This window comes from Aeromonas sp. DNP9 (genome assembly GCF_001728955.1).
Classification (GTDB): domain Bacteria; phylum Pseudomonadota; class Gammaproteobacteria; order Enterobacterales; family Aeromonadaceae; genus Aeromonas; species Aeromonas veronii.
This window is the reverse complement of record NZ_LYSQ01000018.1, coordinates 1-54,913: the sequence shown is the minus strand read 5'-3', so window position 1 is coordinate 54,913 and position 54,913 is coordinate 1. Positions and strand designations below refer to the sequence as shown.

Genomic DNA, 54,913 nt, shown 5'->3' with positions numbered 1-54,913 from the left:
CGTCTGCATTCCCTTTGACATCATTGGAGGTTTTTCGGGCACAAAAAAAAGCCCCTGAAACAGGGGCTTTTTTTAAAAATAACTGGGGATCGTTGGGGTGGGAACCGGAAACAACGGGGCCGCTCTGGTGCGCACCACCCGTCTGCAAGGCTGTTTTCTGAATCAAAAACTGCATCGTTTCGTCCCGACCTTTTTCAAAACCGGACAGATTATAGGGCCGCTTTTTTAATTGTCAAAATTTTATTTCCGATGCCAATTTCAGCATGAAAAACGTTTAAGTGGCGGAAACATGACGACAAATCCACACTCTATGCGTCTCTTGCAGCGATTCCCCATCGCGGGCCATGGCGCGCAAATAACCGAGTCTGTGGTGCCCTTCCAGCAGGCAGTAGGGGCGGGGCAGGGGATGGCCGTTCGGGTAGCTTGCTCCCTCCTCCGGCGCCAGTACGATGACAGGTTCCGGCCAGGTGCCTTCGTTCAGCATCTTCTCGCCGAGCCAGGAGCGGCGGACATAGCGGTTGCTGCGCAGCATCTCGCCCCAGCGCTCGATCACCTCCATATGGCGGGAGTCCACCTGATCCACCAGTTGCGCGGTGGGCCAGCTTTCACAGGTGAACTGATGGCTGGCGAGATCGATAAAGCTCCAGTTGGACTCAAAACCGCGCCAATGGCGGTAAATCCACTGGGAAAGCACATTTTCAGGAATAAAGGGCACCAGTGGCGCGACCCGTTCAAGATAGGCTGGCAGGGACTCTGTTTTGCGTTCATCCCTGAAATTGAGGGGCGCCAGTTGTTGGAGCAGTCGGTAATTGAGCATAAGTGGCCTCCCGGTACCTGATTTCACCCTACCCCCATTTATGTCCCATTCCTACCCCGGCAGGGCTGCAAATACAGCAAGTTATCCCGCTTTGCTGCACAAACAACCGCGACTTGTTCGGGATTTGTGCAATCGCATCGAAAGCGTAAAAAAAGCCTTTACCTTTGATCTCCACTTTGTATACTACGCCTCGTTTGTTGCAGGGGCGTAGTTCCAATTGGTAGAACAGCGGTCTCCAAAACCGATGGTTGCGGGTTCGAGTCCTGCCGCCCCTGCCATTTAATTCAAGAAAAGCCAGCTCATTGAGCTGGCTTTTCGCTTTCTGGCGTTTGCCACTCTCCCCGTTAGCTCTCTTTCTTGCCGTTTGCCTCTGCCACATCTGTCAATTGAGGCCTCTCTACCCCTGTGCTACACCTTGCTTCTTGTCAGATGGTGCCCTGTTGCCCGGCGTCTGTACTGCATCCGGTTGGCCTGAGGCGCTTCAATCCAAGGAGATAGATCGATGAACAAAGCGGTGGAGACTCGTCACAATCACACCCACGCTGGCGGCTGGGTACCCCGGGATCAGGTGCATGTGGAGCGCTGGGTGCAGCGGTTGCGGCAGGCGGTTACCCGTCAGCCCCGCCCGCTGGTGGCACCGATCGCCGAGCTGAAGGCGCTGGTCGAGCAGGAGCCGGCGCTGCATCTGCAGGCGCAGGCGATGTTTGACGAGGCGTGGCAGCACAAGCACAGAACCCCGCTCGGTCAGGTCGAGGTGCGCAGCTTCGAAGAGTTTCTGCTGCTGCTCAACGGCATCATGACCACGGCGCCAGAAGCCTATCAGGATGTGCAGAGCCACGAGCCGGCGGGGCTCATCGGCTTCCCCATCAATGCCCTGCTCAACTGGCCCATAGCGACGGTTGCCGGTTACGGCTTCTTTGCCAACGAGCTGGTGAACCAGCAGCTGCGCAAGATCCTCGGCTACTGGGCCAATTTCCTGCAAAGTCCGGCCTCCCGCTATGTGCTGACCGAGTCGGTCAGTCCGCTCGATCGCCAGACCCTGATCGTCCCCTGGCTGGGTGACGTGGCGAAACGGGAGATGGTCAAGGTGGCGCAGGGGGCGCTCGGTGCCGGAGACAACCCCACACCGGACAGCTTCGAGGGGATCTTCCACTCCACCCCGGGGGCCGAATATGAAGGGTTTGCCAGCTGGGACGACTTCTTCACCCGCCGCTTTCGCCCCGGCGTGCGGCCGGTAGCTGCCCCCGACGATGACAACGTGATCGCCAACGCCTGCGAATCGGCCCCGCTGCAGGTGGCCAAAAGAGTGCGCCGGCAGGACTCCTTCTGGCTCAAGGGGCAGCCCTACTCGCTGGACAACCTGCTCGACTTCGACCCGCGCGCCGCCCAGTTCGAGGGGGGCACCATCTATCAGGCCTTCCTCAGCGCTCTCAGCTATCACCGCTGGCACAGCCCAGTGAGCGGTACGGTGCGCTCGGTCAAGGTGGTCAACGGCAGCTACTACCTGGCCAACCGTCATCAGGGTTTTGGCAACCTCGATGGCGCCGACCCGAGCGCCCCCAACCAGTCGCAACCCTTCCTCACTGCGGTGGCGACCCGCGCCCTGATCTTTATCGAGGCGGACAACCCCAAAATCGGTCTGATGTGCGTGGTGCCGGTCGGGATGGCCGAAGTGTCGAGCTGCGAGGTGACGGTGCAGCCGGGGCAGCGGATCGAGAAGGGTGAGCAGCTGGGGATGTTCCACTTCGGTGGCTCCACCCACTGCCTGCTGTTCCGTCCCGGGGTTGAGCTGGAGTTCGATTTCTATGGCCAGCAGCCGGGGCTGGAGGCGACCAACCTCAGGATCAATACGGCGCTGGCGCGGGTTAAATAACCCTGCCGCCGGACAGTAAAAGGCCGCCCTTGAGGCGGCCTTGTTGTTTGTGCATCAGCTGGCGCCGACCTGCGTCTTGAGGGTTTTCACCAACCGCTGGTGGCGGGCGGGGAGCGGCCACTCGGCGCGGTAGATCAGCCAGAGGGTGTCGATCACTTCAATGCTGCTCTGGATCACCCGGATCTTCTCCTGCTGGGCAAAGGCGGTGACGGCGAAGCGGGGCAGTACGGTAAAGCCAAGGCCACGGGCGACCGGCTCCAGGATCAGGCCGATCTGGTTGGTAAAGCCGCGCAGGGGGATCTCGTCAACGCGCTGGCCGGGGTAGCGTCGTCCCAACAGGCGTTGTGCCATGCTGCGGCCATCCGGGTGGTCGATAAAGCCGAGCTGACAGAGGTGCTGCCAGCTCGGCTCCTTGCCGTCGTTGGGTACCACCAGACAGAGGGGTTCGCGGGCGAAGGGCTCGGCGGCGATGCTGGGGTGCTCCGGCGGTTGATCCACCAGTCCCAGATCGCTGCGCCCTGCCAGTATCGCCTGCACTATGTCGGGGGTGGGGGCAAAGCGGTGCTGGATGGTGAGTCCGGGGTGCTCCTGTTGCTGGTCGAGCAGCAGGGGATAGAGCAGCAGACCAATGCTGCCCGGGGTGGTGAGGGTGATGGCGCCGCGGTGAGGGTCATCGTCAGAGAGGCGTGCCCGCAACTGCTCGGCTGCCTGCGCCTGCTGGCGGGCGAAGTCGAGCACCACCAGCCCGCGCGGAGTGAGCTCCAGCTGACGAGGCTTGCGCAGCAGCAGGGGGCCAAATTCGGCCTCGAGGCGCGAGATATGCTGACTGACGGCGGCCTGGGTGAGATCCAGCCGCTCGGCGGCACGGGTAAAACTGCCGGTTTCATGCACCACCACCAGGGTGTGGAGCCAGAGCGGATTAACCATAAATTTAATTTATGCCTTCCATTAGTTTGACCTTATTTTTCATTATGTCGCCCCTTCCTATCATGTCACCTGTTTCCCACACACAATTTCAAGGTGACGTATGACCTATCCACGCAACTTCTCCCACATCGGCATCACGGTGACTGACCTCGACAAAGCGGTCGAGTTCTATACCAAGGTGATGGGCTGGTATCTCATCATGCCGGCGACCACCATCAGCGAGGATGACTCTGCCATCGGCGTGATGTGTAACGACGTGTTTGGCCCGGGTTGGGGCTCCTTCCGCATCGCCCACCTCTCCACCGGCGACAAGATCGGCATCGAGCTGTTCGAGTTCCCCAACAGCGAGCGCCGTGAGAACAACTTCGAATTCTGGAAGACCGGGGTGTTCCACTTCAGCGTGCAGGATCCGGATGTCGAGGGGCTGGCGGCGCGCATCGTCGCGGCGGGCGGCAAGCAGCGGATGCCGGTGCGCGAGTACTACCCGGGCGAGAAGCCCTACCGCATGGTTTACATGGAAGATCCCTTCGGCAATATCGTCGAGATCTACAGCCACAGCTATGAGCTGACCTACTCCGCCGGTGCATATCAGGGGTAAGTGACAGGCCGCCTTCGGGCGGCCTGTCACTTTGTTGTTACAAGAGTCAGTAGCATGGAATAGCGATCTAGTTCACACGAATAGCGCGTTCTGTTGTTGATAGATGGGAAAATATACAGATTCACTAAAGTCTGTTCATATTGCGGCCGATAGCCTTTGATACATCAGGGTTTTCCCTGCCTGACACAACAACAAGGATTCGTCGTCATGACCCTCTCTCTGCGCGGCAAGCTGCTGGCCACCAGTCTTGGCGTAGTGCTGCTGATGGCATCACTGCTCGGCATCGTTGCCTTTCACACCCTAAAATCCCGCACCGTGAGCGCCATCCAGAGCGAGGCGGTCAACTATGGCCACGCCTACTCGGTCGCCATCGGCGAATGGATGACGGATCGCAAGAACACTGTCCATGCGCTGGTCAACCTGATCAGCGATAACCCCCAAGCCGAGCTGGTGCCGCACCTGAAGCAGGCCTACACCTCGGGCGGCTTCGGCCTCACCTATTTTGGCTCCGCGCAGGGGGTGATGACCCGGCAGGATCCCTCCCTCAATACCGGCAACTATGACCCGCGCGAGCGCCCCTGGTATCAGGATGCGGTGAAGGCGGGGCAGCTGATCGTCACCGCCCCCTATGTCAGCGTCACCATGCAGAAGCTGGTGGTCACCCTCTCCGAGCCGGTACGCCATCAGGGCGAGCTGGTCGGTGCCGTAGGGGCCAACCTGGCGCTCGACAAGCTGATCGACGAAGTACTGGCGATGAAGGTGCAGGGTGAAGGCTATGCCATGCTGCTCGATAGCAGTGGCCTCATCGTCGGCCATCCGCAGAAGGATTTGGCGCTCAAACCCATCGCCGAGCTGGCGCCGGGACTCTCTGCCGCCACCTTCCAGCAGTGGGGCCGCGAAAACAGCGAGCTGCACGCCGCCACCCTCGACGGGCGGGATGTGCTGCTGGCAGTACAACCGGTACCGGGCACCGACTGGCTGCTGGCCATGGTGATGTATCGCGATGTGCTGGAGGCGCCGCTCAGCAGCCTGCTGTGGGAGCTGGTGGGGCTGACCTTGGTGCTGATGCTGGTGTTCAGTGCCCTGCTCACCGCCACCTTCAAATACCTGTTCGCCGATCTCGGTCGGGTCGCGCACGCCCTGCACGACATTGCCCACGGCGAGGGGGATCTCACCGTTCACATCAACACCCATAGCAAGGATGAGGTGGGTCAGCTGGCCCAAAACTTCAACCAGTTCGTGGCGCGGCTGCATGGTATCGTCAGCCGGTTGCGGGATGTGACCGTCGAGCTGGCGGCCCAGTCCCGTGCCCAGGCGGCCGGGGCGCAGGCTCGCAGTCAGCGGGTGCGCCAGCAGCAGGACGAGATCGTGATGGTGGCGACCGCGGTGACCGAGATGGCTTCCGCCACTCAGGAGATCGCCGGTAACGCCGAGTTTGCCGCCACCACCGCCACCGATGCGGTTGCACTGGCAGTCGCCGGTCAATCCCAGGTTGGCCAGAGTCAGCGCAGCATTACCGGTCTGGCGGACGAAGTGGCCGATGCCAGCCAGATCATCAATGAGCTCGACAGCCATGCCCAGAAGATCAGCGGCATTCTGGCGACCATCAGCGGCATCGCCGAGCAGACCAACCTGCTAGCGCTCAACGCGGCCATCGAGGCGGCGCGGGCTGGTGAGCAGGGACGCGGCTTCGCGGTAGTCGCGGACGAGGTGCGGGTGCTGTCACGCCGCACCCACGACTCCACCGACGAAATCCAGCAGATGATCGAGACCCTGCAGCAGACTACCCGTCGCGCCGTGGGTGGCATGGAGACCAGCCGTCAGCTGGCGGGTACCAGCGTCGAGGATGCGGAAGCGGCCAACCAGAGCCTTGCCCGGATCAACGAGGCGATCGGCTCTATCAGCGACATGGCGACCCAGATCGCCGCCGCGGCCGAGGAGCAGACTTCGGTGACCGGCGAGATCAGCCGCAATACCGAAAATATCCGCCACGTCTCGCAAGAGCTGGCCGAGCAGGCGGGCAACGAGGCGGCGCAGGCGGCCGAACTCAAGTCGCTGACCGAGCGGCTGGAGCAGGAGATCGGCCGCTTCCGGCTTTAACATCCCGCCACGCCAGCAACAGAAAGGGCAGCCCGCGGGCTGCCCTTTGCTATTTTACGACTGGCTTAAGGGGTCTGTTTGACCCAAATCAGCTGGTCGGTGGAAAAGCCCAGCGACTTCGCTTTGGCGACCAGCGCATCCACCTTCGCCTTGGGCGGGTTGGGTGAGCGGGAGAGGATCCAGAGGTAGTCGTGGTTGTAGCTGGTCACCAGCGAGAGCTGGTAATCGGGGTCGAGGTCGATGACGTTGTAGCCGCCGTAGAAGGGGCCGAAGAAGCTCACCTTGAGCCGTGCCTCGTCCGGGCTGCCGACGAAGTAGGCCTTGCCCTCGGCTTCGCGCCAGCTGCCATCGCTCTGCTTGCCGCGGTTGAGCACCTTGACGCCGCCATCGTCCCGCAGGCTGTAGGTGGCGCTCACCTGCTCTAGCCCCCGCTCGAAGCTGTGGTCGAGGCGGGCGATTTCGTACCAGGTACCGAGATAACGATCGAGCTGGAAGCCGGTAACGGGGCGGATGCCATCGGCAATCCCGGTACAGGCTGTCAGCAGCAAAGCGGTGAACAGGCAAAGCAGTGAACGCATAAGTAATCCTTCTCTTGTTATCCCTCGATGATGCGCAGCTGGCCATCCCGGAAGCGGGAGGCCTGATCCGTCGGCGTGCTGCCGAAGAAGCGCTTGTACTCCCGACTGAACTGGGAGTTGCTCTCGTAACCGACTCTGGCCGCCGCGGTGCCCGCCTTGATGCCGTCGTGCAGCATCATCATTCGCGCCTTGTGCAGGCGAAACGACTTGATGTACTGCAGCGGCGAGGTGGCAGTGACCGCCTTGAAGTGGTGGTGAAAGGCGGAGACGCTCATGTTCACCTCCCGCGCCAGCTCCTCCATGGTGAGGTTGTCGGCATAACGGGACTCTATCATACGCAGCACCCGGGCGATCTGGCCCACATGGTTGTGGCGATTGGCGAGCGCTTGCAGCGCCGGGCCGCCCCCCTCGGTGAGGGCGTGGAACAGCATCTCCCGCACCGTCTGCGGCCCCAGCACCCTGGCGTGCAGCGGGTTGTCCATCAGCTCGATCAGTCGCTCGGCGGCGCAAAACATGGTTTCCGACAGGGGGACCGAGTGGACGCCGCTCTTTTGCGGCGCGGGGGCGGGCAGGGCATCGCCCAGCTCCAGCAGCAGCTCTTGCAGGGTGACCAGATCGATCTCGATGGTAAAACCGATAAGCGGCTGCTCAGGGGAGGCGAAGCACTCGCACTCGCAGGGGAGCGGCAGGGTCATCAGCAGATAGTGGTTGGGGTCGTAGCGAAACACCTGATCCGCCAGATAACCCACCTTGTGTCCCTGCAGGATAACGATCATCCGCGGTTGGTAGAGCACCGGGGTGCGGCCATGATGCTCGGTGGTATAGATGAGGTTGACCTGTTTCACCGGTGATGGGGTGATGCCGGGGGCGGTGACGTGGCGGGTCAATCTGGCGGCGAGGTCGCTGTAACGGTTTTGCATGGGCACTCTTTGATTCGACAGTTCCGGTTTTCGCTGCTTTGTAGAAATAGGCAAGAATCAAGCAGGATGTTGTCTTGATGGTAGGGTGGTTCTGGAGAAAAATGCAATCACGATTTCGCGGCCTGGCCGCCCTGACTATCAGAAGAAGGCAATGTCGATGAACAACTTTACTCTCCATACCCCGACCAAGATCCTGTTCGGCCAAGGGCAGATCGCCCAGCTGCGCGAGCAGCTTCCGAGCGATGCCCGCGTCTTGATCACCTACGGTGGCGGCAGCGTGGTACGCAGCGGCCTGCTGGAACAGATCCGCAACGAGCTGGCTGGCATGACCCTGTTTGAATTTGGCGGCATCGAGCCGAACCCGGCCTACGAGACCCTGATGGGCGCCGTGGAGCTGGCCCGTGCCGAGCGGGTCGATTTCCTGCTCGCCGTTGGCGGCGGCTCGGTGCTCGATGGCACCAAGTTTATCGCTGCTGCCGCGCACTACGATCTGGCCAAGGATCCCTGGCACATTCTCGAGACCGTCGGCAGCGAAGTGCGTTCCGCCATCCCGCTCGGTTCCGTGCTGACCCTGCCGGCGACCGGTTCCGAAATGAACATGGGCGCCGTCATCACCCGTCGCAGCAGTGGCGACAAGGTGCACTTCTTCTCGCCGTTCGTGATGCCGCGCTTCGCCGTGCTGGATCCTGTGCTGACCTACACCCTGCCCGAGCGTCAGGTGGCGAACGGGGTGGTGGATGCTTTCGTCCACATCGTGGAGCAGTACCTCACCTATCCGGTCAATGCCAAGGTGCAGGATCGCTTCGCCGAAGGTTTGCTGCTGACCTTGATCGAAGAGGGCCCCAAGGCTCTGGCCGAGCCGCACAACTACGAGGTGCGCGCCAACATCATGTGGAGCGCCACCATGGCGTTGAACGGCCTGATTGGTGCCGGTGTACCACAGGACTGGGCCACCCACATGCTGGGTCACGAGCTGACTGCCCTGCACGGCCTCGACCACGCCCAGACTCTGGCGGTGGTGCTGCCCGCCCTGCTGCAGGCCAAGCGCAAACAGAAGCATGCCAAGCTGCTGCAATACGCAGAGCGGGTGTGGGGTCTGAGCAGCGGCAGCGAAGCGGAGCGCATCGACGATGCCATCGCCGCTACCCGCGACTTCTTCGAGCGGATGGGGGTCAAGACCCGACTGCGCGACTGCGGTCTGAAAGATCTGGGTATCGACACCCTGATTGGCAAGCTGGGGGAGCACGGTATGACTGCCATCGGCGAGCACGGCGACATCGATCTGGTGCAGAGCCAGCATATTTATGAAGCGGCCTGGTAAGGGCCGTCAATCGGTGCCAAACGGGCGAAACGATTGAATTGCCGGGGCCCTCTCCCGCCTTCTGGTGGCTGAGCGGCCCCGCTTTTGTTGGGAAAATGTTACTTTTCGGCGTTTTGCTGCGAGAAGTGAGACGAAAGCGGATTTCGTAAGAACAAAAAACGCTAAGATAGAGGGCCGGTAAAACATTTTTTTTGACTGGTTGGATCACTTTTTTCAGCCGTTTTTACTGGTATAAGTCTCTAATTTGGTTTGTTTTTTTTAATCGTAGCCAGGGATGGGCTGAATTCTGTACGAGTGCCGTCGGGACTGCGGTTGTAATAAAACTCCAAAATTTGATACTAATCACCTTCGCGCCTGAAAAGCGGGGGCCTGACCATGACAGGAGGTTGAGGTAAAGCCTACTGATTTTCATAACAAAGAGCCCTGGACCTGCACTTTGGTCATGTTTTGTTTCGTCAGAAGTGAGACACTGGGCAGCGATTGTTTATTAACCATCAGGGAATAGTCATGCAGATTGGAATACCGAGAGAGAGTCTCGCCGGTGAGACCCGGGTCGCAGCGACCCCGGCTACCGTCGAGCAGCTGAAAAAGCTCGGCTTCGAGGTCGCCATCGAGACCGGCGCAGGCCTGTCGGCCAGCTTCGATGATGCCGCCTTCGAGGCTGCCGGTGCCAGCGTGGTGCCGAATGTCTGGCAAGCCGACCTTATCTTCAAGGTCAATGCGCCGACCGATGCCGAGATCGCACAAATTAAAGATGGCGCCACTCTGGTGAGCTTCATTTGGCCTGCCCAGAACCCTGAGCTGGTCAAGAAGCTGTCCGAGCGCAACATCAATGTGATGGCGATGGATATGGTGCCGCGGATCTCCCGTGCCCAGTCCCTCGATGCCCTCTCCTCCATGGCCAACATCGGTGGCTATCGCGCCGTGGTTGAAGCTGCGCACCAGTTCGGTCGCTTCTTCACCGGTCAAATCACCGCAGCCGGTAAAGTGCCGCCTGCCAAGGTACTGGTGATCGGTGCCGGTGTAGCCGGTCTGGCCGCCATCGGTACGGCCGGTTCCCTCGGCGCCATCGTGCGTGCATTCGACACCCGTCTGGAAGTGGCCGAGCAGATCGAATCCATGGGTGGGGAATTCCTCAAGCTGGACTTCGGTGGCGAAGACGGTGCATCCAGCGATGGTTACGCCAAAGTCATGTCCGATGAGTTCATCAAGGCCGAGATGGAGCTGTTCGCCCAGCAGGCCAAAGAGGTGGATATCATCATCACCACCGCCCTGATCCCGGGCAAGCCGGCTCCCAAGCTGATCACCAAAGAGATGGTCGACAGCATGAAGCCGGGCTCCGTCATCGTGGACATGGCCGCTCAGGCTGGCGGCAACTGTGAAGACACAGTGCCGGGTGAGCTGCATGTCACCGACAACGGCGTCAAGGTGATTGGTTACACCGATCTGCCGGGTCGTCTGCCTGCCCAATCCTCTCAGCTCTACGGTACCAACCTGGTCAACCTGATGAAGCTGATGTGCAAGGAGAAGGACGGCAACGTCGCTATCGACTTCGAAGACGTGGTTCAGCGCAACATGACGGTGATCCAGGCCGGTGAAGTGACCTTCCCGCCGCCCGCCATCTCCGTCTCAGCTGCCCCGCAGAAACCGGCCGCCGCCAAACCGGCCGCCAAGAAGGAAGAGGCCAAGCCCTCCAACAAGAAGTTCGTGTTCGGTGCCCTCGGCATCGCCGCCTTCGGCTGGATCGCCTCCGTTGCCCCGGCAGCCTTCCTCTCCCACTTCACCGTATTCATCCTGGCCTGTGTGGTCGGTTACTACGTGGTGTGGAACGTCTCTCACGCCCTGCACACGCCGCTGATGTCGGTCACCAATGCCATCTCCGGCATTATCGTGGTCGGTGCCCTGCTGCAGATCGGGCAAGGGTCGACCCTGGTCACCGCGCTGGCGTTCATCGCCGTGCTGATTGCCAGTATCAACATCTTCGGCGGCTTCACCGTCACTCAGCGCATGCTGAAGATGTTCCGTAAGGATTAAGGGGGTTTAACGTGTCTCAAGGACTGGTAACAGCATCCTATATCGTTGCCGCCGTGCTCTTCATCCTCAGTCTCGCGGGACTGTCGAAGCAAGAGACGGCCAAACATGGCAACCTGTTCGGTATCGCGGGTATGGCTATCGCCCTGCTCGCCACCGTATTCAACCCGGAGACCAGTGGTGTTCACTGGATCATCCTGGCCATGGTGATCGGCGGTGCCATCGGCGTGCGTCTGGCACTCAAGGTCGAGATGACCGAGATGCCCGAGCTGGTGGCCGTGCTGCACAGCTTCGTGGGTATGGCAGCGGTGCTGGTGGGCTTCAACAGCTTCATCGATCTGCACCCCTCTGCCCCTGCTGAGGTGGTTGTCTCCGTCGGTTCCAACCTGGATGCCACCCTGGCAGCCGCCCGTGCGGCGTTCGAGCAGGCCAACAGCGTTGCCCAGGTCGAGCACCTGACCGGCGCCATGCTGAACATCCACCTGGTCGAGATCTTCCTGGGCGTCTTCATTGGTGCCGTAACCTTTACCGGTTCCGTGGTTGCCTTCGGCAAACTGCGCGGTCTCATCTCCTCCAAGCCGCTGATGCTGCCGCACCGCCACAAGCTGAACCTGCTGGCCGTGGTCGCCTCGCTGGCGCTGATGGTCTACTTCGTCAACGCGGGCGGCTCTACCTTCGCCCTGCTGGTGATGACCCTGATCGCCTTCGCCTTCGGCTGGCATCTGGTTGCCTCCATCGGTGGCGCCGACATGCCGGTGGTAGTTTCCATGCTGAACTCCTACTCCGGTTGGGCGGCGGCAGCGGCGGGCTTCATGCTCTCCAACGACCTGCTGATCGTCACCGGTGCTCTGGTGGGCTCCTCCGGTGCGATCCTCTCTTACATCATGTGCAAGGCGATGAACCGCTCCTTCATCTCCGTGATCGCCGGTGGCTTCGGCTCCGACGGCGTAGCCTCCACGGCTGAGCAGGAGATGGGCGAATACCGCGAAACCAGCGCCGAGGAAGTGGCTGACCTGCTGAAGAACTCCAGCTCCGTCATCATCACCCCGGGCTACGGCATGGCGGTGGCGCAGGCCCAGTATCCGGTGGCTGAAATCACCCAGAAGCTGCGTGATCGCGGCGTCAAGGTGCGCTTCGGTATCCACCCGGTTGCCGGTCGTCTGCCTGGCCACATGAACGTGCTGCTGGCGGAAGCGAAAGTACCGTATGACATCGTGCTGGAAATGGACGAGATCAACGACGACTTCGCCGATACCGACACCGTGCTGGTGATCGGTGCCAACGACACCGTCAACCCGGCCGCGATGGAAGATCCGGGCAGCCCGATCGCCGGTATGCCGGTGCTGGAAGTGTGGAAAGCGCAGAACGTCATCGGCTTCAAGCGCTCCATGAACACTGGCTACGCCGGTGTCCAGAACCCGCTGTTCTTCAAGGAAAATACCCAGATGCTGTTTGGCGATGCCAAGGCCAGCGTCGAGGCAATCCTGAAAGCACTGTAAGTGCCATTCAGAGAGTGGATCTCAAGGAGGCTTCGGCCTCCTTTTTTATTGTTCATCCCTTGTATATCCTCAATCCATACGGACCATGAGGGATCTCCATGATGTGGTGTCAGGGTTGGCGAAGGATCGGGTTGTACGGCTGGCTGCTGGCCTCCCTGTTTGGTGCTGGTTCGGCCGTGGCGACGAACGAGCCGCCGACTCTGACGCTGCTGACCGAGCTGTGGCCCCCTTATGTGATGCGTGGTGACAATGGCGAGCTGGCCGGCGCCGATCTCGATCTGGCCTGTACCGTGTTGCGCCAGATGGGTTATCGCACTGAAATCAGGGTGCTGCCCTGGAAGCGGGTTCTGCAGCAGGCCCGTCTCAGGCAGGGGGATGCGGTGCTTGATGTCTTCTTTGAACCTTCCCGCCAGCACTGGCTCCACTACCCCGAAGAGCCGCTCTCTTACAGCGGCGAAGTGCTCTTCTATCCGACGGCTCGTCCGGTAGATTTCAGGCAGCTCTCCGACCTCAAGGGTCTGCGGATAGGTATTCAGGAAGATTATGCCTACAGCCCCGATTTTCTGACCGATCCCGGCGTTATCCGGATGCCGATGACGGGGGAGGGGAATGCCATCAAACAACTGCATCTGATGATGGCCGGTCGGTTGGATGGGGTGGTGCTCAACGAGCGGGTCGGTCGCTACTTGCTGCATACCCAGGGGTTGCAGGAGCAGGTGAACCACGGCTCGCGCCTGCTGACCGACGACAACCGCAACTTCCTCGCGTTTACCCACAAGCCCGGCCACGACCAGTTGGCTATCCGCTTCTCCTCTGCCCTCAAGGCGTTCAAACAGACCCCCGCCTACAAGCAGCTGCTGGCTCGCTATCACCTCTGAGTTGCCGCCCGGCTGTGCGCCGCTTCACAATTTGTCGCACTTTGTTAAAAGGTGGGCATAATGGCGAGCAAAAAGGGGATGCCGCTCAACATTAGTTGATCTTGTTGATAGTAGAATCAACTGCGGTTTACTCAAAGTTACTCATATATGTCCACAGCAGCCACCACTGACCAGATCAATTCGTTAACGGATGAAGAACGTCATCTGATCGCCAGTTTCGAGCCCGCGGTCGAGGCGCTGGCCGCGCTGTTTGGCGCAGGGTGCGAGGTGGTGCTGCATGCGTTCGATACGCTGGATGCATCGGTTATCAAGATTGCCAACGGCCATGTCACCGGTCGTCGGGAGGGGGCGCCGGTCACCGACTTTGCCCTCAACCGCTTGCAGGGGGAGGCGGGCAGCCAGTGGAGCAGCTACTTCAGCCGTACCCGCGACGGGACGCTGCTGAAGTCCTCCTCCATCACTATCAGCAACCGGCAGGGCAAGCCCATCGGCATGCTCTGCGTGAACTTCAGTCTGGATACCTCCCTTGGCAGCCTGCTCGATACTTTTGCGCTGCCCGCGGCACCGGCGCCGCTCAACAACGAGACCTTTGCCAGCTCGGTGGACGATCTGGTGACTCAGGTGATTGAGAAGGTGGATCGGGACGATTCGCTCTCCTGCACGGTGCGCAACAAGGAGATAGTGACCCGGCTCTTCGACATGGGGATCTTCGAGATCAAGGAGGCGGCCCAGCTGGTTGCCCGGATGCTCGGCATCTCCCGTCATACTGTTTATCTGCATATCCGTAATCACAAAGCGGATCTGAACAAGCAATAACTGCCTGCGGGCACCCTGAACATGAGAAACACTGCGATGAAAGCACAATGGACCGACTTTATTACCCTGCTCAAGCGTGAAGTGGTGCCGGCCCTGGGCTGTACCGAGCCGATGTCGGTGGCGCTGGCGGCGGCCAACTGCCGCAAGCTGCTGGGGGAGACCCCGACCCGCATCAGCGTCTGGGTCAGTGGCAATCTGTTCAAGAACGGCATGGGGGTCGGAGTGCCGGGCACTGGCATGATCGGTCTGCCGGTGGCCGCTGCGGTCGGCATCACCGGTGGCAATCCCGATGCCGGGCTGGAGGTGCTCAAGACCCTCACACCAGAACAGGTGGACGCGGCCAAGGCGCTGCTGCCGGTGATCAAGGTGGATGTGAAGGATGTGCCGGACGTGCTCTACGCCGAGGTGCTGGCCGAAGTGGAGGGCCATAGTGCCCGGGTGGTGATCTGCACCGACCACACCCGCATCATCCTGATGGAGAAGGATGGCGAGGTGTTGATGGAGCAGGCCAGTGCCCCCGGCGTGCAGATCCAGCCAGCCAAATCCGCCAAACCGACCATGACCCTGCGGGAGATCGTCGATTTTGCATTGGAAGTGCCGCTGGCGGAGATCGACTTTATCCGCGAGGCCGCCACCATGAATCAGGCGCTGGCGGACGAAGGGTTGCAGGGTTACGGCCTGAAGATCGGCAAGATCCTCACCGAGCAGGTGGAGCGCAAGCTGCTCTCCGATGACCTGATGACGCTGGCGATGCGACTCTCCTCAGCCGCCTCCGATGCACGGATGGATGGCGCCATGCTGCCCGCCATGTCCAACTCCGGTTCTGGCAATCAGGGCATTGCCGCCACCATGCCGGTGGTCGCGGCCGCCCGCTTCCTCAAGGCGAGCGACGAGCAGCTGACCCGGGCGCTGGTGATGAGCCATCTGGTGGCCATCTACATCAAGACTTATCAGAACAAGCTGTCGGCCCTCTGCGCCGCCAGTACCGCCGCCATGGGGGCCGGTGCCGCCATCACCTGGCTGCTGGGCGGCCAGTATCAGCAGATCAGCCACTGCATCAACAACATGATTGGCGATGTCTCCGGCATCATCTGCGACGGCGCGGGCAGCGCCTGCTCCATGAAGGTCTCCACTTCCACCTCGGCGGCGGTTAAGTCTTCGCTGATGGCCATCAACAACCTGCATGTCCCCCAGAGCGAGGGGATCGTCTCCGACGATGTGGATCAGACCATCGCCAATCTGGGCCGCCTCTCCAAAGAAGGGATGCTGGATACCGACATCGAAATCATCAACATCATGCGAGCGAAACAGCAGAAGCAGTGAATCGGTGACAAGGGGGCGATAGACCCCCTTGTTCTTGTCACGACGGCGCAGACCGTCTGACACGGTTGCCAGGGCAAGCATGGCGCTTGCTCTTGTTTCTCGGGCGCAAGCCCGCTTTTTGGGGAGTCATACCATGACATTTAGCGTTATCGGCAATCTGGCCATCGCCGCCATCTTGCTGTTCTTTCTCTACCGGTTACAGGAAAAACATGTGAGCTTCACCCGCCGGGTATTTTCCGGTCTGGGGCTCGGTATTCTGTTCGGCGCCGCGTTGCAACTGCTTTACGGTGCAGGTTCGCCCGTCATTGTTCAGACCATTGACTATCTGGATATCGTGGGTAGCGGCTATGTGAAGCTGCTGCAGATGATCATCATCCCGCTGATCATGGTCTCCATCATCAGCGCTATCTTGAAGCTCAATGGTGGCACTGCGCTGGGCAAGATCAGCGCCATGACCATAGGCGTGCTGATCTTCACCACCGCCATCGCCGCCGGGGCGGGCATCCTGATGTCCAACCTGTTTGGCCTGACCGCTGAAGGGCTCACCTCCGGTGCCGCCGAAAGCGCCCGGGGCGCCGCGCTGCAGACCACCCTCGGCAGCGTCGAGAGCATGTCGTTTGCCAAGATGATTCTGGAGTTCATTCCCGCCAACCCCTTCCTAGACATGACTGGCGCGCGCAAGACCTCCACCATCGCCGTGGTGATCTTCTCCATCTTCATCGGCCTCTCTGCCACCGGCATTGCCCGCAAGAAGCCGGAGATCTTCGCCAGCTTCAGCCACTTCGTGGCTGTGGCTCATGCCATCGTGATGCGAATGGTGACTCTGGTGCTGCGCCTGACCCCGTTCGGCGTACTGGCGCTGATGACCAAGGTGGTCTCCGGTTCCAACTATGCTGACATCCTCAACCTGCTCAGCTTTGTGATGGCCTCCTACGGTGCCATCGCCATCATGTTTGTCGTGCACCTGCTGCTGGTGAGCATGGTCGGCATCAACCCGCTGCGCTTCCTCAAGAAGATCACGCCGGTGCTGGCCTTTGCCTTCACCTCGCGCACCAGTGCGGGCTCCATCCCGATGAACGTGCAGACCCAGACCAAGTCGCTGGGTATTCCTGAAGGGATCGCCAATTTCGCCGCCTCCTTCGGTTCCACCATCGGCCAGAACGGCTGCGCCGGTATCTATCCGGCCATGCTGGCCGTGATGATTGCCCCGACCGTCGGGGTCAACCCGATGGATCCCGGCTTCATCATGACCCTGATCGCCATCATTACCGTCAGCTCCTTCGGGGTGGCCGGCATTGGCGGCGGCGCCACCTTTGCCGCGCTGATCGTGCTCTCCGCGCTGGACTTCCCGGTGGCGCTGGCCGGTCTGCTCATCTCCATCGAGCCGCTGATCGACATGGGCCGTACCGCGCTCAACGTTTCCGGCTCCATCACCGCAGGGACTGTCACCAGCCGCCTGATGGGCGAGACCGACATGCATGTGTTCAACAGCGATCACGAAGTGAGTCTGGACGGCGAAGAGTCCACCGTCTGATTTGCTGTCGGTTGATCTGCCCGTGGAAAGGGGCGACTCTTTCCCGTCATAGACCGCAGGGAGGGCATGCCCTCCCTGCGCCATTGAGAGGAAAAACAATGAGAATTCTGATCATCGGTGGCGAAGCCGCCGGTATGAGTGCGGCCGCCAAGGCACGCCGACTGGCCAAAGATGCCGACATCGTGGTGTATGAGGCATCCGAGGTGATCTCTTTCGGTGCCTGCGGCCTGCCTTACTTCGTCGGTGACGAGTTTCAGGAGCCCGGTTACATGGCCGAGTTCACCCCCGAGCAGTTCGCTGCCAAGGGGATCGAGGTCAAGATTGGCCATCGGGTGCTGAGCGTCGATGCGGCTGCCCAGACTCTGGTGGTGGAGCACAACGGCGACACCTTCACCGATCGCTACGATCGGCTGATGATCGCCACCGGCGCCCGCGAAGTGATGCCCCCCATCCCCGGTTTGCAGCAGCAAGGGGTATTCGGCCTGCGTCGGATGGCCGATGGGCTGGCGCTGAAGGCGGCGGTGCAAGACAAGAACAATCGCCGCGCCGTGGTGATCGGCTCCGGCTTTATCGGGCTGGAGGTGGTCGAGGCGCTGGTGCATCAGGGTAAAGAGGTGTGTCTTATTGAGCTGGCGGATCGGGTCATCCCCGATGCATTTGATGGCGAGATTACCCAGCACATCGAAACCGAACTGCGCGAGCAGGGGGTCTCTATCCATCTGGGTGAGCGAGTTGAAGCATTGCTGGGGGATGGCCGGGTGACCGGTGTGCGAACCAGCCAGGGCGAGTACGAGGCCGATATCGTGGTGGTCTGCACCGGGGTCAAGCCCAACACCGAGTTTCTGGCCGATACCGGCATCGAGCGGCTCGGCAACGGCGCCATCAAGGTGGACCGTCAGGGACGCAGCTCGCTGGCCAACGTCTGGTCGGCCGGTGACTGTGCCAGCGTCTGGCACAGCGTGAAGCAGCAGCAGGTCTATGTGCCGCTCGCCACCATCGCCAACAAGTTGGGCCGTATGGTGGGTGAGAACCTGGCCGGGGCCGAGCAGGAGTTCCCTGGCACCCTCGGTTCTGCTGCGCTCAAGGTACTGGGGTTGGAAGCGGGCCGTACCGGTCTCTCCGAGCAGGAAGCCAAGGCGATGGGCATCGACTATCGCACCGTGGTGATCAAGGACAAGTGCCACACCAACTACTGCCCGGGCCAGTCCGACATTCACGTCAAGCTGGTCTATGAGACGGGCAGCAAGCGGCTGCTGGGTGGCCAGATCCTCGGTCGCAAGGGGGCGGTACACCGCATCGACGCGCTGGCGGTGGCCATCACCATGGGAGTGACCACCGAGCAGCTCGGCATGCTGGACTTTGCCTACGCGCCGCCCTTCTCCCGCACCTGGGATGCCCTGAACGTGGCGGGTAATGTCGCGAAGTAAGAGCTGCGATGACGGCGCTGTCACGCTGATCCTGCTCTGCAGAGCAATCTGCGGGTAACAGCTGAGGGTAAATTGCAGCGATAAAAAAACCGATGCCAAGGCATCGGTTTTTTGTTACCGGTTGATCCGTATCACTCAACCACGGCCGAGGCGGTTCTCCGGGTAGTTCTTGGCCAGCACTTCGCGGGCATGCTTGGCCAGTTGCGGCATCTTCAGGGCGTCGTAAGACTCGACCATGATCTCCAGCGCTTTCTCGGTTTCGGCTGTGTCGGGGTAGGTTTCGACAATCAGCTTGGCCCGGTTGGCGGCTGCGACCAGAGCATCACGCTTCACGTAATACTCGGCCACGCTCAGGTCATATCGGGCCAGTCGATTCTTCAGGCCAATCATGCGGGCGCGGGCATCGGCGGCATAGACGCTGTTGGGGTAGTTCTGCAACAGGGTCTTGAAATCCTGGAATGCCTGACGGGCATAAGCCGGGTCTTTGTCGTCCCGATCGATACCGAACAGGCTCTGGAAGAAATTGTAATCCGCCGCCATGTTGGTCAGGCCGCGCATATAGAAGACGTAATCGATGTTTTTATGCGCCGGATTGAGGCGGATAAAACGGTCGATATTGGCGATCGCCTGAGCGGTATCATCCTGCTTGTAGTAGGCATAGATGAGGTCAAGCTGCACCTGATTGGAGTAGGCGCCGAACGGGTAGCGAGAGTCCAAAGCCTCCAGCAATTCAGTGGCTTGCACGTAATTGCCAACGTCCAGTTTGAGGCGTGCTTTCTGGTACAGGGTCTCCGGCGGTTCGTCGGGTACCTTGGGTTTGGTGCTGGAACAGCCTGTGATCAAGGTAGCGACCAAGGCGAGCGACATCAGCAGGTGAGACTTCTTTCCCATCAACAACATCCGGTCCATTTCCACGAAATTGGCAAAGTATCCGTTATGCTTGGCTAAAAGAAAAGCTAGAATACCCGGATTATTTCGAATTGATACCCCCCGCTCAAGAGACCATACATGAGCCAGCATATTGAACTGACAGGCGAATTCCAGGATCACCAATTCGGGCAGCGACTCGACCAGGCCCTGGCCGAATTGTTTCCAGACTACTCCCGCACCCGCATCAAGGAGTGGATTTTACAGGACAGAGTGACCCTGGACGGTCAGGTTGCCAACACCCCGCGCGAGAAGATTCTGGCCGGGCAGCAGGTGCATGTGAATGTCGAGCTGGAAGATGATACTCGCTGGGATGCCCAGGATATCGAGCTCAACATAGTTTACGAAGATGAACACATTCTGGTGATCGACAAACCGGCCGGACTGGTGGTTCACCCGGGCGCAGGTACGCCGGATGGCACCATCCTCAACGCCCTGCTGCACCGCTACCCCGGCATTGCCGAGGTACCCCGCGCCGGTATCGTGCACCGTCTGGATAAAGACACCACAGGTTTGATGGTGGTTGCCAAAACTGTACCCGCCCAGACCCATCTGGTGGAAGCGTTGCAGGCGCGCCAGATCACCCGTGAGTACGAAGCGATCGCCATCGGTCACATGACCGCAGGTGGCACCGTCGATGCGCCCATCGGCCGTCACCCGACCCAGCGTACCCATATGGCCGTGGTGCCCAATGGTCGTCCTTCCGTGACCCACTACCGGGTTCACGAGAAGTTCCGTGGCCACACCCGTCTGCGTCTGCGTCTGGAGACCGGCCGTACCCACCAGATCCGTGTCCACATGGCGCACATCAAACACCCGCTGGTGGGCGATCCCGCTTACGGTGGCCGTCTGCGCCCGCTGCGCAACGCGACCCCCGAGCTGACCCAGGCACTGCGCAACTTCAACCGTCAGGCGCTGCATGCCACCATGCTGCAACTGGCTCACCCCATCACGGGGGAAGTGATGCAGTGGCACTCAGCTACACCGCAAGACATGGTGGAGCTGATGGAAGTGCTGCGCGCGGATACTCTCGCCAATCCGGATGATTTAGTCTGGAACTGATGCGATAGGGCCTGCTGCGTCGGTTTCTGGCGTCATCCGGCCCGAACAGATGCCAAACGGGGTTCCCTTGCAGGAGCCCCGTTTTTATATCGGTGAATTGAAGGAGTCACAGATGAAATGGATCGAACCCGACTGGCCAGCCCCGGCGTGTGTCAGGGCGTTGTCGACCACCCGGGATGGCGGCGTCAGTGAAGGGGTCTTTACCGGTCTCAATCTGGGCGCCCATGTGGGTGACGAACCGGCGCGAGTCGAGGCTAATCGTGTTCGCTTGCAGCAGGCAGCCGCCATCCCGGGGCCCCTTAACTGGCTCAATCAGGTGCACGGCACCGTGGTTCATCCGGTCAGCAGCCATTATCAGCCTGCACCGGATGCCGATGCCGCCTGCGCCCATGAGGCGGAGCTGGCCTGCATCGTGATGACCGCCGACTGTCTGCCGGTGTTGTTCTGCGATCGGGCAGGTACCGTAGTGGCTGCCGCTCACGCGGGCTGGCGTGGCCTGAAAGAGGGCGTATTGGAGGCAAGCATCGCCGCCATGGGCTGCGAGCCGGGCGAGATCCTGGCCTGGCTTGGCCCGGCCATCGGCCCCACTGCATTTGAAGTGGGTGGCGAGGTGCGCGAGGCCTTTATGGCTGAGCAGGCTGAAGCGGTCGCGGCTTTCGTGCCTTCCGCCAACGACGGCAAATGGTTGGCGGATATCTACCAGCTGGCCCGGCTGCGCCTCGCCCGCGCTGGCGTTACCGCCGTCTATGGTGGCGAATACTGCACCTTCAGCGACAGCGAGCAGTTCTACTCTTATCGTCGCGACGGCCAGACCGGTCGCATGGCCTCCCTCATCTGGTTGGCCCGCTAAGCAATCACCCGCCAAGTAATAGCCCGTCTCTCTCAAGAGCAGATCCGTATGAGAGAGGCGGGGATCCTGCCTCCTCCCCGCTTTGCAGAAAAAATAACCAGTCCATGCCCTTGAAATAGCCCGTACGGGCCTCATCTTTCATCTCAGAAAGTTATGTTGTTTGCCGCGCAAGCGGCGTCTGCCTGTTTGAAGGGGGAGTGCAATGCGCCTCGATCGCCTTACCAGCAAATTCCAGATTGCTATTTCCGATGCCCAGTCTCTTGCGCTGGGTCGTGACCACCAATTCATCGAACCCGTTCACCTGATGACCGCGTTGGTCAATCAGGATGGCGGCTCTATCCGTCCGCTGTTGACCCTGACCGGGCTGGATATCAATTCTCTGCGCTCGCGCCTCGGTGAGGAGCTGGATCGCCTGCCGCGCGTCAGCGGCGTAGAAGGGGACGTGCAGCTCTCCAACGGCCTCGGCCGCCTGCTCAACGTCTGCGACAAATTGGCCCAGCAGCGCAAGGATCAGTTCATCTCCTCCGAGCTGTTCGTGCTGGCTGCCCTCGACGAGAAGGGGACGCTGGGCGAGCTGCTGCGCGCCCAGGGGCTGACCAAGGAAAAACTCGAAGCGGCCATCGACAAGGTGCGTGGCGGCAAGAAGGTGGAAGATGCCAACGCCGAGGAGAACCGTCAGGCGCTGGAGAAGTACACCATCGATCTGACTGAGCGGGCCGAAATCGGCAAACTCGACCCGGTGATCGGCCGTGATGACGAGATCCGCCGTACCATTCAGGTGCTGCAACGCCGCACCAAGAACAACCCCGTGCTGATCGGTGCCCCCGGTGTCGGTAAAACCGCCATCGTCGAGGGGTTGGCTCAGCGCATCATCAACGGCGAAGTGCCGGAAGGGCTCAAGAACAAGCGGGTGCTGTCGCTGGACATGGGGGCGCTGGTGGCCGGTGCCAAGTATCGCGGTGAGTTTGAAGAGCGGCTCAAGGCCGTACTGACCGATCTCGCCAAGGAGGAGGGCAATGTCATCCTCTTTATCGACGAGTTGCACACCATGGTCGGCGCCGGCAAGGGCGAAGGGGCCATGGACGCGGGCAACATGCTGAAACCTGCGCTGGCCCGTGGCGACCTGCACTGCGTCGGTGCCACCACCCTGGATGAGTACCGTCAGTACATCGAGAAAGATGCCGCGCTGGAGCGCCGTTTCCAGAAGGTGCTGGTGGAAGAGCCGAGCGTGGAGGACACTATCGCCATTCTGCGCGGCCTGAAAGAGCGTTACGAGCTGCACCACCATGTGCAGATCACCGATCCTGCCATCGTGGCGGCGGCCCAGCTGTCGCACCGCTACATTGCGGATCGCCAGCTGCCGGACAAGGCTATCGACCTTATCGATGAGGCGGCAGCCAGCATCCGGTTGCAGATCGACTCCAAGCCCGAGGCGCTCGATCGCCTCGAGCGGCGCATCATCCAGCTCAAGCTGGAGCAGCAGGCGCTGATGAAGGAGGACGACGACGCCAGCCGCAAGCGTCTGGAGCTGATCAATCAGGAGATTGGCGAGAAGGATCGGGAATACAACGAGCTGGACGAGGTGTGGAAGGCCGAGAAGGCCGCCCTTGCCGGCACCCAGCATATCAAGGCGGTCCTCGAGCAGGCACGTCAGGATCTCGATGTGGCGCGCCGGGCAGGCGACCTGGGCCGGATGTCCGAGCTGCAGTACGGCCGCATTCCGGAGCTGGAGAAACAGCTGGATCTCGCCACTCAAGCCGAGATGCAGGAGACCAGTCTGCTGCGCAACCGGGTCACCGACGTGGAGATTGCAGACGTCTTGGCGCGCTGGACCGGTATTCCGGTCGCCCGCATGCTGGAAGGAGAGCGCGACAAGCTGTTGCGGATGGAAGATCAGTTGCACAGCCGGGTGATTGGTCAGGAAGAGGCGGTTGATGCCGTCTCCAACGCCATTCGTCGCTCCCGTGCCGGTCTCTCCGATCCGAATCGCCCCATCGGCTCCTTCCTGTTCCTGGGGCCCACCGGGGTGGGCAAGACCGAGTTGTGCAAGGCGCTGGCGGAGTTCCTGTTCGATACCCAGGATGCCATGGTGCGGATCGATATGTCCGAGTTCATGGAGAAACACAGCGTGGCCCGTCTGGTGGGGGCGCCTCCCGGATACGTGGGTTATGAAGAGGGTGGTTATCTGACCGAGGCGGTGCGCCGTCGTCCCTACTCGGTGATCCTGCTGGACGAGGTGGAGAAGGCACATCCGGATGTGTTCAACATCCTGTTGCAGGTGCTGGATGATGGCCGCCTGACCGATGGTCAGGGTCGCACCGTCGATTTCCGCAACTCGGTGGTGATCATGACCTCCAACCTCGGGTCGGATCTGATTCAGGAGCACCACTCCGAGAAGGATTACGACGAGATGAAGGCCATGCTGATGGATGTGCTGACCCGCAGTTTCCGGCCGGAATTTATCAACCGGATCGACGAGACCGTGGTGTTCCATCCGCTTGGCGAGGAGCACATCAAGTCCATCGCCCGCATCCAGCTCAAGAGCCTGATGGGCCGTCTCGAGGCTCAGGGCTACGAGGTGGAGGTGAGCGAAGCGCTGCTCGAGAAGCTGGTGCATGCCGGGTTCGACCCCGTCTACGGGGCGCGGCCTCTCAAACGGGCGATCCAGCAGAAGGTGGAGAACCCGCTGGCGCAGGCCCTGCTCTCCGGCCGCATCGTGCCGGGCAAAAAACTGGTGCTGGGGGCCGACAGCAACGGCCTCACCATGACCCAGTAACCGATCTCGTGTCGATGTTTGCAACGCCAGCCCTCGGGCTGGCGTTGTCATATCTGGTGGCGGGGATTCGGGCGCAAAAAAAACGGCAATCCGAAGATTGCCGAGAGGAATGTAGTGACGCGACCTGACGTGGGTTGAGCGGGTCGCAGGGGCAAGCCCCCGATTTCGAAACAAAGCCGCTAACGGCCTTGCGTCTTACAGCCTGCCGGGGATGCGCTCGCTCAACCCCGACGGCCACCTGCCTGTTGCCATGCCGGCTGAGATGGCGCCGGCATGGCCTTCATTCGTTACAGCATGCCTTGCACGGCAGCTTTCATCTCGGCTGGCCAGACGCCGACCTGCACCTGACCGATATGCTCTTTTTGCAGCAGCAGCATGGCCAGACGGGATTGGCCGATGCCACCGCCGATGGTCTGCGGCATCCGTGCGGCCAGCAGATCCTGATGCCAGTCGTACTGCAGGCGATCCTCGTCGCCTGTGATAGCCAGCTGACGGCGCAGCGCCTCGGCATCGACCCGGATCCCCATGGAGGAGATCTCGAAGCTGTCTTGCAGTACCGGGTTCCACACCAGAATGTCACCGTTCAGACCGGCCAGACCCAGCTCGCTGTGGCTGCTCCAGTCGTCATAGTCCGGGGCGCGCACATCGTGGCGTTCGCCGTGGGAGAGGGCACCGCCGATGCCAATCAGGAACACGGCCCCCAGCTCTTTGGCGATGGCACGCTCGCGCCCCTTGGCATCGAGATCCGGGTAACGGGCCAGCAGCTCTTCGCTGTGCAGGAACTGGATCTCGGCTGGCAGGAAGGGGGTCAGCTCATGTTCGGCGCAGACTGCGCGCTCGGTGGCCTTGATGGCGGCCCAGATGCCGCGCACGGTTTCCTGCAGATAGGCCAGATCGCGGCGCTCGCTCGGCATCACCTTCTCCCAGTCCCATTGATCCACGTAGACCGAGTGGATAGGGGTGAGCTTGTCTTCATCCGGACGCAGCGCTTTCATGTGGGTGTAGATCCCTTCACCCGGGCCGAACCCGAAGCGACCGAGAGTCTGGCGCTTCCACTTGGCCAGTGAATGGACCACTTCGTAGCTGTGCTCCGGCAGGGTTTTCACCTTGACCTGCACTGCATTCTCGTGGCCAGAGAGGTTGTCCTGAGTGCCATCACCGACCCGGCTCAGAATGGGGGCTTGCACCTCCATCAGACCCAGTTGCTGGGCGAGTTGGCGGGAGAACATCTCTTTGACGAAGCTGATCTGCTGTTGGCTGCGAATGTAGTGCTGTTTCATGCTGAATTCCTGTTTCAAACCCCGTTGGATGTGGTGATTCTTCAACGGAATGCCAACTAAATTCAATATTCGATAATAGAAATAGGCTTTGTGTATTTTTTTCTTCAAAATAAGCCGTTGTTTAATGAGGTATCGTCAACGGGAGTGCAAAAAAATGCCGGAAAATTACCGGATCGATAATCTCGATCAGGCCATCCTCACCGCTCTGATGGAAAATGCGCGGATCCCTTACGCCGAACTTGCGAAACAACTGGCGGTCAGCCCGGGCACCATCCATGTGCGGGTGGAGAAGATGAAACAGGCGGGGATCATCGAGGGGACACGGGTGCAGGTTAACCCCAAGAAGCTGGGTTACGACGTCTGCTGCTTTATCGGGATCAATCTGAAGAGTGCCAAGGATTACCCCTCGGCACTGGCCAAGCTGCAGGCGCTGGACGAGGTGGTGGAGGCCTACTACACCACCGGCCACTACAGCATCTTCATGAAGGTGATGACCCGCTCCATCGACGAGCTGCAGATAGTGCTGATCAACAAGATCCAGACTATCGACGAGATTCAGTCCACTGAAACCCTGATCTCGCTGCAGAATCCGATTCTGCGGGACGTGAAGCCCTGACCGGCTGATCAGGGTTCGATATAGGGGATGGCGTACTTGTCGTAGAGGGCCTTGAGGCTGCCGTTTCGCTTCATGCGCAGCAGTTCGGCATCGTAGGCCGCCATCAGGGCGGGGGTCTGTGCATCCGCTCGTGCGCGGGCCCAGGTGTTGAAGTAGGGGCTGCTCTTGAGCGGTTTGGGCAGGTAATCGACCTTGCCCGTCAGCCCCTCCTCCTTGATTTGGGTGAAGGCGGTGACCAGCGGCATGGGCACGGTATCGATCCGTCCGGCCAGCAGTTTACGCAGTTGCAGCTGGTTCATGGTGATCTTCTGAAACTGATAGGCCGGGTCGGTCATGGCCGCTGCCAGTTCAGGGGTGTAGGAGAAATCCTTGGTCACGCCGATGCGCCAGGGTTTGAGATCGGCCAGCGTTTCGTAGCGGATCTTCATCAGGTCCGCCTTGCGCACGAAGAAGTGCCAGCTGTGGCGAAGATGGGCCTGTTGGGGATAGATGAGATAACTCTCCCGCTCCGCCTTGTAGGAGTGGGTCATCACCAGGTCGCAGGCGCCGGTTTCGGCATTACGGGTGAGGCGGGCGCCGGAGTCGGCCAGCTCGATCCGAAAAGGCGTCTCCAGCTTGTCGAAGATGGCGGTGACTATGTCGATATCGAGCCCACGGGGTTTCTGATCGGCATCGAGAAACTTGAGCGGGGGCTCCATGGTGCCGCAGATCACCAGCTCTTTGGCGGGCAATCCGAGTGGAAACAGCAACCAAAACAGGGGGATCACACGCAAACTACGTCTCCTGAGCCCGTTTGAAGATATTCCAAGACCTGATTCCAGTATATTGGATGGCACCTGATCCGTTAGAAGCGACTATTTATGGCAAATCCTGAAATCGAGAGCCCGCTGGACGGGATCGACAAGTTGACCGTCTCGCTCTACCGCCTTGGCTTGAGTGCGGCTGCCCTGTTGCTGCTTTGCCGCGGTGCGGCGCTGCTGAGCGGGATGGCATTGCTCCCGTCGGCACAATGGTTGATGTCGCTGGCAGTGGCAAGCGCAATCTGCGGCTTCTCGCTGCATATCTACGACAAGCGGATTCGCCTGATTCTGCAGGGATTTGGTTGGGGCGCGCTGGCCCTGGCTGCGGTAGGGGCACCGGATGCGCTGGTGCTGGGAGCGGCCTTGGCGACCCTCTCCGGGCTGGCGTTCAAGGAGCAGTTTTGCTTCGCCATTCCCGGCATCAAGCTGGTGCCCGTATTGCTGCCGGCGTTATGGCTGCTGGAGTGGTTGCGGGTGGAGTGGGCCGCCGCACTGGTGGCGCTGGTCTGCGGGGCCCTGTTGACCTTGCTGGCGCTGGCCAAGTGGCGGATGCCCCTGCACTTCGATATCGGTGACAAGGGGCGTTACCAGATCTAGGTCTGCTGGCACACCTTCATCTGCTGGTTGAGGGCCTCCATCACCTGACGGCGGCTGATGATGCCGATCACCTTGCCCTGTTGCAGCACCGGGTAGATCTTGGGTTTGGCGTCGGCCATCTGGCGAGCCAGCTCCAGAATGCTCTCATCCGGCCCGACCGAGAGGGGCGAGCGGTTCATCAGATCCTCCACCTGGGTGCGGGTATCGCAGTGGTAGCTGCCGGTGAGCAGGCTGGGGATGCAATCTTGTTCGGAAAGAAAGCCGATCAGCCGTTTCTGCTCATCCAGCACCGGCAGGCCGCCAAGACCCGATTGATGCAGGCGATCCAGCGCTTCTGCCAGGCCGAGTCCGGCAGTGAGGGAGTGGGTCAGGCGACCCATGTGGTGGTGTACTTTCAGCATGGTGGTGACTCCGCAAGAGGGGATGTCGCCACTATGACGCGGGCGAGTGGCCCGTGACCAATGGCTTGTGCCGCAGGGATTGATAGGCACAAGCCATCGGCGGTGATCCGCTGGCAGGCGGGCTTCGTTCATGCAAGACCATGAAAGGGAAAGGAGATCGTATGCGTGCATTGGTTACGGGCTGCGGCCGTCGACTCGGATTTTATCTCTGTGAACAGCTGATGGCCGCGGGCTGGCAGGTGACGGGCAGTTATCGCAGCGAGCGGCCGGAGCTGGCCACGCTGGCTGCATTGGGGGTCGAACTGGTGCAGGCGGATTTTGGTCGGGAAGAGGACGTTGGCAAGCTGATCGATGTGCTGGCGACCCATCAGGATCTGACGCTGGTGATCCACAACGCCTCGGCCTTCGAGCCGCAGGCAACTGATCCGGCGGCGCAACTGGCCCAGTTCGAGCAGTTCTACCGGGTACACATGGCTGCCCCCTTCCAGCTAAACCAGGCGCTGGCCCCCCGGCTGGCCAGCAATCCCAACGCCAGCATCATTCACATCACCGATATCTATATCCATGCCCCGGCCCCCCGTTTTGCCAGCTATGTAGCGACCAAGGCGGGAGCCCATTCGCTGGCCATGAGCTTTGCCCGGGAGCTGGCGCCTGCGGTGCGGGTCAACACAATAGAGCCGGGCCCCATTCTGTTTCTCGACGAGCATGACGAGGCATGGCGCCAGCAGGTGTTGGCGAAAACACCGCTGGCGCGGGAGGGAGGGCTTGAGCCCATTTGGCAGGCGGTGCAGTTACTGATGGGGAATAGTTATATGACGGGGGCCTGCATCAAGGTAGATGGCGGGCGTGCGCTGGCCACCCTCTGAAGGCTTGCCAAGCACCAGCGGCTCCAGCCCGACCTGCCGAGTCAGCAAGCCCTTGCCGGGTTTGAGCGTGCCCGACGGGGCGGGGAGCGTCACTTGCAGCGCCACCTTGGGGTCATGCACCTCACCATGGCCATAGAGCTCGGCCAGCAGCTCCGCCAGATAGGAATCGACCTCTGCCGTGGCAAAGTCACCGCTCCTGTCGCTGGCCAGAATATCGATGTCGAGCGGCCGGTCGTGCACCTTGCAGAGCGGATCGCTGCGATCCCGGCCGTGAGCTACCTCGAGGGCGACAAAGTGCTGCTTGAGGCGGGCGGCATCGAGCGGGCTCTCCACTACCAGCAGGCAGTTGAGAAAGTCGTGGCTGGAGTGCATTCCCACCGGCTTGGTGCGGATCACCGAACTCAGCCGCAGGGGACCGATGTTCGCAAACAGCTCGGCCAGTGCGCGGCTGACATGGATATGCGGGTCAATATTGGAACCAATGCTACACAGATAGAACATGCTCACCTTCCCTGGGTTGGGCTCATCTGAAATGTATACGCAGCTCACGGTTATCGGATTAACTATGGCTTAACATTGTCTTATCTATTGTGATCCGGCACTGATTGGCAGAAAGGAGGTTTGCATGAGTGTGGAGCTGAAATGGGCGCTGTTGACCGCCTCGGGCGCGCTGGCGATGATCATGATTATCTGTCTGGCCTCTGTCGCGTTGGCGTGAATCACCACAATCCAGATAATACAAACCGGCCTGTTGGCCGGTTTTGTTTTTTGGGGCGGTGCGGCTATGCTGGCGCACCGGTGAGAATGCAAGAGAAGAGATGATGACCAAGGTTCGCCCACGCTCCCTGCTGCAGGTGGTATTGATGGGATTTGTGCTGGTGTTGATGCCGCTGGGCGGCATGATCTGGCACAACAGCACCTCCCTTGCCCACCTCAGTCAGCTCACCAGCGACGAGATGGAGCGGGCGGTCAAGGATACCCGCCGCGCCACCCTGCTGACGGCGCAAGCCATCGATATCGAACGAACCTTGCGCCGCTTCGCGGTGCTGGGGGATCGCCGCAGTCTCACCAGCTACCAGCAGCAACTCGACGGGTATCGGGTGTTGCTGGCGGAACACCGCAACTCCATCACCGACGGCCAGCTTTACAGTGGGCTCGATCAGGGGCTGGCCTGGCTCGACAGCCTGCAGGATGCCGCCTTGGCCCGGGCTGCGGTAGCGGGGGACAAGCTCGAGCAGTTCAACGATGCCAACAAGCAGCTCGAAATAGTCACCCGCAGCCGGGTTGACGAACACATGGATCGGGTGCAGCTCACCATCGCCGGACTGACCAGCGAGCTCTGGTGGGTGAGCGGTGCGGTAGCGGCGCTCAGCCTGCTGATGGTCTTTATCTTCACCTACCTCATCATCCACCCGGTACGACAGATTGAGTCGCGCATCTTGAGCCTGGGAGCCGGGGTCGAACCCGATCCCAAGCCGGTTGACGGCCCTGCCGAGCTGGTCTTGCTGGGGGAGCGGATCGTCTGGCTGCACGACAAACTCAAAGAACTGGAGCTGCAGAAATACCAGTTCCTGCGCCATGTTTCCCACGAACTCAAGACCCCGTTGGCGGTGCTGCGGGAGGGGACGGATCTGCTCTGCGAGCAGCTGGTCGGGCCTTTGACGCCGGATCAGCTGGAGATCTGCCAGATGCTCGACGAGAACAGTCGGCGTTTGCAGACCCTGATCGAGCGGCTGCTCGATTTCAACCGGCTCAGTCAGCAGGAGGCCTTCGAACTGGAGCCCGTCCCCCTGCTGCCGATGTTGTCGGAACTTTCTGCAGAGTACCGGCTGGCATTGGAGTCCAAGCAGATCCGTGTACACTTGCCGACCGTGCCGGTTACCCTGTGGGCGGAGCCCTACCGGCTACGGCTGATCCTCGATAACCTCTTCTCCAACGCCGTCAGTTACGGCGCCAGCGGGGGCAATATCTGGATCAGGGCAGGGCAGGATGAACAGATAAGCTGGCTGGAAGTGGCCAACGAGGGGCCCAAGATCCCCGTGGCCGATCAGCAACGCATTTTTGAACCCTTCGAGCAGGGCAGCACAGTGCGGCAAGGCCTCCTGAAAGGCTCTGGCATGGGCCTCTCCATCGCCCGCGAGTCTGCCAACAGCCTGGGGGGGGAACTGGTTCTGGTAGAGGATGAACAGGCTGATGTCTGCTTCAGGTTGACGTTGAAATGAGGACTATGAAGATACAACGCGTATTTCCAGCTCTGATGGCAGGGCTGCTCGCGGGTTGCTCCTTGCTGCCGCAACAGGCAGAGCGGGAGTCCTCCGATATCGCTTTTGCCAAGCGGATGGAGTTTGCCAACAAGGAGATGCAGGTGCGTCTGCAATACTCCGACTGGCTGCTGGCCAGCCACCCCCAGCAACGGGTGCAGGAGCGTCAGCGTCTGAAAGGGGCCGACGATCTGGAGAGCCGGGTCAGTCTGGCCATGGTGGACTCCCACCCCGCCGAGTCGGTGGCCAATCGCACCGCCGGTCTGGCGCGCCTGAAGCAGATGCTGCCCGAACTGGGTCTCGATGCGCAGGCCTTTTTACGTAGCTGGATCGCCCTCGGCGAGCAGCTGCTGGCTCGCGACAGCCGTCGCGATGACCAGAGTCAGGAGATCCAGCGGCTGCGCCGCCAGATCGAGCAGCTGACCGCTATCGACGACCAGCTCAACCAGCGCAAGCTGAACGAGAATCGTGAGGTAATACCATGAGCCGGATCCTGTTGGTGGATGACGACGTCAGCCTGCTCAAACTGATGAGCATGCGGCTGCGCAGTCAGGGTTATGAAGTGGATACCGCCGACAGTGCGGAAGGGGCCCTCGACCGGTTGCGTCAGCAACGGGCCGATCTGGTGCTGAGCGATCTGCGGATGGCCGGCATGGACGGTCTGGCGCTGTTCGAGCGGATCCAGGCTCAGTGGCTGGGGTTGCCGGTGATCATCATGACCGCCCACGGCACCATCCCGGACGCCATTCAGGCGACCCGCTCCGGGGTCTTCAGCTTTCTGACCAAACCCATCAACAAGGATGAGCTGTTCGCCACCATCGAACATGCGTTGAGTCTGACCCGGCCGAAACAGCAGCAGGAGTGGCAGTCGCTGATCCTGACCCGCAATCCCCAGCTGGAACAGCTGCTGATCCAGGCCCATAGCATTGCGACCATGGAGGTGCCGGTGCTGATCATGGGGCCGTCAGGCTCCGGCAAGGGGGCGATGGCGCAGGCGCTGCATCAGGCCAGCCAGCGGCGCGACAAGCCGCTTCATACCATCAACTGTGCCGCCATTCCGTGGGCGTCACTCGACTTGCAGCTGTTTGGTGAAGATGGCCAGTCCGGTCTGTTCGAGCAGGCCAAGGGGGCGACCCTGTTTCTCGACGAGATTGGCAGCCTCTCCGAATCCCTGCAGGCCAAGCTGCTGCAGGTGATGGAGGAGTATGGTCAGGGCACGCCGGAGGTGCGGGTGCTCAGCTCCAGCCATCAGGATCTGGTCAAGGCGATGGAGGAGGGGCGCTTTCGGGAAGATCTCTTCTACCGTCTCAACGTCGCCAATATCACCTTGCCGTCTCTCAGTGCCCGCAGCGAGGATATCCCCCTGCTGGCCCGTCAGGCGCTCGACGATTACCGTAGCCGCCACAGCGACTGCGCCGCCATGGGTTTTTCGCCCGAGTCGCTGGCGATGCTGGCGGCCGCTGCCTGGCCCGGCAACGTGCGCCAGCTCTGCAACGTGGTGGAGCAGCTCGCCAGCCTCTGTTGCAGTCCGGTGATCGGGGTCTCCATGGTGGAGTCTGCTCTGAGTGGCGGCGGCGGTGGCATCCCTTCGTTCAACGAGGCGCGGGCCGAATTCGAGAAGGAGTATCTGATCCGTTTGCTGCGCACCACCGAGGGCAATGTGACCCTGGCGGCCAACATGGCGGGCAGAAACCGTACCGATTTCTACAAATTATTGAATCGGCACGGTATTGAAGCAGCAAACTTCAAATCGAAGGGATAAATCAGGCGGGATCAACCACCGCCGGAGCGGCATCGGCTTTTTGAGTTTTATGGGAGAGCCAGAGGCCGCTCGCCTTCATCAGGTAACCGAACAAGGCGCCAATGATGAGGGAGGGCAGGATCAGCCGCCACTCGCCAGCCGCTCCGAAGGTGGCACAGCAACCGGCAAAGGTGCCGGGAATGTAGCCGAGCCACTGCTGCTTGGCCTGTACACACATCAGGGTGGCGACCACCCCCGTCATCACATAACCCGCCACACCCGCTCCCCACAGACTGTCGCCATGGATCAGCAGCAGTGCCCACAGCATGCCGCTGGTGTTGCAGAAGATGGTCTGCAGCAGCGCCTTGTAGCCACCGCTTGACGCGAAATAGCTGGTGCAGCCGAGAAAGCCGACCCAGGAGATAAGGCCGAACGCGACGGCAATCCAGCCCCAGACGGCGGAGAGAATTCCAGTGGTGATGGCGATGGCGATCAGTGGGCTCATGGGGCGACTCTTCAGTTGGCTTCGCAAAATGGGCAGCCTACCCCCGGCAATCGGGGCGGCAAGCGGGGGCCGAATTGTGTGTGATCTTCATCACCCTTTTCAACTCAGGAATACGCTTGCGCTCGCGAAAAAAATTCATTGGTGACCGACCTGACAGTCGGCCATAGTTAGAGGCCCTGTCCTGCTCATGGAGTGAGTCTGATGGCGCCAAATGTGATCGTTCCCCTGCTGGTGTTCGTAGTCCTGTTTCTGGTCGGCACCATGGCCAAGGCACTGCCCCTGCACCACATGATGTAAATTTGTGTGAAATAAAAATCTGCCGGGGTGGGTCTTATCCATACTGTCTCACTCAGCCCCGGGAGTTTTTCATGTTGATCAAGCGTCGTACCGCCCACCCTCTCACCGAACAGGATGTCACCCCGGAAGCCGTCTATCAGGACCGCCGCCTTATTCTCAAGGGGCTGGGTCTGGGCGCGGCTACTCTGGCGTTTCCCACTCAGGCCGGTGTACTCGATCTGCTGCGCGGTAAAGAGGATGCTCCCCAATTAGCTACCAGGCCGCTTAACAGCAAGCCTGCGGAGCGCCCGGCCAATCTGGTGCTGACACCGGAAGAGAAGGCAACCAGTTACAACAACTTCTATGAGCTGGGCACCGACAAGTCCGACCCGGCTCGCAACGGCCATTACCTCAAGCCCGAACCCTGGACCCTCAAGGTGGAGGGGGAGGTGGCCAAGCCCTTTACCCTCGATGTGTGGGATCTCATCAACAAGAGCGAGCTGGAGGAGCGGATCTACCGGCTGCGCTGCGTCGAAGCCTGGTCCATGGTGTTGCCCTGGAATGGTATCTCGCTGGCAGAGATCATCCGCCGTGCCGAGCCCACCAGTCGCGCCAAGTTTGTCGCCTTCGAAACTCTGTTTGATCCGAAACAGCTGCCGGGTCAGGCCTCCAGTCTGGGGGGCGGCATCGAGTATCCCTACGTCGAAGGGCTGCGTATCGACGAGGCGATGCACCCTCTCTCTTTCCTTGCGATGGGGCTCTACGGCAAGACCCTGCCCGCCCAGAATGGCGCGCCGATCCGGTTGGTAGTGCCGTGGAAGTACGGCTTCAAGAGCATCAAGAGCATCGTCTCGATCCGGCTGGTAGAGGAGATGCCGCCGACCACCTGGAACCTGCTGGCTCCCAACGAATATGGCTTCTACGCCAACGTCAATCCGCAGGTGGATCACCCGCGCTGGAGTCAGGCCAGCGAGCGGTTCATCGGCGAGGGCGGAGTGTTTGGCGCCAAGCGTCAGCCGACCCTGATGTTCAATGGCTATGGTGACGAAGTCGCCTCGCTCTATCAGGGGATGGATCTGCGCCAATGGTACTGAGATTGAAACCGGCCCATATCAGCGGCCTGCGGGCGCTGGTGCATCTGGGCTCCTTGGGTTTCCTGCTCTGGCTGGGGTTTGCCATTCCGGCAGGTCTGCTGGGGGGCGATCCGGTGCCAGAGCTTATCCACTACCTCGGCAAGGGGGCGCTCAACCTGCTGCTGCTCACCCTGCTGGTGTCGCCGCTGGCCAAGCGTTGGCGGCAGGGGCAGCTCATCAAGCTGCGCCGTCCCCTCGGGCTCTGGTGTTTTGCTTGGGCGCTGCTCCACTTCATGGCGTGGCTGGGGCTGGATCTGCAGTTTGACTGGGGGCTGATTGGCGGCGAGCTGGTCAAGCGCAGCTACATAGTGGTGGGGATGGTGGCCCTGTTGCTACTGGCCGCCCTCAGCATCACTTCGCTGCCCGCATTGCAGCGCCGCATGGGCGCCGCATGGCAGAAGCTGCACAACTGGGTCTATGCCATCGCCCTGCTGGTGCCGGTGCATTACTGGTGGTCGCTCAAGAGCGGTTGGGGGGAGCCTCTCATCTACCTGCTGCTGGCCTGCGCCCTGCTCTGGCCGAGGCGGGAGAAGCTGCTGCGCCCCATGCGGGGACGCTGGAATGCAAAAGAGGCCTAATCGGCCTCTTGTTGTTTGATCTCGCCAGTGTAGGCATCGACGATGAGATGCACCTTCTGATCCTGGCGATTGAGGGTTTTGACCTCGAATTTATCGCCGTCCAGCTCCACTTCCCGAATGTCGTGATACCCTTGCGCCAGCAGGAGTTTGACCAGCCCGGCCATGTCGAGACGGCTCTGGGCCGCCCAGCTTGTGGCACTCAACAGGCAAAGGATCAGCAGGAAACTGCGCGGGATCATATTCATTCCGGATTCATGGCTGGCAGACTATAAACGCCATTATGTTAGGTTTTTGGAGATGAATCATCCATGAATAGAGCGCTCCCTCTGCTTGGGTTATTGCTGCCGTTGCTGGCACAGGCGGTCACGCCTGATGAAGCCCAGCTGCAGCAAGCTGTCCATGAGGGACGGGTTCGGCCCTTCCATGAAATGATGGAGGTGGCGGCCAGATTGCCGGTGCGGGTGTTGCGGGTGGATCTGGGGGAAGAGGATGGTATCTGGCTCTATGAACTGCGAGTCATCGATCGGGAGAATAGCGTAATCAAGGTGGCCTATCGGGCTGACAACCTTGAGCTGGTGTGGGCCAAGGGCCACCATCTGGAGCGGCTGTTCGAACCGCCAAAGCCCCCGGTCGAGGATGATGAATAACCCCTGTGTGGAAGCCTGTTCATGCGAATTCTGATTGTTGAAGACGAAAAAATTCTGGCTGGCCAGCTGGCCGAACAGCTGCGCCTTTCCGGCTTTGTCACCGACCTCTGCCACGATGGCAACGAGGCCGGTTTTCTCGGCGAGACCGAACCTTACGATGCCATCATTCTCGACCTCGGCCTGCCGGGGCGCGATGGCCTGAGCGTGCTGAAAGAGTGGCGCAGCAAGGGGATCGATACCCCTGTACTGGTGCTGACCGCCCGTGGCCAGCTGCACGAGAAGATCGAGGGGCTCAACGCCGGTGCCGATGACTACCTTACCAAGCCGTTCCAGGTAGCCGAGCTGGTGGCGCGGGTCCATGCGCTGGTGCGCCGGGCGGCAGGCAACGCCAGCTCCATTCTGGAGATTGGCGGAGTGCGGCTCGACATGGCGGCGTCTCAGGTGTGGTACGAAGGAACCCCCATCAAGCTGACCGCCCACGAGTTCCGGGTGCTGGGTTACCTGATGCAGCACAGGGGCAAGGTGGTGTCGCGCAGCGAGCTGATCGACCACATCTATGCTCAGGATTTTGACCGTGACTCCAATACCGTGGAGGTGTTCATCGGCCGGATCCGCAAGAAAACCAACCCCGATCTGATTGAGACAGTGCGCGGCCTCGGGTACCGGATCAACGAATGAGGCTGGTGAGAACCCTGCGGGGGCGACTGGTCGCCATCGCGCTGGTGTGGTGCGGGCTGTTTTTGTTCGCCACCGGTTTCAGCCTGCAGACAATGATGCGCAACTACTGGCAGGAGGCGGAGGCCGACGGCCTTCGCCTGCAGCTTTATGATCTGCTCTCCCGGCTGGAAGTGGCCAAAACCGGCCTGCCGGTGGTCACCGGCTCCCTCTCCGATCCCCGCTTCAATCAACCCTACTCCGGCTACTACTGGCAGCTGGAGCTGGGCCGCGATGTGGTGGGGCGCTCCCGCTCCCTGTGGGATACCAACCTGAAGAGCGACGGCCTCAAGTCGGCGTTTGGCGACCCCGACCTCTTCTTTGGCAAGGGGCCCAACAAGGAGCCGCTGCTGATCATGACCCGGGCCGTGCTGCTGCCGGGCTCGGATCGGCTGTTTACCCTGGTGATGGCGAAAGACAGCAGTGCCCTGACCCAGACCCTCAACAAGACCCGCATCAGCCTGTTCCTCGGCCTCGGCTTTGCCGCGACCGGTCTGGTGCTCGGCTTCATGTTCCAGATTGTCTACGGCTTGCGCCCCTTAAACCTGCTGCGGCGGGAGCTGGGGCGGGTCCATCAGGGCCATCAGGAGGGGTTCCGGCTGCGCTATCCGCTGGAGATCCAGCCGTTGGTGGAGGATATCAACCGGCTGCTGCACCACTACGGCGAACTGTTGCAACGGGCCCGCTCCCACACCGGCAATCTGGCCCACGCCCTCAAGACGCCGCTCAGCATCATGCGCAATCAGGTGGCCCAGCTCTCGCCCGAGGATCAGGCCGCCATCGGCGAGCAGCTCGACCAGATCCAGCGCCACATCGATTACCACCTCGGCAAGGCGCGGGTGACCGGCGCCGCCAAGATCCTCGGGGTCTCGACCCCGGTGCGGGCGCGGGTGGAGTACATCTGCCGCGCCTTCTCCCGCCTCTATCCGGGCAAGACGGTGGACTTGCAGGTGCCGGCCGAACTGGCGGTCGGGGTGGAGGAGCAGGATTTCGACGAGATGGTGGGCAACCTGCTGGAGAACGCCTTCAAGTGGTCTGCCAGCGAGCTGCGCATCTCCAGCGCCGAGCTGGGGGGCTGGATCACCTTGCGCATTGAGGATGACGGCCCCGGCATGAGCGAGGATCAGATCGCCAAGGCGGTGCTGCGCGGGGTGCGGCTCGACGAGAAGGTGCCGGGCTCGGGCCTTGGCCTCAACATCGTCTCCGATCTGGCGGAAGCCTACCGCGGCAGCTTCATCATGGGGCGCGCCGAACTGGGCGGGCTGGCAGCGTCACTCTCGCTGCCCAAGGTGGCAAGAGTGGAGAGCTAGGCATAAGATATGGCACCTGTTTTAGCCTGAGGAAGAGAACCATGACTGATGATCCATGGGCACTGTGTCACCTCGACGACTCATTCGATGCTTCTGTTCTGGGGATCAAGGGTGCCCAGATCCAGTGGTTTGAAGACAGGGATGGCCTGATCGCGTTCCTTCTGGAAGATTTTGTCGACCTGCTGGCCGATGTGGGCGAGCTGGACGAGGAGCAGACCGAGCAGGCGCGCGAGCGGTTCACCCTGCTGGTGGAGCAGAGCTTTGACGATCGCACCCTGATGGATGCCATCAACGATCTCGCCTCCGGCCTGCGTCGCATCGCCTGGTTGGGGCCGCTCTCGGAGCTGGCCGAGATCAGCGACGAGTTTGCCTCCGGCCTGCGTCGCTATTTCTGGAGCCAGTACGACGGGGATGAAGATGACCCGGACGCCTGGGTGCCAGAAGAGCTGTGGCCGCAACTGGTTGAGTGCGCGCAGGAGTATATGGAGGAAGGGGAGTTCTAAACCCGTCCCGACCATGCCTGCGCTTTGGCAGACAGATAAAGAAACGGCGCCTTGATGGCGCCGTTTTTATTGGGTGGCAATCGCCTTAGCCGTTGGCCGGTACCGCGTGGGCGGTGTTGGCCAGCACCGGGCCGGTGTACTTCTCGATCTGCAGCTGGGCCATGTGGCCGCAGTTGCCCTGCGCCAGACTGGACGAGCCCTCGTCGAAGGTGAGGCAGTTGACGTTGCCGTTCTTGCAGATGCTACCCGCTTCGCCCGGCTTGGCCGGGTCATACCAGGCCCCTTCGCAGATCCGCACCACCCCTTGGCGCACATCCTCGGATAGCAGGGCGCCCACCAGGATCTGGCCGCGCTCGTTGAAGGCACGCACCAGATCCCCCTGGGCGATGCCACGAGCCTTGGCATCCAGCGGATGGATCATGATCGCCTCGCGGTCGGCGATGGCGAACTTGTCTCGCAGCGGGGTGTTGTCGAGTTGGGAGTGCAGCCGCTGGGTCGGGTGGGAGGTGTTGAGCGACAGCGGATAGCGCGCCGCCACCTCGCTCTTCACCCACTCCTTGGGCTCATACCACTTGGGATGGCCGGCGCAGTCGGCGTAACCCATCCCGGCTACTGTGTTGGAGAAGATCTCGATCTTGCCGGACGGGGTACCGAGCGGGTTGAGCAGCGGGTTCTCGCGAAAATCGGCGTGACGGATCCACTGGCGGTTGGCCTCGGGGATCGGGAAGCGGATGTAGTTGTTGGACTCCCAGAACATGTTGAACGGCGGCAGCGCGACCCGGGCACCGCGAGCCTGCGCCGCCATGCCGTCGTACATCTGTTTGAGCCACAGCATCTCGTCCTTCCCTTCTGTGTACTGCTCCTGCACGCCCAGCTTGGCGGCGATGGCGCTGAAGATGTCGAAGTCGTTGCGGGACTCGTGCTGGGGGGGCACGCACTGATGCATCGGGAACACATAGCGCTGGGAGTAGTCGCCGCCCATCTCCAGATCGTTGCGCTCATAGCTGGTGGTGACCGGCAGCACGATATCGGCGTGCTTGGCGGTGGCGGTCCAGTAAGGCTCGTGAACGATCACGGTCTGCGGTTTGCGCCACGCCTGCAGCAGGTTGTTGGTGTCCTGATGGTGGTGGAAGGGGTTGCCGCCCGCCACGTAGACCAGCTTGATGTCCGGATAGGTCACCTTGCGGCCGTTGAAGTCGATGGTCTTGCCCGGATTGGCGAGACAGTCGGCGATGCGGGCCACCGGGATTGGGGCCGGGCTGTTCTTCGGTGCGTTGCCGGCGGAGATACCGGCCAGAATGCCGCCCTTGGCGGTGGGGCTGCCACCGGAGGAGTAGTGGTAGCTGAAGCCGTAGCCGCCGCCCGGCAGGCCGATCTGGCCCAGCATGGAGGCCAGCGTCACCAGCATCCAGTTCGGCTGTTCGCCGTGCTGCTGACGCTGCATGCCCCAACCGGCCATGATCATGGTGCGCTTGGCGGCCATGTCGAGAGCCAGCTGGCGGATCACCTTGGCATCGACGCCGCAGACGCTGCTCGCCCATTCGGCGCTCTTCGGTTGGCCGTCATCCTTGCCGAGCAGGTAGTTCAGGAACTTGTCGAAGCCGACGGTGTAGCGATCGAGGAAGGCCTGATCGTGCTTCTTCTCGCTGTAGAGGGTGTGAGCCACACCCAGCATCATGGCCACGTCGGTGTAGGCGTTCGGGGCAATCCACTCGGCACCGACCAGCTTGGCGGTCTCGTTGTAGATGGGGTCGATGCTGATGACGCGGGTGCCCTTCTCTTTCAGCGCCATGAAGCCGGCCTGACCTTCGTGATCCGGCATGTTCCAGCTGTTCTTCAGGGTGACCTGGGCGTTGACCCCCCACAGCACCACCAGTTCGGCGTTCTCGACCACGTTGGGCCAGGCGGTCTGCTGCTCGTACACCTCGATGGAGCCCATCACGTGGGACATGATCACTTGGGCCGCACCGGTGGAGTAGTCACCGGCATAACCGGTGAAACCGCCGGAGAGGTTCATCAGGCGGTGCAGCAGGGTGCGGCTGTTGTGGAACATGCCGACACTCTTCCAGCCGTAGGAACCGGCGTGGATCGCCTGCGGACCGAAGTCACTCTGCACGCGCTGGATTTCACCGGCCACCAGTTCAATCACCTTGTCCCAGCTCACTCGTACCCACTCGTCTGCGCCGCGCAGTTCGGGTTTGGCGCCCGGGCCATGCTCCAGCCAGCTCTTGCGTACCATGGGGTACTTGATGCGGTTCTTGGCGTGCACCTGGAACGGCGCCATGTCGATGAGATCGTTCGGCGCCGGATCATCGGCTACCGGCTGGACGCGCACCATGAGGCCATCTTCGACGATCGCCTCGAAAGCACCCCAGTGGGCGCCGGTCAGAATGCCCTTCTGGGCGGGCACCAGGGTCGGGAACTGGCTCAATGCGGTGCTGATGGCTTGTGCCAGCGCACTCTTGGGAAAAATGCCGCCGAGCAGGGGCAGGGCTGCGCAGGCGCCGAGCCCCTTGAGCAGGTTGCGGCGGGACAGATTGGTCTTCTTGTCATTGAAAAAAGTCATAACGGTTATCCTCTGTGCCAGCCTTAGTGGGCCGCGCTCATGTCACTGGCGTGTTTCTGGACATACTGGGTCAACATGCGAGCCTGTTCCGGGGTCAGGGAGGTACGAGATTCCATCCCCTTGATGACGCCGATCCACTGGTTGGCATTGAAGTGATCCAGCGCGGTGAGGCCGTGGCAGCCGGTACAGTTGTTGGACATCAGGGTGGAGGCGTATTGCCACAACTTGCCCTGATCGCCGATGAGCTGGCTCTGGTCGACCCAGGCGGTCAGCTTGACCTGATGCCAGGTGAGGTTGGTGGCGCTGTCGGTTTCGCTCTGGCCGGTGACCAGCGCTTTCTTGGCGGCATCGCCGACCAGTACGCTAAGGATCCGTTTGCCCGGTGCGGCGTAGAATACTTCGCTCACACCATCCTGTTGCCAGCCTTCGATCTGCACCTTGGCGCGGCCATTTTCGTTGGCCAGCACTTCCACCTTGGTGGAGGGCATCAGGGTACCTTCGTCAGTCTTTGCGGCAGCATCGAGGAACAGCGGGGTGGTGGCGATGGCGTAACGGGTAGTAACGTTGGCCGGAGTCTGGGCCGCAGCCTGCGCCAGCTCGCTGGCACCGGCGGCAGCCAGGCCGCTCATGTCAGGCATGATGTGGGCGACACCACGGTGGCAGTCGATACAGGTCTGGCCTTCCTTGATGGCGACCGGGTGCTCGGCGCGGGCATTGGGGCGCTGGGCCAGAATGTCCATCGCCTCGTAGCTGTGGCAGCTACGGCAGGTAGCGGAGTCGTTGGCTTTCAGCTCGTCCCAGACGGACTGAGCCATCCGCAGCTTGTGGGCCTCGTATTTCTCAGGGGTGTCGAGCGTGCCGATCGCCTCGTGATAGATATCCTTCACGGCGCGGATCTTGGTCCACAGGTAGGAGGTGGGGTCGCCCGGGATGTGGCAGTCGGCGCACTCGGCGCGGATCCCCTTGGTGTTCTGGAAGTGGACACTGCCCTGATACTCGGCGAGCGGAGTCTGCATGGAGTGGCAGGAGACGCAGAATTCGGTGGAGCTGGTCTTGTGCAGCACGGTCACGGTGACACCCAGTGCCGCGACACCCAGCAGGGCCCCGAGCAGCAGGAGCCAGAACCAGGTTTTTCTTATCAGTTTTCCAATCATGGCGGCGTTTTCCTACGGTCAATAATTACCTACATAGTACTAGTCCAATAGTAGTAGTAATGATAGGGATAAGGCGTTGACCTCCATCATGGTTTATATTTTTGATTGTTGTCACATTTTGCCTTTTGTTTTGTTATTGACGGTTTTATCGAATTAAATTCAGTTGTTTTCTGTTTTATCTATTTTTGCACTTTCCGCGACAGCTGTTAGCCCCCTCGCAAAACCCCACAAGATTCGCTGATATAGTGAGCAGTAAGCCTCAACGGAGTGTCGCTGATGAGCCCTTTCTCACTGCTGTGTGTCGCCGCCAACGTGCAACTGCTGGCCGAATTCGAACAGGAGTTGGCTCCGCTGCTCGGCCATTTCGCGCTGGTGGTGGTGGTCGGTCAGGGGTCGGCTGAGCTGGCCCTGGACGAGCTGGATCGCAAGGGGCAGCCACCCGCCGTAGTGGTGTGTGACAGCGAGCTGGGGGATGGGCGAGGGGCCGATTTTCTGATCCGCCTCGGCAGCCGTCACGAGGCGTGCCGCAAGATCCTGCTGGGCAGCCAGCCGGAGATGAAATCGATCATCGAGGCGGTGAACCTCGGTCGTCTCGACTACTACCTGCAACGCCCCTGGCGCGATGGCAGCCTGCGCCGTGCGGTGATCGAGCAGGCCAGCCATTTTGTATTGCAGTGTCCCGAGGCGGACCTGCTGAGCTATGCCGCTGTGCTCGACAACCAGAAGCTGCTGCGAGCCCATGTCGATCGCCAGTTGGCTGCCTATCGGCAGGGCTTTATGGATTACACCCACTGCAGCGATGAAGAACTCTCCCGGGTGGTGATCGACGGCCTCTACCAGTTTTTCGAGGGCAATGACGAGGAGCGGGTCTGCCGCCACTACAGCCCGGGCCATGTGCTGACCCGCGAGGGGGAGCCCAACAGCTTCCTCTGGTTTATCGCCAAGGGGGAGGTGGTGCTGCGCAAGCGGGACGAGCAGGGGATCGATCAGGAGGTGGTGCACTACCGTACCGGCTCGCTGGTGGGGGGCATGTCCTTCGTGACCGGCGAACCCGCCTTCACCACCGGCGTGACCCTGACCGGTGCCGAGGTGATCAAGCTCGACAAGCTGCAATTCTCCCGGGTGATGCAGGCGCGCAGCGAACTGCTCCCCTCCTTTACCAACCTGCTGCTGCGCCACTTCAACCGTCGCCTGCAAAACAGCATCCGCACCGAGATGCGGCTGCAACAGACCCTCAACTCACTTGATGCCGCTCACGCCCAGCTGGTGGAGAGCGAAAAAATGGCGATGCTGGGTCAACTGGTGGCCGGTGTCGCCCACGAGCTGAACAACCCGGTGGCGGCCATTATCCGTGGCAGCGAGACCCTGCGGGCCGCCATCCCCGACCTGGTCAATCTCGAGCTGCCAGCAACCATCAAGGGGCTGGGCAACCAGACCCTATGTCAGGCGCTCTCCTCACAGCCGGTCTCGACCAGCGAGATCCGTGACAAGACCCGGCAGGCTGAGGGGCGCTTTGGTGATCGCCAGCAGGCGCGGCTGGCGGTGCAAATGAATCTGGATGACGAGCTGAACTGGCAGCGCTGGTTTGCCAGCCGCACTGCCGACGAGCGGGAGGCGCTGCTCGCCCGGCTGGAGCTGTTCCAGCAGACCGGCAGCTTCCTGCGCAATATCGAAGTGTGTGCCCGTCGCATCGGCGATCTGGTCAAGAGCCTCAAGCAGTATGCCCGGCAGGACAGGGACGAGCCCTCGCTGGTTGACCTGCACGAGGGGTTGGAAGATACCCTGATGATTTTCGAAAACCGCCTCAAGCATCATGAGCTCTGCAAGGAGTACCAGCCGTTGCCGCTGGTGCGCTGTCACCCCATCGCCTTGCAACAGGTGTGGACCAACCTGATCGCCAACAGTCTGGATGCCATGAGCGGCCCGGGGCGACTCACCATTCGCACCGGGTTGCTGGATCCCGAGTGGGTCATGGTTGAGATCGAGGATAGCGGTTGCGGCATCGAGCCCGAGCTGTGGCAGCGGATCTTCGATCTCAACTTCACCACCAAGCGGGAGGGACATTTCGGCCTCGGGATTGGTCTGAGCGTTTCGTTGCAGATAGTTCAGCAGCACCACGGCCGGATCGAGGTGGCCTCCGAACCGGGCCGTTACACCCGGATGCGGGTCTGTCTGCCGCTGGACGGCATGGGGCAGGCCGGTTACGGGGGCGAACCTCATCACAACAAGGAGCATGCGGCCTGAGCCGTCGCCAGCATCAATCGCGCGGCGTGCCAAACCATGTCGCCAAGGAGGAGCAATGAACAAACACTATCTGATCCTGTGTGTGGACGATGAGCGGGAGGTGCTGGATGCGGTGATCCACGATCTCGCCCCGTTCCGTTCCCACTTCGAACTGGAAGCCGCCGAGAGCGTCGATGAGGCGCGTGCGGTGGTGGAGGAGTGGGAGAGCGACGGCAACAAGCTGGCGCTGATCCTCTGTGACCACATCATGCCGGGAACCCTGGGGGTCGATTTTCTGGTGGAGCTGAACCGGCGTGCCACCACCCGCGCCAGCCGCAAATTGCTGCTGACCGGACAAGCGGGGCTGGAGGCCACCGTCGAAGCGGTCAATCGCGGCGGGTTGCACTACTACCTCGCCAAGCCGTGGAAGCTGGAGACCCTGCAAGAGGCGGTGCGCGAACAGCTGACCGACTACCTGCTGGCGGAAGATGGCGAAAATGCCTTCCACTATGCCCCCGTGCTCAATCAGGCGCGGCTGTTTGCCGCCATTCACGACAATCCGTTCGACGAATAGTCGCGGTTGGGCTTTATTGGTGGGCGCTGTATACTGTCTGCATATACAGTGTTTCAGGTAGTCACCGATGCGACTCTTCATCGCCGAGAAGCCCACTCTGGGGCGTGCCATTGCCGATGCCCTGCCCAAGCCCCACAAGAAGGGCGACGGTTTTATCGAGACCGCCCAGGGGGATGTGGTCACTTGGTGTATCGGCCATCTGCTGGAGCAGGCCGAGCCCGATGCCTATGACGCCGCCTTCAAGCAGTGGCGGATGGAGCATCTCCCCATCGTCCCCGCCCAGTGGCAGCTGGTGGCCAAGCCCAAGACCAAAACCCAGCTCACCGTCATCAAGCGGCTGATCAAGCAGGCCGACTGCGTGGTCAACGCCGGTGACCCGGACCGGGAAGGGCAACTGCTGGTGGACGAGGTGATCGACTTTCTCGGCTACCCGAAAACCAAGCCGGTGCAGCGTTGCCTCATCAGCGATCTCAACCCACCCGCGGTGCGCCGCGCCCTAGACAAGCTCAGAGACAACAAGGAGTTCGTACCGCTGGCGGTCTCGGCGCTGGCCCGCAGTCGGGCCGACTGGCTCTACGGCATCAACATGACCCGCGCCTACACCCTGCTCGGGCGCAAGGCAGGTTGTAGCGAACTGCTCTCGGTCGGTCGGGTGCAGACCCCGCTGCTGGGGCTGGTGGTGCGGCGGGATCTCGAGATCGAGGGCTTTGTACCCAAACCCTTCTACGAGGTGCTGGCCCATCTGCTGACCGATGGCAACGAGCGCTTCACCGCCAAGTGGCTGCCATCGGAAGCCTGTCTGCCGTGGCAGGATGAGGAGGGGCGAGTGCTCAACCGGGCGCTGGCCGACAAGGTGGTGAGCCGGATCAACGGCCAGCCCGCTCAGGTCGAATCGGTGGAGGAGCAGGCCCGCAAGCAGGCGGCGCCGCTGCCTTACAACCTCTCCAGCCTGCAGATCGATGCCGCCAAGCGGTTCGGCATGGATGCCAAGCGGGTGCTAGATATCTGCCAGAGCCTCTACGAGCGCCACAAGCTCATCACCTATCCGCGCTCTGACAGCCGCTATCTGCCGACCGATCACTTCAAGCGGGCCGAGCAGGTGCGCGGCGCCATCGCCGCCACGGCGCCTGTGCTGGCCAGGGCGGTTGCCGAGGCGGACGGCAAGCTCCGCAGCAAGGCGTGGAACGACAGCAAGGTGGATGCCCACCACGCCATCATCCCCACCGAGAAGCAGGGCAATCCCGCCACGCTGGGGGCCGATGAGGCGAAGCTCTATGGCCTGATTGCCCGCCAGTACCTGCTGCAGTTCTATCCCCCGTTCGAATACAACGATAGCAAGGTGCTGCTGCGCATCGCCGGTGGCCTGTTTCAGGCCAAGGCGCGGCGCATCCTTAAGGCAGGCTGGAAGGCGCTGCTCGGGGTGGAGGAGGATGACGACGAAGAGAAGGCGGGCACGCTACCTGCACTGAAGGAGGGAGAGCAACTGCTGTGTGAGCGGGGCGAACTGCTGGAGAAGATGACCCAGCCACCCAAGTCGTTCACCGATGCCACCCTGCTGGCGGCCATGACCGGCATCGCCCGCTATGTGCAGGATCCCGAGATCCGCAAGACCCTGCGCGACACCGATGGTCTCGGCACAGAAGCGACCCGGGCCGGTATCATTGACCTGCTGTTCAAGCGCCGCTTTCTGGTGCGTCAGGGCAAGAGCATCAAGGCGACCCCGACCGGACGGGCGCTGGTGCAGGCGTTGCCAGCCACCGCCACCACGCCGGATATGACGGCGCTGTGGGAGCAGAGCCTCGGCCAGATCGCCGAGCGTCACGGCAGCTATCAGCAGTTTATGGGGCCGCTCACCGAGCAGCTCAACGGTCTGATCGAGGGGGCGCGGCAGGACTCCGGCGCCAGCTTCAGCGCCCTGCCCAAGGAGGCGCCGGGTGCCGGCAAGCGGCGTTTTACCAGGCGCAAGAGTCCGGCGGCCAGCACGACTGGCGGACCCCGACCGCGCAAGACGACCAGCAAGCGCCAGACCAGGGCTGCATAACGAAAAAAGGCGCCCATCCCGGGCGCCAAAGGCATTGTTGTCAGGCTGCCTGAGTGGACAAGCTGGCACGGATCCTGTGCTGGTAGTGCAGAACCACACCGAGAAACACCAGATCCTTGAACAGGAAGAACTCGGTGACTGGCACGCCATCAACCACTTTCCAGACACCTGTCAGGGTCAGCAGGAAGCTCAGCGTCGCCAGGAAGGTGACGATAGCCCCCATGCTGCACCAGTAACCGATGCGAGGTTGCCACAGACCCACGACCAGCCCGATGGCGATCACTATCTCGACCACCCCGATCAGGTTCGATACGCTCTGTTCCGACAGGGGGCCATAGAGCCAGCTCATCAAGGGGTGGCTGGCTACCAGTGGTTTGATGGCGGCTGCCTCTGTCGGGGTAAACTTGAAGACGCCGATCCAGAGCAGGGTCAATACCACGCCCGCCAGGGCGACCAGAAAGCCTTTGTCATGTTGCTGCATGGGGGGGCTCCTTGTTTAAGGGGTCAGAGTGACGGGCGGGAAGTCGATCTCGGTCGCCGCCAGGTGGTTGCCATAGTTGGTCAGGGTATTGACCACCACCTGGCCGAGCACCTCCAGCAGCAGCTCGTCGTCTATGCCTGCATCGCGGGCGCTAGCCAGTTGCTCGTCACTGATGACCCCGCGCTGGCTGACCAGCGCTGTTGCCAGTTGCAGCAGGGCGTGATCGAGGGGAGCCGAGGCTTGGCCGAGTCGGGCTGCGCGGATCTCCTGGGCCGAGAATCCGGCCTTGCCCGCCAGCAGTGTGTGGACAGAGAGGCAGTATTGGCAGGCGTTGGCTTGGCCTATAGCCAGTGCCAGCAACTCCCGTTGTGGGGCAGTGAGGCGCCCCTTGCCAAGCGCCTCGGCAAAGCCCAGGAAGCCATTGAGCAGGGCTGGCGAGTGGGCCAGGGTGGCGTAGAGGTTGGGTACCATGCCCAGATTGCGTTGCAGGGTGGTCAGGGTCTGGGCGGCAGCTGGTTGCGGCTGGGATACGGGTTGGATACGGCTCATGATCTTCTCCTGTGGTAGTGAAGGTACGGGAGACAGTGTGCCGTCATTTGTGATACGGTTTATCACCAAATGTCTTTAAATTGATACTATTCGTCTCAAATATGGATCCGCTCTCTGCCCTGTTGGTTCATGCCACCCCCGAAGCGAAGATCTTCTTCGCTGGCACCCTGTGCCAGAACTCCACCAGTGATGATTATCAGGGCGGCGGGCATCTCCATCTGCTGCGTAGTGGTGCCGTGATGCTGCGTGAAGAGGGGGGCGCCAGCTTGCTGCTCGAAGAGCCGACCCTGATCCTGTTTCCACGGGGGCATCGTCACAGGCTTGAGCCCAGAAAGCTGGGGGGTTGTGATTTGGTGTGTGCCAATGTCGCCTTCGGCAAGGGGGGAGCATCGCCTTTGCAACTGGCATTACCAGGCTCGCTGGTGTTGCCGCTAAGGGAGTTGCCTGCCCTGACGCCAGTGCTGAACCAGTTGTTTGACGAGGCATTTCACCCCCGCTACGGGCAGGATCCGCTGATCTCTCGCTTGCTTGAGGTGCTGTTGATCCTGTTGCTGCGTCATCTGGTCGAACAGGGGATGTGCCAGCAGGGGATGCTGGCGGGCATTTCCGATCCCCAGTTGGCCAAGGCGATCTCGGTGATGCATCAGCGTGGGGATGAACCCTGGACGGTGGCCACGCTGGCGCGGGAGGCCGGCATGTCGCGAGCCCGCTTTGCCGCGAGGTTTCAGGAGCGGGTTGGTCAAGCGCCGCTTGGTTATCTGACCCACTGGCGCATGGCCCGAGCCTGCCAGCAACTGCTGGCGGGGGAGCCCATGGTACAGGTGGCGCTGGGGGCGGGGTACAGCAGCAGTGTCGCCTTTGGTCGGGCATTCGAGCGGGAGCTGGGGGTGAGCCCGGGGCGCTGGCTCAAGGCGCAGCAACAAGCCGAATAAAAAAACGGGGCAGCCAGTGGCTGCCCCGTGTTCATGGCTGGTCAGCCGGTATAGACGTTCTCTTCCGGATAACGGATGCGGGTCTCGACCGGGCGGGCCAGCATAAAGGCCAGGGTGAGGGGGCCGAGACGGCCGCAGATCATCACCAGCACCAGGATCAGCTTGCCCGGCTCGCTCAGGGAGGCGGTGATGCCGGTGGAGAGGCCGACGGTGGCAAATGCCGAGATGGTCTCGAACATGATTTTGTCGAACGGCAGATCCTCGGTCACCATCAGCAGGAACATCGCCAGCATCAGCACCATGGTGCTGACGATGATGATGGCCAGCGAGCGGGTCACGATCTGGGGCGACAGGGTGCGGCCAAAAGCGGTGACATGGGGCCGTTTAGTCAGAAACGCCTTGGTCGCCAGCAGCACCACTGCGAAGGTGGTGACTTTGATACCGCCACCGGTCGAGGTGGCACCGGCACCGATAAACATCAACATCATCAGGAACAGCAACGCCGCCGGGGTCATCAGCCCGATATCTATGGTATTGAAACCGGCGGTACGGGCACTGGCAGACTGGAAGAAGGCAGCCAGCAGCTGGCCACCGATACCGGCCTTGCCGAGGGTGCCCGGGTTGTTGTGTTCCAGCAGCCAGAACATCAGGGTACCGGCCAGCAGCAGCGCCGGGGTCATCAGCAACATCAGCTTGCTGTGCAGCTTCAGCTTGCGCCAGCGGCGGTTGCGCACCAGATCGACGATGACGGTAAAGCCGATCCCCCCCAGGATCAGCAGGCCGGCGATGGTCAGGCTGATGATGGGGTCGTCCCTATAGTCGATGAGGTTGTTGGCAAACAGCGAAAACCCTGCGTTGTTGAAGGCCGAGACCGCGTGGAAGAAGCTGACATAGAGGCCGTGCACCCAACCCATCTCCGGCACCCAGCGGATCGCCATGATGCCGGTGCCGATCAGTTGGGCAATAAAGGCGAACAGCACGATCCGTTTGACCAGCTGAATGATGTTGACCGAGCCCTCTTGTCCCAGCGCCTCCTTGGCCAGCACTTGCTGGCGCAGACCGACCCGCTTGCTGAAGATGGCGATCAGCAGCAGGGTCATGGTCATCTGGCCCAGACCGCCGATCTCCATCAGCATCAGCAGGAAAATCTGCCCCTGCAGGGTGAAGGCGGTGCCGGTATCCACCACGCCAAGACCTGTCACGCTGATGGCCGAGGTGGCGGTAAACAGGGCGTTGACGAAGGTAACCTCGCCATTGTGGCTGGAGGGTTGCACCAGAAAGATGGTGCCAATCAGCAGAATGATCAGAAAGCTGCCGAGGATCAGCCGGGCTTCGCTCCAGCGAGAGTCCTGCTCCCGATGGAGGGCGAAGGCGTAGCTGCTGCGCCAGTTGATCATAGGGTTTCGAGCCAGTGGTCGATGGCGTGCTTGTTGCCCGCCAGGATCAGGATGTCGCCCAGTTGCAGCTCCATTTTGCCGGTCAGCACATTGTGCAGGGTTTCGCCACGCTTGATGGCGAGCAGCTGGAAGTCGCTCTGTTGCAACAGGTGGAAGTCGCCGAGGGCCTTGCCGTTCAATTGCAGGCCGATGACGAATTCGGTCAGCACCATGTCATGGCCCAGCTCCAGATAGTCGAACAGCCGGTTGTCCAGCATGCTCTGGGCGACCCGGCGGCCCATATCCCACTCCGGGTTGATTACCTTGTCGGCGCCCACTTTCTGAAGGATCTTGGCGTGGAATTTGTCGCGCGCCTTGACCCACACCTTCTTCACGCCCGCCTCTTTCAAGACAAGAGTAGTGAGGATGCTGGTCTCCAGGTTGTCACCGATGGCAACGAAGACAATATCGAAATTGGCCAGTCCCAGCTCGGCAACGGTGGCCTCGTCGGTGGCATCTGCCACGATAACGTGATTGCAGAGGGCGGCGATTTGCCGGGTCTTGCTCTCGTCGATATCGATGGCCAGCACCTCGGCATCTTGCTGTTGCAGCTCTTCGCACAGCGCACTGCCAAACAGGCCCAGACCGATGACGGCAAACTGGTTGTTCATGAGTTTTTCCTCAACAGTTGGAGTCGCCTACTGTAAACCACTGTTATTCGAACGAAAAGGGTTCGGGTTTTTCGTCATGGGGTAACTTGAGGTAGACTGCGCCCTTGCACCAAGCCGGGATAGACCGATGAAACTGAATGCCAACGCCTCCTTGTTGAAGCTCAACACCCTTGCCCTCGATGCGTATTGCCTCTGGCTGGCCGAGGTAGAGCAGATTGCCGATCTGGCGACCCTGCGTGCCGATCCGCAACTCAACCAGTTGCCTCGCCTCAATCTGGGTGGCGGCAGCAACATGCTCTTCACCACGGATTTTCTCGGTCTGGTGGTGCTCAACCGGCTCAAAGGGATTGCCGCTGAAGATGGTGGCGATCACTGGTTGCTCCATGTGGCGGCGGGTGAAGATTGGCATCAGCTGGTGCGCCATACCTTGCAACAGGGCTGGTTCGGGTTGGAGAATCTGGCGCTCATTCCCGGTACGGTCGGTGCAGCGCCGGTGCAGAACATCGGTGCGTATGGCGTTGAGCTGGCCGACTTCTGCGCCTATGTCGAGGCTTTCAACTGGCAGAGTGGCGAGATTGAACGGATCGCGGCGGCAGAGTGCCGCTTCGGTTATCGCGACAGTATCTTCAAACACGAGTATCAGGATTCCCACCTGATCACCGCCGTCGGGCTCAAACTGCCCAAGGCGTGGCAACCGGTGCTGGGCTATGGCCCGCTGGCGGCGCTCGGTGACGCGCCTTCGGCGCAGGCCATCTTCGATACCGTCTGTGCCACCCGCATGGCCAAGCTGCCGGATCCCGCCGTACTCGGCAATGCCGGCAGCTTCTTCAAAAATCCGGTGGTGCCTGCCGCGCTGGCGGAGTCGCTCAAGTCGCGCTATCCGCAGATGCCCTGCTATCCGGCTGGAGAAGGGCAGGCCAAGCTGGCGGCGGGCTGGCTCATCGATCAGTGCGGTCTGAAAGGTTTCGCCATTGGCCGTGCTGCTGTTCATCAGGAGCAGGCGCTGGTGCTGGTCAATCTGGGGGGCGCCAGTGCCATGGAGCTGATCGCGCTGGCGGCTCATGTCCGTGACAGCGTGGAGCAGACGTTTGGCGTGGTGCTGGAGCACGAGGTGCGTTTTATGGGTGCGCACGGTGAAACCTGGCTCGACGAGGTGCTCTCATGACCCTTACTCCCATCAGACAGACTCTGATCACTCTGCTTAGCGACGGCCAGTTTCACTCCGGCGAACAGCTGGGTGAGCAGCTCGGCATCAGCCGGGCTGCGGTAAGCAAACACATGGCGGCGCTCAAGGAGCTGGGGCTGGATCTCTTTAGCCTGACCGGCAAAGGCTACCGGTTGGCGGTACCGATGGCGCTCTATGATCAGGCTACCTTGCAGGTACTGGCCCCGATGGCGCCGGTGCACTGTTTTCCGGTCATCGGCTCGACCAACCAACACCTGCTGGATCGGGTCAATGAGCTGCGCTCCGGCGAGAGTTGTCTGGCCGAGTGTCAGACCGCCGGGCGCGGTCGTCGTGGCAAACCCTGGATTTCTCCGTTTGGTTGCCAGCTGATCCTCAGCATGTACTGGCGACTCGAACAAGGCATGGCGGCGGCCATGGGGCTCAGTCTGGCGGTCGGCGTGGCAGTGGTTGAAGCGCTGGAGTCCCTTGGTTATCAGGGGGTCGAGCTCAAGTGGCCGAACGACCTCTACTATCAGGGCCGCAAGCTGGCGGGCATTCTGGTTGAGATGAGCGGTAGTGCCGGGGCCAGTTGCCATCTGGTGATCGGCATCGGCCTCAATCTGGCGATGCCTGCCCGCGAAGGTGAGAAGATTGATCAGGCCTGGGCTGAGCTGCGCCACATCAATCCCGAGCTGGTGGATCGCAATCAGCTGGCAGCCCGGATGATCGTCCATCTGCAGCGGGCGCTGCACACCTTTGAGCAACAGGGGCTGGCAAGCTTTGTCGATGAGTGGAACCGGCTCGATCACTTTGCCGGTCGCCCGGTGCGCTTGTTGATGGGTGATCAGGAGATCCGCGGCATCGCTCGTGGTATCGACGATCGCGGCGCCCTGCGACTGGAGACAGGCGAAGGGATCAAATTCTATCTGGGGGGCGAGCTCTCCCTGCGCCGGGGCGACTGAGTGTCAGCAAGGCCGCTCATGATGCCAAACAGAAGAGGGGCCCGCGGGCCCCCTCTTCGTTATCCGGCAACGGCAGTCATCATTTGCGCAGCTTGATCTGCTCGATGGCGTGCTCATGGCCCTTGGTCATGATCAGGTTGGCACGCTCACGCGTTGGCAGGATATTTTCCTGCAAATTCAGATAGTTGATATCTTGCCAGATGTTGCTGGCGATCTGGGTCGCCTCACTCTCCGCCAGCTTGGCGTAGTTATGGAAGTAGGAGTCGGGATCCGAGAAGGCGCCGCTGCGGAATTTCAGGAAGCGTTCGATATACCAGGTACGCAGCAGTTCGGCATCGGCATCCACATAGATGGAGAAGTCGACGAAGTCCGACACAAAGACCCGATGGGGCTCCTGAGGGTAGTCCATGCCGCTTTGCAGCACATTGAGCCCTTCCAGGATCAGAATGTCCGGCTGCTCCACCACCTTCTTCTCATCGGGAATGATGTCGTAGATAAGGTGGGAGTAAACCGGCGCTTCGACCTTCTCGTGACCTGCGCGGATATTGGCGACAAACTCCACCAGATGGCGGATGTCGTAGGATTCCGGGAACCCTTTGCGGCGCATCAGGCCGCGCTCTTCCAGTACCTTGTTGGGATAGAGGAAGCCGTCGGTGGTGACCAGCTCCACCCGCGGGTGTTCCGGCCAGCGCTCCAGCAGGGCCTGCAGAATACGGGCCGTGGTGCTTTTGCCCCCGGCCACACTGCCGGCAATGCTGATGATGTAGGTGCCCTTGCCGCGGGACTGGCCGAGAAACTGCTCCAGCACCCGGCTGCGACGCTGTTTGGCTTTGACATAGAGATTGAGCAGGCGGGAGAGAGGCAGATATATCTCTTCCACTTCCCGCAATGACACCTTCTCGTTGATCCCGCGCAGGGTCTGCAGATCGTGTTCGGTCAAGGTCAGGGGGACCGAATCGCGCAATAACGCCCATTGTTCGCGGGTGAATTGCAGATAGGGGTTATGCTCTGTCGTCATGGTGTCATCACTGTTTCTTGGGCACGGCGACCATACACCAAGGGTGGGGGAGCGACAAGGGACGCAGCAGGATTGGCTTGTTTGCCCCCGCTTTTTTGCAAACTTCCCAGCAATAAAGCATATTTTGCCGGGTTCAATGGTTGCATCCCCCAAAACCTTACAATAAAATGCGCGACGCTTGACTGTCTGTCGTCTATTTGCCGTGCAAAAGCGATAAACACAACGGGTGCAAGCAGAATTACCGTTGTGACAATCTGGCGTCTGGAGGGGTTCCCGAGCGGCCAAAGGGATCAGACTGTAAATCTGACGGCTCTGCCTTCGAAGGTTCGAATCCTTCTCCCTCCACCATATTTCTCTGCGGTTTGAGTTCTTTGGGTTAGAGAAATGCGGGCATCGTATAATGGCTATTACCTCAGCCTTCCAAGCTGATGATGCGGGTTCGATTCCCGCTGCCCGCTCCAAGATGCTGATATGGCTCAGGCGTTAGCAGAGCCGCACCCTAGGGTGAGTTCGGCAAGCGAACCAGCCATCAGTACCTCTCTCTTTCCCACCAGATTCAAATCCATCATATAAACTGTTCTGTGGTTAGCTTGCCACCGCGTACTCAGCGTTAGTTTAGAGGGACGATCATGTCTAAAGAAAAATTTGAGCGTAATAAACCGCACGTTAACGTGGGTACCATCGGCCACGTTGACCACGGTAAAACCACCCTGACC

The 54,913-nt window shown here is 61.0% G+C and carries 53 protein-coding genes and 3 tRNA genes (1 of these 56 cut by a window edge); 37 read left to right on the top strand and 19 right to left on the bottom strand.

All coding sequences use genetic code 11. The features are described 5' to 3' along the window. Both A9G06_RS21990 and A9G06_RS13565 read right to left on the bottom strand, forming a co-directional pair. A protein-coding gene (locus A9G06_RS21990) for a hypothetical protein (RefSeq protein WP_013724188.1) crosses the window boundary here: on the bottom strand, nt 1-175 show its 5' portion. The gene continues 20 nt to the left of window position 1, outside the view; 175 of the gene's 195 nt are visible here — the first part of the coding sequence; it begins with the start codon at nt 173-175; the stop codon falls past the left edge of the window. Between the two features lie 99 nt (nt 176-274). After that, nucleotides 275-817 carry a hypothetical protein gene (locus A9G06_RS13565; RefSeq protein ID WP_069555574.1) on the bottom strand — a complete coding sequence of 181 codons (543 nt, stop codon included), beginning with the start codon at nt 815-817 and terminating at the stop codon, nt 275-277. A gap of 201 nt (nt 818-1,018) precedes the next feature. Here A9G06_RS13565 and A9G06_RS13560 point away from each other — a divergent pair. Continuing rightward, nucleotides 1,019-1,095, top strand: a tRNA-Trp gene (locus A9G06_RS13560). A gap of 224 nt (nt 1,096-1,319) precedes the next feature. Continuing rightward, nucleotides 1,320-2,690, top strand: a complete 1,371-nt coding sequence (locus A9G06_RS13555; RefSeq protein WP_069555573.1) for a phosphatidylserine decarboxylase family protein — start codon at nt 1,320-1,322, stop codon at nt 2,688-2,690. Nucleotides 2,691-2,744: 54 nt separating this feature from the next. Here the strand turns inward: A9G06_RS13555 and A9G06_RS13550 are convergent, their stop codons facing one another. After that, a complete protein-coding gene (locus A9G06_RS13550) occupies nt 2,745-3,617 on the bottom strand; it encodes a LysR family transcriptional regulator (protein ID WP_069555572.1) in 873 nt (290 codons plus the stop codon). 100 nt (nt 3,618-3,717) lie between these two features. On the opposite strand from A9G06_RS13550, the gene A9G06_RS13545 reads away from it, so the two are divergent. Both A9G06_RS13545 and A9G06_RS13540 read left to right on the top strand, forming a co-directional pair. Continuing rightward, nucleotides 3,718-4,215, top strand: coding sequence for a lactoylglutathione lyase family protein (locus A9G06_RS13545; protein ID WP_005357546.1), 498 nt, complete (start codon nt 3,718-3,720; stop codon nt 4,213-4,215). A 207-nt stretch (nt 4,216-4,422) separates the two neighbouring features. Beyond that, a complete protein-coding gene (locus A9G06_RS13540) occupies nt 4,423-6,315 on the top strand; it encodes a methyl-accepting chemotaxis protein (protein WP_069555571.1) in 1,893 nt (630 codons plus the stop codon). A 65-nt stretch (nt 6,316-6,380) separates the two neighbouring features. Here the strand turns inward: A9G06_RS13540 and A9G06_RS13535 are convergent, their stop codons facing one another. Both A9G06_RS13535 and A9G06_RS13530 read right to left on the bottom strand, forming a co-directional pair. After that, nucleotides 6,381-6,893, bottom strand: a complete 513-nt coding sequence (locus tag A9G06_RS13535; RefSeq protein ID WP_069526990.1) for a lipocalin family protein — start codon at nt 6,891-6,893, stop codon at nt 6,381-6,383. Between the two features lie 17 nt (nt 6,894-6,910). Continuing rightward, on the bottom strand, nt 6,911-7,813 hold the full coding sequence (locus A9G06_RS13530; protein ID WP_019446575.1) for an AraC family transcriptional regulator: 903 nt from the start codon (nt 7,811-7,813) through the stop codon (nt 6,911-6,913). Nucleotides 7,814-7,970: 157 nt separating this feature from the next. Here A9G06_RS13530 and yqhD point away from each other — a divergent pair, with 157 nt between their 5' ends. From yqhD to A9G06_RS13490, 8 genes are all read left to right on the top strand, one after another. Beyond that, nucleotides 7,971-9,134, top strand: a complete 1,164-nt coding sequence (gene yqhD / locus A9G06_RS13525) for an alcohol dehydrogenase (RefSeq protein ID WP_069555570.1) — start codon at nt 7,971-7,973, stop codon at nt 9,132-9,134. A 507-nt stretch (nt 9,135-9,641) separates the two neighbouring features. Further along, nucleotides 9,642-11,168 carry a Re/Si-specific NAD(P)(+) transhydrogenase subunit alpha gene (gene pntA, locus A9G06_RS13520; RefSeq protein WP_069555569.1) on the top strand — a complete coding sequence of 509 codons (1,527 nt, stop codon included), beginning with the start codon at nt 9,642-9,644 and terminating at the stop codon, nt 11,166-11,168. Between the two features lie 11 nt (nt 11,169-11,179). Continuing rightward, nucleotides 11,180-12,664 (top strand): Re/Si-specific NAD(P)(+) transhydrogenase subunit beta, encoded by a 1,485-nt coding sequence (gene pntB, locus A9G06_RS13515; RefSeq protein ID WP_069555568.1) that lies wholly within the window; start codon nt 11,180-11,182, stop codon nt 12,662-12,664. Nucleotides 12,665-12,762: 98 nt separating this feature from the next. Next, a complete protein-coding gene (locus A9G06_RS13510) occupies nt 12,763-13,542 on the top strand; it encodes an ABC transporter substrate-binding protein (protein WP_069555567.1) in 780 nt (259 codons plus the stop codon). 147 nt (nt 13,543-13,689) lie between these two features. Next, nucleotides 13,690-14,358 carry a PAS domain-containing protein gene (locus A9G06_RS13505; protein WP_069555566.1) on the top strand — a complete coding sequence of 223 codons (669 nt, stop codon included), beginning with the start codon at nt 13,690-13,692 and terminating at the stop codon, nt 14,356-14,358. 21 nt (nt 14,359-14,379) lie between these two features. Beyond that, nucleotides 14,380-15,681, top strand: coding sequence for a serine dehydratase subunit alpha family protein (locus A9G06_RS13500; protein WP_069555565.1), 1,302 nt, complete (start codon nt 14,380-14,382; stop codon nt 15,679-15,681). Between the two features lie 133 nt (nt 15,682-15,814). Further along, a complete protein-coding gene (locus A9G06_RS13495) occupies nt 15,815-17,215 on the top strand; it encodes an L-cystine transporter (protein WP_069555564.1) in 1,401 nt (466 codons plus the stop codon). Between the two features lie 98 nt (nt 17,216-17,313). Continuing rightward, the gene (locus A9G06_RS13490; protein ID WP_069555563.1) at nt 17,314-18,642 is read left to right on the top strand and encodes a CoA-disulfide reductase; all 1,329 of its coding nucleotides are present in this window, start codon (nt 17,314-17,316) and stop codon (nt 18,640-18,642) included. Nucleotides 18,643-18,777: 135 nt separating this feature from the next. On the opposite strand, the gene A9G06_RS13485 is transcribed toward A9G06_RS13490, so the two are convergent. Further along, entirely contained in the window at nt 18,778-19,533 is a 756-nt protein-coding gene (locus A9G06_RS13485; protein WP_019446583.1) for an outer membrane protein assembly factor BamD, read from the bottom strand. Nucleotides 19,534-19,650: 117 nt separating this feature from the next. On the opposite strand from A9G06_RS13485, the gene rluD reads away from it, so the two are divergent. The 3 genes from rluD (at nt 19,651) to clpB (ending at nt 24,257) form a co-directional block, all read left to right on the top strand. Beyond that, nucleotides 19,651-20,631, top strand: coding sequence for a 23S rRNA pseudouridine(1911/1915/1917) synthase RluD (gene rluD, locus A9G06_RS13480; protein ID WP_005339771.1), 981 nt, complete (start codon nt 19,651-19,653; stop codon nt 20,629-20,631). A gap of 112 nt (nt 20,632-20,743) precedes the next feature. Next, nucleotides 20,744-21,481 (top strand): peptidoglycan editing factor PgeF, encoded by a 738-nt coding sequence (pgeF, locus tag A9G06_RS13475; protein WP_069555562.1) that lies wholly within the window; start codon nt 20,744-20,746, stop codon nt 21,479-21,481. Nucleotides 21,482-21,683: 202 nt separating this feature from the next. Beyond that, nucleotides 21,684-24,257, top strand: coding sequence for an ATP-dependent chaperone ClpB (gene clpB, locus A9G06_RS13470; RefSeq protein WP_069555561.1), 2,574 nt, complete (start codon nt 21,684-21,686; stop codon nt 24,255-24,257). Between the two features lie 287 nt (nt 24,258-24,544). Here clpB and asnA read toward each other — a convergent pair whose 3' ends face one another. Continuing rightward, nucleotides 24,545-25,537: an aspartate--ammonia ligase gene (gene asnA, locus A9G06_RS13465; RefSeq protein WP_021231465.1), complete on the bottom strand. Its 993-nt coding sequence runs from the start codon at nt 25,535-25,537 to the stop codon at nt 24,545-24,547. Between the two features lie 154 nt (nt 25,538-25,691). Between asnA and asnC the strand changes: the two genes are divergently transcribed. Continuing rightward, the gene (asnC, locus tag A9G06_RS13460; RefSeq protein ID WP_005339783.1) at nt 25,692-26,153 is read left to right on the top strand and encodes a transcriptional regulator AsnC; all 462 of its coding nucleotides are present in this window, start codon (nt 25,692-25,694) and stop codon (nt 26,151-26,153) included. Between the two features lie 8 nt (nt 26,154-26,161). Here the strand turns inward: asnC and A9G06_RS13455 are convergent, their stop codons facing one another. Continuing rightward, on the bottom strand, nt 26,162-26,926 hold the full coding sequence (locus A9G06_RS13455) for an ABC transporter substrate-binding protein (RefSeq protein ID WP_069555560.1): 765 nt from the start codon (nt 26,924-26,926) through the stop codon (nt 26,162-26,164). A gap of 87 nt (nt 26,927-27,013) precedes the next feature. Here A9G06_RS13455 and A9G06_RS13450 point away from each other — a divergent pair, with 87 nt between their 5' ends. Further along, a complete protein-coding gene (locus tag A9G06_RS13450) occupies nt 27,014-27,550 on the top strand; it encodes a DUF2301 domain-containing membrane protein (RefSeq protein WP_005357578.1) in 537 nt (178 codons plus the stop codon). On the opposite strand, the gene A9G06_RS13445 is transcribed toward A9G06_RS13450, so the two are convergent. Beyond that, nucleotides 27,547-27,951: a CBS domain-containing protein gene (locus A9G06_RS13445; protein ID WP_069555559.1), complete on the bottom strand. Its 405-nt coding sequence runs from the start codon at nt 27,949-27,951 to the stop codon at nt 27,547-27,549. The genes A9G06_RS13450 and A9G06_RS13445 overlap by 4 nt on opposite strands. A gap of 161 nt (nt 27,952-28,112) precedes the next feature. Between A9G06_RS13445 and A9G06_RS13440 the strand changes: the two genes are divergently transcribed. Continuing rightward, nucleotides 28,113-28,817 carry an SDR family oxidoreductase gene (locus A9G06_RS13440; RefSeq protein WP_069555558.1) on the top strand — a complete coding sequence of 235 codons (705 nt, stop codon included), beginning with the start codon at nt 28,113-28,115 and terminating at the stop codon, nt 28,815-28,817. Here A9G06_RS13440 and A9G06_RS13435 read toward each other — a convergent pair. After that, on the bottom strand, nt 28,743-29,318 hold the full coding sequence (locus A9G06_RS13435; protein ID WP_069555557.1) for a 2-amino-4-hydroxy-6-hydroxymethyldihydropteridine diphosphokinase: 576 nt from the start codon (nt 29,316-29,318) through the stop codon (nt 28,743-28,745). The two genes, A9G06_RS13440 and A9G06_RS13435, sit on opposite strands and share 75 nt — an antisense overlap. A gap of 124 nt (nt 29,319-29,442) precedes the next feature. On the opposite strand from A9G06_RS13435, the gene A9G06_RS21980 reads away from it, so the two are divergent. From A9G06_RS21980 to A9G06_RS13420, 4 genes are all read left to right on the top strand, one after another. After that, nucleotides 29,443-29,535 carry a YnhF family membrane protein gene (locus A9G06_RS21980; protein ID WP_005339800.1) on the top strand — a complete coding sequence of 31 codons (93 nt, stop codon included), beginning with the start codon at nt 29,443-29,445 and terminating at the stop codon, nt 29,533-29,535. A gap of 103 nt (nt 29,536-29,638) precedes the next feature. Then, a complete protein-coding gene (locus tag A9G06_RS13430; protein ID WP_047440386.1) occupies nt 29,639-31,039 on the top strand; it encodes a HAMP domain-containing sensor histidine kinase in 1,401 nt (466 codons plus the stop codon). Nucleotides 31,040-31,044: 5 nt separating this feature from the next. Then, nucleotides 31,045-31,563 (top strand): hypothetical protein, encoded by a 519-nt coding sequence (locus tag A9G06_RS13425; RefSeq protein ID WP_013724185.1) that lies wholly within the window; start codon nt 31,045-31,047, stop codon nt 31,561-31,563. Next, complete coding sequence (locus tag A9G06_RS13420; protein WP_005339807.1) at nt 31,560-32,840, top strand: sigma 54-interacting transcriptional regulator; 1,281 nt, start codon at nt 31,560-31,562, stop codon at nt 32,838-32,840. Before A9G06_RS13425 ends, A9G06_RS13420 begins: the two co-directional genes overlap by 4 nt. Nucleotide 32,841: 1 nt before the next feature. Here A9G06_RS13420 and A9G06_RS13415 read toward each other — a convergent pair whose 3' ends face one another. Continuing rightward, complete coding sequence (locus tag A9G06_RS13415; RefSeq protein ID WP_005339809.1) at nt 32,842-33,324, bottom strand: DUF1097 domain-containing protein; 483 nt, start codon at nt 33,322-33,324, stop codon at nt 32,842-32,844. A 368-nt stretch (nt 33,325-33,692) separates the two neighbouring features. Between A9G06_RS13415 and msrP the strand changes: the two genes are divergently transcribed. Together msrP and msrQ are read left to right on the top strand one after the other, a co-directional pair. Next, nucleotides 33,693-34,694 carry a protein-methionine-sulfoxide reductase catalytic subunit MsrP gene (gene msrP / locus A9G06_RS13410; RefSeq protein ID WP_064338937.1) on the top strand — a complete coding sequence of 334 codons (1,002 nt, stop codon included), beginning with the start codon at nt 33,693-33,695 and terminating at the stop codon, nt 34,692-34,694. Further along, nucleotides 34,685-35,311 (top strand): protein-methionine-sulfoxide reductase heme-binding subunit MsrQ, encoded by a 627-nt coding sequence (msrQ, locus tag A9G06_RS13405; RefSeq protein WP_069555556.1) that lies wholly within the window; start codon nt 34,685-34,687, stop codon nt 35,309-35,311. The genes msrP and msrQ overlap by 10 nt, the downstream gene beginning before the upstream one ends. Here the strand turns inward: msrQ and A9G06_RS13400 are convergent. Beyond that, complete coding sequence (locus tag A9G06_RS13400; RefSeq protein WP_069555555.1) at nt 35,308-35,556, bottom strand: PepSY domain-containing protein; 249 nt, start codon at nt 35,554-35,556, stop codon at nt 35,308-35,310. The genes msrQ and A9G06_RS13400 overlap by 4 nt on opposite strands. A 63-nt stretch (nt 35,557-35,619) precedes the next feature. Here A9G06_RS13400 and A9G06_RS13395 point away from each other — a divergent pair, with 63 nt between their 5' ends. The 4 genes from A9G06_RS13395 to A9G06_RS13380 are packed head-to-tail and all read left to right on the top strand — an operon-like array spanning nt 35,620 to nt 38,485. Next, complete coding sequence (locus A9G06_RS13395; RefSeq protein WP_005341875.1) at nt 35,620-35,958, top strand: PepSY domain-containing protein; 339 nt, start codon at nt 35,620-35,622, stop codon at nt 35,956-35,958. 21 nt (nt 35,959-35,979) lie between these two features. Then, a complete protein-coding gene (locus A9G06_RS13390; RefSeq protein WP_005339826.1) occupies nt 35,980-36,636 on the top strand; it encodes a response regulator transcription factor in 657 nt (218 codons plus the stop codon). After that, nucleotides 36,633-37,982: a sensor histidine kinase gene (locus tag A9G06_RS13385; protein ID WP_069555554.1), complete on the top strand. Its 1,350-nt coding sequence runs from the start codon at nt 36,633-36,635 to the stop codon at nt 37,980-37,982. Before A9G06_RS13390 ends, A9G06_RS13385 begins: the two co-directional genes overlap by 4 nt. A gap of 41 nt (nt 37,983-38,023) precedes the next feature. Then, on the top strand, nt 38,024-38,485 hold the full coding sequence (locus A9G06_RS13380; RefSeq protein WP_069555553.1) for a hypothetical protein: 462 nt from the start codon (nt 38,024-38,026) through the stop codon (nt 38,483-38,485). Between the two features lie 85 nt (nt 38,486-38,570). On the opposite strand, the gene torA is transcribed toward A9G06_RS13380, so the two are convergent. After that, nucleotides 38,571-41,051 carry a trimethylamine-N-oxide reductase TorA gene (gene torA, locus A9G06_RS13375; protein WP_069555552.1) on the bottom strand — a complete coding sequence of 827 codons (2,481 nt, stop codon included), beginning with the start codon at nt 41,049-41,051 and terminating at the stop codon, nt 38,571-38,573. Between the two features lie 23 nt (nt 41,052-41,074). Then, nucleotides 41,075-42,205 carry a NapC/NirT family cytochrome c gene (locus A9G06_RS13370; RefSeq protein WP_005339847.1) on the bottom strand — a complete coding sequence of 377 codons (1,131 nt, stop codon included), beginning with the start codon at nt 42,203-42,205 and terminating at the stop codon, nt 41,075-41,077. A 276-nt stretch (nt 42,206-42,481) separates the two neighbouring features. Here A9G06_RS13370 and A9G06_RS13365 point away from each other — a divergent pair, with 276 nt between their 5' ends. The 3 genes from A9G06_RS13365 to A9G06_RS13355 all read left to right on the top strand — a co-directional run bounded on the left by A9G06_RS13365 (nt 42,482) and on the right by A9G06_RS13355 (nt 47,043). Further along, nucleotides 42,482-44,449 carry an ATP-binding protein gene (locus tag A9G06_RS13365; protein WP_069555551.1) on the top strand — a complete coding sequence of 656 codons (1,968 nt, stop codon included), beginning with the start codon at nt 42,482-42,484 and terminating at the stop codon, nt 44,447-44,449. Between the two features lie 55 nt (nt 44,450-44,504). Continuing rightward, nucleotides 44,505-45,002: a response regulator gene (locus A9G06_RS13360; RefSeq protein WP_069555550.1), complete on the top strand. Its 498-nt coding sequence runs from the start codon at nt 44,505-44,507 to the stop codon at nt 45,000-45,002. A gap of 67 nt (nt 45,003-45,069) precedes the next feature. Next, nucleotides 45,070-47,043, top strand: a complete 1,974-nt coding sequence (locus A9G06_RS13355) for a DNA topoisomerase III (protein WP_069555549.1) — start codon at nt 45,070-45,072, stop codon at nt 47,041-47,043. 40 nt (nt 47,044-47,083) lie between these two features. On the opposite strand, the gene A9G06_RS13350 is transcribed toward A9G06_RS13355, so the two are convergent. After that, nucleotides 47,084-47,524 carry a DUF417 family protein gene (locus A9G06_RS13350; protein WP_005341854.1) on the bottom strand — a complete coding sequence of 147 codons (441 nt, stop codon included), beginning with the start codon at nt 47,522-47,524 and terminating at the stop codon, nt 47,084-47,086. A gap of 15 nt (nt 47,525-47,539) precedes the next feature. Beyond that, nucleotides 47,540-48,073 (bottom strand): carboxymuconolactone decarboxylase family protein, encoded by a 534-nt coding sequence (locus A9G06_RS13345; protein ID WP_069555548.1) that lies wholly within the window; start codon nt 48,071-48,073, stop codon nt 47,540-47,542. A gap of 101 nt (nt 48,074-48,174) precedes the next feature. Between A9G06_RS13345 and A9G06_RS13340 the strand changes: the two genes are divergently transcribed. Next, on the top strand, nt 48,175-49,005 hold the full coding sequence (locus A9G06_RS13340) for an AraC family transcriptional regulator (protein WP_069555547.1): 831 nt from the start codon (nt 48,175-48,177) through the stop codon (nt 49,003-49,005). A gap of 41 nt (nt 49,006-49,046) precedes the next feature. Here A9G06_RS13340 and A9G06_RS13335 read toward each other — a convergent pair whose 3' ends face one another. Together A9G06_RS13335 and A9G06_RS13330 are read right to left on the bottom strand one after the other, a co-directional pair. Beyond that, entirely contained in the window at nt 49,047-50,402 is a 1,356-nt protein-coding gene (locus tag A9G06_RS13335) for a TrkH family potassium uptake protein (protein WP_005341850.1), read from the bottom strand. Beyond that, a complete protein-coding gene (locus A9G06_RS13330; protein WP_069555546.1) occupies nt 50,399-51,052 on the bottom strand; it encodes a TrkA family potassium uptake protein in 654 nt (217 codons plus the stop codon). Before A9G06_RS13330 ends, A9G06_RS13335 begins: the two co-directional genes overlap by 4 nt. 127 nt (nt 51,053-51,179) lie before the next feature. Between A9G06_RS13330 and murB the strand changes: the two genes are divergently transcribed. Both murB and birA read left to right on the top strand, forming a co-directional pair. After that, nucleotides 51,180-52,217, top strand: coding sequence for a UDP-N-acetylmuramate dehydrogenase (murB, locus tag A9G06_RS13325; RefSeq protein ID WP_069555545.1), 1,038 nt, complete (start codon nt 51,180-51,182; stop codon nt 52,215-52,217). Next, nucleotides 52,214-53,179, top strand: a complete 966-nt coding sequence (birA, locus tag A9G06_RS13320) for a bifunctional biotin--[acetyl-CoA-carboxylase] ligase/biotin operon repressor BirA (RefSeq protein ID WP_069555544.1) — start codon at nt 52,214-52,216, stop codon at nt 53,177-53,179. The genes murB and birA overlap by 4 nt, the downstream gene beginning before the upstream one ends. Nucleotides 53,180-53,258: 79 nt before the next feature. Here the strand turns inward: birA and coaA are convergent, their stop codons facing one another. Beyond that, the gene (gene coaA, locus A9G06_RS13315) at nt 53,259-54,197 is read right to left on the bottom strand and encodes a type I pantothenate kinase (protein ID WP_005339877.1); all 939 of its coding nucleotides are present in this window, start codon (nt 54,195-54,197) and stop codon (nt 53,259-53,261) included. Nucleotides 54,198-54,460: 263 nt separating this feature from the next. On the opposite strand from coaA, the gene A9G06_RS13310 reads away from it, so the two are divergent. From A9G06_RS13310 to A9G06_RS21970, 3 genes are all read left to right on the top strand, one after another. Next, nucleotides 54,461-54,545 (top strand) — tRNA-Tyr (locus A9G06_RS13310). A gap of 38 nt (nt 54,546-54,583) precedes the next feature. Next, nucleotides 54,584-54,658, top strand: a tRNA-Gly gene (locus A9G06_RS13305). 168 nt (nt 54,659-54,826) lie between these two features. Then, nucleotides 54,827-54,913, top strand: an 87-nt coding sequence (locus A9G06_RS21970) for a GTP-binding protein (RefSeq protein ID WP_201796737.1), incomplete at its 3' end; no start/stop codon positions are given.

Excerpts from the sequence above, each read along its gene's own strand:
- A9G06_RS13565 (WP_069555574.1), bottom strand. The coding sequence starts at position 817 with ATGCTCAATTACCGACTGCTCCAACAACTGGCGCCCCTCAATTTCAGG.
- A9G06_RS13555 (WP_069555573.1), top strand. The coding sequence starts at position 1,320 with ATGAACAAAGCGGTGGAGACTCGTCACAATCACACCCACGCTGGCGGC.
- A9G06_RS13550 (WP_069555572.1), bottom strand. The coding sequence starts at position 3,617 with ATGGTTAATCCGCTCTGGCTCCACACCCTGGTGGTGGTGCATGAAACC.
- A9G06_RS13545 (WP_005357546.1), top strand. The coding sequence starts at position 3,718 with ATGACCTATCCACGCAACTTCTCCCACATCGGCATCACGGTGACTGAC.
- A9G06_RS13540 (WP_069555571.1), top strand. The coding sequence starts at position 4,423 with ATGACCCTCTCTCTGCGCGGCAAGCTGCTGGCCACCAGTCTTGGCGTA.
- A9G06_RS13535 (WP_069526990.1), bottom strand. The coding sequence starts at position 6,893 with ATGCGTTCACTGCTTTGCCTGTTCACCGCTTTGCTGCTGACAGCCTGT.
- A9G06_RS13530 (WP_019446575.1), bottom strand. The coding sequence starts at position 7,813 with ATGCAAAACCGTTACAGCGACCTCGCCGCCAGATTGACCCGCCACGTC.
- yqhD (WP_069555570.1), top strand. The coding sequence starts at position 7,971 with ATGAACAACTTTACTCTCCATACCCCGACCAAGATCCTGTTCGGCCAA.
- pntA (WP_069555569.1), top strand. The coding sequence starts at position 9,642 with ATGCAGATTGGAATACCGAGAGAGAGTCTCGCCGGTGAGACCCGGGTC.
- A9G06_RS13510 (WP_069555567.1), top strand. The coding sequence starts at position 12,763 with ATGATGTGGTGTCAGGGTTGGCGAAGGATCGGGTTGTACGGCTGGCTG.
- A9G06_RS13505 (WP_069555566.1), top strand. The coding sequence starts at position 13,690 with ATGTCCACAGCAGCCACCACTGACCAGATCAATTCGTTAACGGATGAA.
- A9G06_RS13500 (WP_069555565.1), top strand. The coding sequence starts at position 14,380 with ATGAGAAACACTGCGATGAAAGCACAATGGACCGACTTTATTACCCTG.
- A9G06_RS13495 (WP_069555564.1), top strand. The coding sequence starts at position 15,815 with ATGACATTTAGCGTTATCGGCAATCTGGCCATCGCCGCCATCTTGCTG.
- A9G06_RS13490 (WP_069555563.1), top strand. The coding sequence starts at position 17,314 with ATGAGAATTCTGATCATCGGTGGCGAAGCCGCCGGTATGAGTGCGGCC.
- A9G06_RS13485 (WP_019446583.1), bottom strand. The coding sequence starts at position 19,533 with ATGGGAAAGAAGTCTCACCTGCTGATGTCGCTCGCCTTGGTCGCTACC.
- rluD (WP_005339771.1), top strand. The coding sequence starts at position 19,651 with ATGAGCCAGCATATTGAACTGACAGGCGAATTCCAGGATCACCAATTC.
- pgeF (WP_069555562.1), top strand. The coding sequence starts at position 20,744 with ATGAAATGGATCGAACCCGACTGGCCAGCCCCGGCGTGTGTCAGGGCG.
- clpB (WP_069555561.1), top strand. The coding sequence starts at position 21,684 with ATGCGCCTCGATCGCCTTACCAGCAAATTCCAGATTGCTATTTCCGAT.
- asnA (WP_021231465.1), bottom strand. The coding sequence starts at position 25,537 with ATGAAACAGCACTACATTCGCAGCCAACAGCAGATCAGCTTCGTCAAA.
- asnC (WP_005339783.1), top strand. The coding sequence starts at position 25,692 with ATGCCGGAAAATTACCGGATCGATAATCTCGATCAGGCCATCCTCACC.
- A9G06_RS13450 (WP_005357578.1), top strand. The coding sequence starts at position 27,014 with ATGGCAAATCCTGAAATCGAGAGCCCGCTGGACGGGATCGACAAGTTG.
- A9G06_RS13445 (WP_069555559.1), bottom strand. The coding sequence starts at position 27,951 with ATGCTGAAAGTACACCACCACATGGGTCGCCTGACCCACTCCCTCACT.
- A9G06_RS13440 (WP_069555558.1), top strand. The coding sequence starts at position 28,113 with ATGCGTGCATTGGTTACGGGCTGCGGCCGTCGACTCGGATTTTATCTC.
- A9G06_RS13435 (WP_069555557.1), bottom strand. The coding sequence starts at position 29,318 with ATGTTCTATCTGTGTAGCATTGGTTCCAATATTGACCCGCATATCCAT.
- A9G06_RS21980 (WP_005339800.1), top strand. The coding sequence starts at position 29,443 with ATGAGTGTGGAGCTGAAATGGGCGCTGTTGACCGCCTCGGGCGCGCTG.
- A9G06_RS13430 (WP_047440386.1), top strand. The coding sequence starts at position 29,639 with ATGACCAAGGTTCGCCCACGCTCCCTGCTGCAGGTGGTATTGATGGGA.
- A9G06_RS13425 (WP_013724185.1), top strand. The coding sequence starts at position 31,045 with ATGAAGATACAACGCGTATTTCCAGCTCTGATGGCAGGGCTGCTCGCG.
- A9G06_RS13420 (WP_005339807.1), top strand. The coding sequence starts at position 31,560 with ATGAGCCGGATCCTGTTGGTGGATGACGACGTCAGCCTGCTCAAACTG.
- A9G06_RS13415 (WP_005339809.1), bottom strand. The coding sequence starts at position 33,324 with ATGAGCCCACTGATCGCCATCGCCATCACCACTGGAATTCTCTCCGCC.
- msrP (WP_064338937.1), top strand. The coding sequence starts at position 33,693 with ATGTTGATCAAGCGTCGTACCGCCCACCCTCTCACCGAACAGGATGTC.
- msrQ (WP_069555556.1), top strand. The coding sequence starts at position 34,685 with ATGGTACTGAGATTGAAACCGGCCCATATCAGCGGCCTGCGGGCGCTG.
- A9G06_RS13400 (WP_069555555.1), bottom strand. The coding sequence starts at position 35,556 with ATGAATATGATCCCGCGCAGTTTCCTGCTGATCCTTTGCCTGTTGAGT.
- A9G06_RS13395 (WP_005341875.1), top strand. The coding sequence starts at position 35,620 with ATGAATAGAGCGCTCCCTCTGCTTGGGTTATTGCTGCCGTTGCTGGCA.
- A9G06_RS13390 (WP_005339826.1), top strand. The coding sequence starts at position 35,980 with ATGCGAATTCTGATTGTTGAAGACGAAAAAATTCTGGCTGGCCAGCTG.
- A9G06_RS13385 (WP_069555554.1), top strand. The coding sequence starts at position 36,633 with ATGAGGCTGGTGAGAACCCTGCGGGGGCGACTGGTCGCCATCGCGCTG.
- A9G06_RS13380 (WP_069555553.1), top strand. The coding sequence starts at position 38,024 with ATGACTGATGATCCATGGGCACTGTGTCACCTCGACGACTCATTCGAT.
- torA (WP_069555552.1), bottom strand. The coding sequence starts at position 41,051 with ATGACTTTTTTCAATGACAAGAAGACCAATCTGTCCCGCCGCAACCTG.
- A9G06_RS13370 (WP_005339847.1), bottom strand. The coding sequence starts at position 42,205 with ATGATTGGAAAACTGATAAGAAAAACCTGGTTCTGGCTCCTGCTGCTC.
- A9G06_RS13365 (WP_069555551.1), top strand. The coding sequence starts at position 42,482 with ATGAGCCCTTTCTCACTGCTGTGTGTCGCCGCCAACGTGCAACTGCTG.
- A9G06_RS13360 (WP_069555550.1), top strand. The coding sequence starts at position 44,505 with ATGAACAAACACTATCTGATCCTGTGTGTGGACGATGAGCGGGAGGTG.
- A9G06_RS13355 (WP_069555549.1), top strand. The coding sequence starts at position 45,070 with ATGCGACTCTTCATCGCCGAGAAGCCCACTCTGGGGCGTGCCATTGCC.
- A9G06_RS13350 (WP_005341854.1), bottom strand. The coding sequence starts at position 47,524 with ATGCAGCAACATGACAAAGGCTTTCTGGTCGCCCTGGCGGGCGTGGTA.
- A9G06_RS13345 (WP_069555548.1), bottom strand. The coding sequence starts at position 48,073 with ATGAGCCGTATCCAACCCGTATCCCAGCCGCAACCAGCTGCCGCCCAG.
- A9G06_RS13340 (WP_069555547.1), top strand. The coding sequence starts at position 48,175 with ATGGATCCGCTCTCTGCCCTGTTGGTTCATGCCACCCCCGAAGCGAAG.
- A9G06_RS13335 (WP_005341850.1), bottom strand. The coding sequence starts at position 50,402 with ATGATCAACTGGCGCAGCAGCTACGCCTTCGCCCTCCATCGGGAGCAG.
- A9G06_RS13330 (WP_069555546.1), bottom strand. The coding sequence starts at position 51,052 with ATGAACAACCAGTTTGCCGTCATCGGTCTGGGCCTGTTTGGCAGTGCG.
- murB (WP_069555545.1), top strand. The coding sequence starts at position 51,180 with ATGAAACTGAATGCCAACGCCTCCTTGTTGAAGCTCAACACCCTTGCC.
- birA (WP_069555544.1), top strand. The coding sequence starts at position 52,214 with ATGACCCTTACTCCCATCAGACAGACTCTGATCACTCTGCTTAGCGAC.
- coaA (WP_005339877.1), bottom strand. The coding sequence starts at position 54,197 with ATGACGACAGAGCATAACCCCTATCTGCAATTCACCCGCGAACAATGG.